This window comes from Modestobacter sp. VKM Ac-2982, from assembly GCF_026967935.1.
GTDB lineage: Bacteria > Actinomycetota > Actinomycetes > Mycobacteriales > Geodermatophilaceae > Modestobacter.
In genome coordinates, this window is record NZ_JAPVBL010000003.1 from 675,243 (window position 1) to 732,913 (window position 57,671).

Annotated in this window: 46 protein-coding genes and 2 tRNA genes (1 of these 48 only partly in view); 39 read left to right on the forward strand and 9 right to left on the reverse strand. The window is 74.4% G+C overall.

The window, feature by feature from the left end; genetic code table 11:
• Positions 1–46 precede the first annotated feature (46 nt).
• The gene (gene corA, locus O2W20_RS13870) at positions 47–1,156 is read right to left on the reverse strand and encodes a magnesium/cobalt transporter CorA (protein ID WP_269172044.1); all 1,110 of its coding nucleotides are present in this window, start codon (positions 1,154–1,156) and stop codon (positions 47–49) included.
• A 153-nt stretch (positions 1,157–1,309) separates the two neighbouring features.
• Between corA and O2W20_RS13875 the strand changes: the two genes are divergently transcribed.
• The 21 genes from O2W20_RS13875 to O2W20_RS13975 all read left to right on the forward strand — a co-directional run bounded on the left by O2W20_RS13875 (position 1,310) and on the right by O2W20_RS13975 (position 27,812).
• A complete protein-coding gene (locus tag O2W20_RS13875) occupies positions 1,310–1,954 on the forward strand; it encodes a hypothetical protein (RefSeq protein ID WP_269172043.1) in 645 nt (214 codons plus the stop codon).
• A 46-nt stretch (positions 1,955–2,000) separates the two neighbouring features.
• Complete coding sequence (metG, locus tag O2W20_RS13880) at positions 2,001–3,824, forward strand: methionine--tRNA ligase (protein ID WP_269172042.1); 1,824 nt, start codon at positions 2,001–2,003, stop codon at positions 3,822–3,824.
• Positions 3,825–3,870: 46 nt separating this feature from the next.
• On the forward strand, positions 3,871–4,740 hold the full coding sequence (locus O2W20_RS13885) for a TatD family hydrolase (RefSeq protein ID WP_269172041.1): 870 nt from the start codon (positions 3,871–3,873) through the stop codon (positions 4,738–4,740).
• Positions 4,741–4,827: 87 nt separating this feature from the next.
• Entirely contained in the window at positions 4,828–5,661 is an 834-nt protein-coding gene (locus O2W20_RS13890; RefSeq protein WP_269172040.1) for a hypothetical protein, read from the forward strand.
• Positions 5,662–6,006: 345 nt separating this feature from the next.
• A complete protein-coding gene (locus tag O2W20_RS13895; RefSeq protein WP_269172039.1) occupies positions 6,007–7,107 on the forward strand; it encodes a resuscitation-promoting factor in 1,101 nt (366 codons plus the stop codon).
• Positions 7,108–7,225: 118 nt separating this feature from the next.
• On the forward strand, positions 7,226–8,080 hold the full coding sequence (rsmA, locus tag O2W20_RS13900; protein ID WP_269172038.1) for a 16S rRNA (adenine(1518)-N(6)/adenine(1519)-N(6))-dimethyltransferase RsmA: 855 nt from the start codon (positions 7,226–7,228) through the stop codon (positions 8,078–8,080).
• 67 nt (positions 8,081–8,147) lie between these two features.
• Positions 8,148–9,116, forward strand: coding sequence for a 4-(cytidine 5'-diphospho)-2-C-methyl-D-erythritol kinase (locus tag O2W20_RS13905; protein ID WP_269172037.1), 969 nt, complete (start codon positions 8,148–8,150; stop codon positions 9,114–9,116).
• 116 nt (positions 9,117–9,232) lie between these two features.
• Positions 9,233–9,308 (forward strand) — tRNA-Gln (locus O2W20_RS13910).
• A gap of 51 nt (positions 9,309–9,359) precedes the next feature.
• Positions 9,360–10,892 (forward strand): bifunctional UDP-N-acetylglucosamine diphosphorylase/glucosamine-1-phosphate N-acetyltransferase GlmU, encoded by a 1,533-nt coding sequence (glmU, locus tag O2W20_RS13915; protein ID WP_269172036.1) that lies wholly within the window; start codon positions 9,360–9,362, stop codon positions 10,890–10,892.
• Positions 10,889–11,869, forward strand: coding sequence for a ribose-phosphate diphosphokinase (locus O2W20_RS13920; protein WP_269172035.1), 981 nt, complete (start codon positions 10,889–10,891; stop codon positions 11,867–11,869). Before glmU ends, O2W20_RS13920 begins: the two co-directional genes overlap by 4 nt.
• Before the next feature lie 434 nt (positions 11,870–12,303).
• Positions 12,304–12,999, forward strand: coding sequence for a 50S ribosomal protein L25/general stress protein Ctc (locus O2W20_RS13925; protein WP_269172034.1), 696 nt, complete (start codon positions 12,304–12,306; stop codon positions 12,997–12,999).
• A 100-nt stretch (positions 13,000–13,099) separates the two neighbouring features.
• Positions 13,100–13,687: an aminoacyl-tRNA hydrolase gene (gene pth, locus O2W20_RS13930; protein ID WP_269172033.1), complete on the forward strand. Its 588-nt coding sequence runs from the start codon at positions 13,100–13,102 to the stop codon at positions 13,685–13,687.
• A 222-nt stretch (positions 13,688–13,909) separates the two neighbouring features.
• Entirely contained in the window at positions 13,910–15,415 is a 1,506-nt protein-coding gene (locus O2W20_RS13935; RefSeq protein WP_269172032.1) for a sugar transferase, read from the forward strand.
• Between the two features lie 268 nt (positions 15,416–15,683).
• Positions 15,684–16,979 carry a glycosyltransferase gene (locus tag O2W20_RS13940; RefSeq protein ID WP_269172031.1) on the forward strand — a complete coding sequence of 432 codons (1,296 nt, stop codon included), beginning with the start codon at positions 15,684–15,686 and terminating at the stop codon, positions 16,977–16,979.
• Positions 16,976–17,740 carry a CDP-alcohol phosphatidyltransferase family protein gene (locus tag O2W20_RS13945; RefSeq protein ID WP_269172030.1) on the forward strand — a complete coding sequence of 255 codons (765 nt, stop codon included), beginning with the start codon at positions 16,976–16,978 and terminating at the stop codon, positions 17,738–17,740. The genes O2W20_RS13940 and O2W20_RS13945 overlap by 4 nt, the downstream gene beginning before the upstream one ends.
• Before the next feature lie 170 nt (positions 17,741–17,910).
• On the forward strand, positions 17,911–18,411 hold the full coding sequence (locus O2W20_RS13950; RefSeq protein ID WP_269172029.1) for a hypothetical protein: 501 nt from the start codon (positions 17,911–17,913) through the stop codon (positions 18,409–18,411).
• A 29-nt stretch (positions 18,412–18,440) separates the two neighbouring features.
• Positions 18,441–19,610 (forward strand): glycosyltransferase family 4 protein, encoded by a 1,170-nt coding sequence (locus tag O2W20_RS13955; RefSeq protein ID WP_269172028.1) that lies wholly within the window; start codon positions 18,441–18,443, stop codon positions 19,608–19,610.
• Complete coding sequence (locus O2W20_RS13960; RefSeq protein ID WP_269172027.1) at positions 19,607–20,335, forward strand: polysaccharide deacetylase family protein; 729 nt, start codon at positions 19,607–19,609, stop codon at positions 20,333–20,335. The genes O2W20_RS13955 and O2W20_RS13960 overlap by 4 nt, the downstream gene beginning before the upstream one ends.
• 292 nt (positions 20,336–20,627) lie before the next feature.
• The gene (locus tag O2W20_RS13965; protein ID WP_269172026.1) at positions 20,628–25,172 is read left to right on the forward strand and encodes a PKD domain-containing protein; all 4,545 of its coding nucleotides are present in this window, start codon (positions 20,628–20,630) and stop codon (positions 25,170–25,172) included.
• A 106-nt stretch (positions 25,173–25,278) separates the two neighbouring features.
• The gene (locus O2W20_RS13970) at positions 25,279–26,538 is read left to right on the forward strand and encodes a hypothetical protein (RefSeq protein WP_269172025.1); all 1,260 of its coding nucleotides are present in this window, start codon (positions 25,279–25,281) and stop codon (positions 26,536–26,538) included.
• A complete protein-coding gene (locus O2W20_RS13975) occupies positions 26,535–27,812 on the forward strand; it encodes an O-antigen ligase family protein (protein ID WP_269172024.1) in 1,278 nt (425 codons plus the stop codon). Before O2W20_RS13970 ends, O2W20_RS13975 begins: the two co-directional genes overlap by 4 nt.
• A 381-nt stretch (positions 27,813–28,193) precedes the next feature.
• Here the strand turns inward: O2W20_RS13975 and O2W20_RS13980 are convergent, their stop codons facing one another.
• The gene (locus O2W20_RS13980) at positions 28,194–29,381 is read right to left on the reverse strand and encodes a YveK family protein (protein WP_269172023.1); all 1,188 of its coding nucleotides are present in this window, start codon (positions 29,379–29,381) and stop codon (positions 28,194–28,196) included.
• 375 nt (positions 29,382–29,756) lie between these two features.
• On the opposite strand from O2W20_RS13980, the gene O2W20_RS13985 reads away from it, so the two are divergent.
• The 5 genes from O2W20_RS13985 to O2W20_RS14005 all read left to right on the forward strand — a co-directional run bounded on the left by O2W20_RS13985 (position 29,757) and on the right by O2W20_RS14005 (position 37,270).
• A complete protein-coding gene (locus tag O2W20_RS13985; protein WP_269172022.1) occupies positions 29,757–30,245 on the forward strand; it encodes an adenylyltransferase/cytidyltransferase family protein in 489 nt (162 codons plus the stop codon).
• A gap of 114 nt (positions 30,246–30,359) precedes the next feature.
• Positions 30,360–33,905 carry a transcription-repair coupling factor gene (gene mfd / locus O2W20_RS13990; protein ID WP_269172021.1) on the forward strand — a complete coding sequence of 1,182 codons (3,546 nt, stop codon included), beginning with the start codon at positions 30,360–30,362 and terminating at the stop codon, positions 33,903–33,905.
• A 46-nt stretch (positions 33,906–33,951) separates the two neighbouring features.
• The gene (locus O2W20_RS13995) at positions 33,952–34,944 is read left to right on the forward strand and encodes a peptidylprolyl isomerase (RefSeq protein ID WP_269172020.1); all 993 of its coding nucleotides are present in this window, start codon (positions 33,952–33,954) and stop codon (positions 34,942–34,944) included.
• Between the two features lie 4 nt (positions 34,945–34,948).
• Positions 34,949–35,869 (forward strand): MazG family protein, encoded by a 921-nt coding sequence (locus O2W20_RS14000; RefSeq protein ID WP_269172019.1) that lies wholly within the window; start codon positions 34,949–34,951, stop codon positions 35,867–35,869.
• Between the two features lie 120 nt (positions 35,870–35,989).
• Complete coding sequence (locus O2W20_RS14005) at positions 35,990–37,270, forward strand: mechanosensitive ion channel family protein (protein WP_269172018.1); 1,281 nt, start codon at positions 35,990–35,992, stop codon at positions 37,268–37,270.
• A 17-nt stretch (positions 37,271–37,287) separates the two neighbouring features.
• Here O2W20_RS14005 and O2W20_RS14010 read toward each other — a convergent pair whose 3' ends face one another.
• Complete coding sequence (locus tag O2W20_RS14010; protein WP_269172017.1) at positions 37,288–38,250, reverse strand: hypothetical protein; 963 nt, start codon at positions 38,248–38,250, stop codon at positions 37,288–37,290.
• Between the two features lie 96 nt (positions 38,251–38,346).
• On the opposite strand from O2W20_RS14010, the gene eno reads away from it, so the two are divergent.
• The 4 genes from eno to O2W20_RS14030 are packed head-to-tail and all read left to right on the forward strand — an operon-like array spanning position 38,347 to position 41,698.
• Positions 38,347–39,630 (forward strand): phosphopyruvate hydratase, encoded by a 1,284-nt coding sequence (gene eno / locus O2W20_RS14015; RefSeq protein ID WP_269172016.1) that lies wholly within the window; start codon positions 38,347–38,349, stop codon positions 39,628–39,630.
• Positions 39,631–39,643: 13 nt separating this feature from the next.
• On the forward strand, positions 39,644–40,207 hold the full coding sequence (locus O2W20_RS14020) for an FtsB family cell division protein (RefSeq protein ID WP_269172015.1): 564 nt from the start codon (positions 39,644–39,646) through the stop codon (positions 40,205–40,207).
• Positions 40,208–40,211: 4 nt separating this feature from the next.
• Positions 40,212–40,751 carry a DUF501 domain-containing protein gene (locus O2W20_RS14025; protein WP_269172014.1) on the forward strand — a complete coding sequence of 180 codons (540 nt, stop codon included), beginning with the start codon at positions 40,212–40,214 and terminating at the stop codon, positions 40,749–40,751.
• Positions 40,748–41,698: a Ppx/GppA phosphatase family protein gene (locus O2W20_RS14030; protein WP_269172013.1), complete on the forward strand. Its 951-nt coding sequence runs from the start codon at positions 40,748–40,750 to the stop codon at positions 41,696–41,698. Before O2W20_RS14025 ends, O2W20_RS14030 begins: the two co-directional genes overlap by 4 nt.
• 101 nt (positions 41,699–41,799) lie before the next feature.
• Here the strand turns inward: O2W20_RS14030 and O2W20_RS14035 are convergent, their stop codons facing one another.
• A complete protein-coding gene (locus O2W20_RS14035; RefSeq protein WP_164700481.1) occupies positions 41,800–42,105 on the reverse strand; it encodes a DUF4235 domain-containing protein in 306 nt (101 codons plus the stop codon).
• A gap of 62 nt (positions 42,106–42,167) precedes the next feature.
• Here O2W20_RS14035 and O2W20_RS14040 point away from each other — a divergent pair, with 62 nt between their 5' ends.
• The 4 genes from O2W20_RS14040 to O2W20_RS14055 all read left to right on the forward strand — a co-directional run bounded on the left by O2W20_RS14040 (position 42,168) and on the right by O2W20_RS14055 (position 45,404).
• Entirely contained in the window at positions 42,168–42,929 is a 762-nt protein-coding gene (locus O2W20_RS14040; RefSeq protein ID WP_269172012.1) for a uracil-DNA glycosylase, read from the forward strand.
• 49 nt (positions 42,930–42,978) lie between these two features.
• Complete coding sequence (locus O2W20_RS14045; RefSeq protein WP_269172011.1) at positions 42,979–44,373, forward strand: NAD(P)/FAD-dependent oxidoreductase; 1,395 nt, start codon at positions 42,979–42,981, stop codon at positions 44,371–44,373.
• Between the two features lie 25 nt (positions 44,374–44,398).
• Positions 44,399–44,472, forward strand: a tRNA-Leu gene (locus tag O2W20_RS14050).
• A gap of 119 nt (positions 44,473–44,591) precedes the next feature.
• Positions 44,592–45,404 carry a Bax inhibitor-1/YccA family protein gene (locus tag O2W20_RS14055; protein WP_269172010.1) on the forward strand — a complete coding sequence of 271 codons (813 nt, stop codon included), beginning with the start codon at positions 44,592–44,594 and terminating at the stop codon, positions 45,402–45,404.
• 109 nt (positions 45,405–45,513) lie between these two features.
• Here the strand turns inward: O2W20_RS14055 and O2W20_RS14060 are convergent, their stop codons facing one another.
• Together O2W20_RS14060 and O2W20_RS14065 are read right to left on the reverse strand one after the other, a co-directional pair.
• Entirely contained in the window at positions 45,514–46,734 is a 1,221-nt protein-coding gene (locus O2W20_RS14060; protein WP_269172009.1) for an acetyl-CoA C-acetyltransferase, read from the reverse strand.
• 103 nt (positions 46,735–46,837) lie between these two features.
• A complete protein-coding gene (locus O2W20_RS14065; RefSeq protein WP_269172008.1) occupies positions 46,838–47,857 on the reverse strand; it encodes an SGNH/GDSL hydrolase family protein in 1,020 nt (339 codons plus the stop codon).
• A gap of 88 nt (positions 47,858–47,945) precedes the next feature.
• Between O2W20_RS14065 and O2W20_RS14070 the strand changes: the two genes are divergently transcribed.
• Positions 47,946–49,307 (forward strand): DUF2252 domain-containing protein, encoded by a 1,362-nt coding sequence (locus tag O2W20_RS14070; RefSeq protein ID WP_269172007.1) that lies wholly within the window; start codon positions 47,946–47,948, stop codon positions 49,305–49,307.
• On the opposite strand, the gene O2W20_RS14075 is transcribed toward O2W20_RS14070, so the two are convergent.
• The 3 genes from O2W20_RS14075 to O2W20_RS14085 all read right to left on the reverse strand — a co-directional run bounded on the left by O2W20_RS14075 (position 49,300) and on the right by O2W20_RS14085 (position 53,291).
• Positions 49,300–49,764: a GNAT family N-acetyltransferase gene (locus O2W20_RS14075; RefSeq protein WP_269172006.1), complete on the reverse strand. Its 465-nt coding sequence runs from the start codon at positions 49,762–49,764 to the stop codon at positions 49,300–49,302. The two genes, O2W20_RS14070 and O2W20_RS14075, sit on opposite strands and share 8 nt — an antisense overlap.
• Positions 49,765–49,825: 61 nt before the next feature.
• Entirely contained in the window at positions 49,826–51,820 is a 1,995-nt protein-coding gene (locus tag O2W20_RS14080) for a VWA domain-containing protein (protein ID WP_269172005.1), read from the reverse strand.
• Position 51,821: 1 nt separating this feature from the next.
• The gene (locus O2W20_RS14085) at positions 51,822–53,291 is read right to left on the reverse strand and encodes a sigma 54-interacting transcriptional regulator (protein WP_269172004.1); all 1,470 of its coding nucleotides are present in this window, start codon (positions 53,289–53,291) and stop codon (positions 51,822–51,824) included.
• 78 nt (positions 53,292–53,369) lie between these two features.
• Here O2W20_RS14085 and ilvA point away from each other — a divergent pair, with 78 nt between their 5' ends.
• From ilvA to O2W20_RS14105, 4 genes are all read left to right on the forward strand, one after another.
• A complete protein-coding gene (gene ilvA / locus O2W20_RS14090; RefSeq protein WP_269172003.1) occupies positions 53,370–54,596 on the forward strand; it encodes a threonine ammonia-lyase in 1,227 nt (408 codons plus the stop codon).
• Positions 54,597–54,760: 164 nt separating this feature from the next.
• Positions 54,761–55,762: an ATP-binding cassette domain-containing protein gene (locus O2W20_RS14095; protein WP_269172002.1), complete on the forward strand. Its 1,002-nt coding sequence runs from the start codon at positions 54,761–54,763 to the stop codon at positions 55,760–55,762.
• Positions 55,759–56,565 carry an ABC transporter permease gene (locus O2W20_RS14100; protein ID WP_269172001.1) on the forward strand — a complete coding sequence of 269 codons (807 nt, stop codon included), beginning with the start codon at positions 55,759–55,761 and terminating at the stop codon, positions 56,563–56,565. Before O2W20_RS14095 ends, O2W20_RS14100 begins: the two co-directional genes overlap by 4 nt.
• Positions 56,566–56,628: 63 nt before the next feature.
• A protein-coding gene (locus O2W20_RS14105) for a M3 family metallopeptidase (RefSeq protein ID WP_269172000.1) crosses the window boundary here: on the forward strand, positions 56,629–57,671 show its start. 1,054 nt of this gene lie beyond the right edge of the window; only the first 1,043 of its 2,097 coding nucleotides appear in the window; the start codon lies at positions 56,629–56,631; the stop codon falls past the right edge of the window.

The window sequence follows — 57,671 nt, forward strand, 5'->3', positions numbered from 1 at the left end:
CCCCCCCCCCCCCCCCCCCCCAACAACCGCGGCACGGGCAGGGGGTTTAAAGCCAGCCGGTGCGTTTGAAGCCGCGGTGGAGGGCGATGCAGGCTGCCAGCATGAGCAGCAGCACGGCCGGGTAGCCCCAGCGCTCGTCGAGCTCGGGCATGTACTCGAAGTTCATCCCGTAGACGCCGGCGATGGCGGTGGGCAGCGCGATGATGCCGGCCCACGCCGAGATCTTGCGCATGTCCTCGTTGTCGGCCAGCGACGTGCGGGCCAGCGACGCCTGCAGGATCGAGGTCAGCAGCTCGTCCAGGCCGGTCACCTGGTCACGCACGCGCAGCGCGTGGTCCTGGACGTCCCGGAAGTAGGACCGCATCGCCTCGGGCACCAGCTCGTTGGGCCGGTCGACCAGCGTGGCCAGCGGCAGCTCCAGCGGCAGCACCGCCCGGCGCAGCTGCATCAGCTCCCGCTTGAGCTGGTAGATCCGGCCGCTGTCGTCGGTGCGGCTCGGGCTGAACACGGAGGTCTCCACCTCCTCGACGTCCTCCTCGACCGCGTTGGCGACGTCGAGGAAGTCGTCCACGACGTGGTCGGCGATCGCGTAGAGGACGGCGGAGGGCCCGTTGCAGAGCAGGTCCGGCTGCTCCTCCAGCTGGGTGCGCAACTGCCCGAGCTCACCGTGCGTGCCGTGCCGGACCGTGATCACGTGGTCGCGGCCGACGAAGACCATGATCTCGCCGGTGATCAGCACCTCGCTGGTGGCGGTCAGCTGGTCGTGCTCCAGGTAGCTGGCCGTCTTGAGCACCATGAACATCGCCTCGTCGTAGCGCTCCAGCTTGGGCCGCTGGTGGGCGTAGACGGCGTCCTCGACGGCGAGCGGGTGCAGGCCGTAGTGCTCCCCGATCGCGGTGAGCTCGGCCTCGGCGGGCTCGTAGAGCCCCAGCCAGACGAATCCGCCCTGCTCACGGGCCACCTGCAGCGCCTCCGACGGTGCCACGTCCAGGCGCTCGCCGCGGACGTAGACGGCGCAGTCCACGACGGGGTCGTCGGTGTCGCGCTCGGGCCGCTTCTCCCGGGGTGCGCCCGCCGGGCGGGGGCGCAGCGTCTGAGGGAGTTCGGCGGGCGTCCCGGGGGAACGCTTGCTGGTCCTGCTGTCGGTGTCGGTCACCGGTCCTCCCTCGGGTCTGTCGGGGTCCAGCATCCCCGCCCCCTCCGGCGCGGCTCTCACCCCGGCGGGTGAGACCCGGCCGGCGGCCCCTGCGGCCGGCCGCCGGGACGCCCGACCTGATCAGGGACACCCGTTCCCGGTCAGGAGACCCCCGTGCCCAGCGCCGTCCTCGACGCCCCCCGCACCACCCCCGCCGCTGCCCGCCCGGTGCGGCTGCCGGCGACCGTGGCCGCAGCCGGTGGGCTCTCCGTGCTGGAGGCGCTCGGCCTGCTCGCCTTCGGGCTGACCAGCCTGGAGGGCGTCTTCGGCTCCGGGGTGCGTCCCTCCGGCTGGCTCGTGGCCGGCACCCTGCTGCTGCTCGCCGGCTGGGTGGTGCTGTGCGCCGGCGGAGGGGCCGGCCTGGTGGACGGCGCCGGCCGGCTGCTGCTGGTCGCCGTCGCCAGCGGGGAGATCGCCCTGCTGGTCGTGCTCTGCGCGGTCGGGCTGGTCGGCGCGGACGGGATCTGGCTGGTGGCGATCGGTCCGCTCGGCGGTCTGCCGGTGCCCGCGCTGGCGCTGCTGGCCCTCGCCGTCCCCACCGGGAAGCTGCTGCTGGCCAGCGCGCCGTCCGCGGTGGCCTGGGTGGCCGCCGGTGGGCGCCCCCGCCCGGCCCGCCGGGTTGCCGTGGCCGAGCACCGCGTGCTGCGGGGCGTCACCGTGGCCGGCATCGGGCTGGCGCTCACCGCCGTCGCGCTGGTGGGCGTGCCCGCCGGCGACGTCCCCGCACCGAGCACGGTGGCGGTCACCGACGCCCCCTGAGGACGCACCGGTCAACCGGGTCGACGCCGGTCACTACCCTCAGGCCGTGACAGATCGGCACATCCTCACCGCCGTCGCCTGGCCCTACGCCAACGGCCCGCGGCACATCGGGCACGTCTCCGGGTTCGGCGTCCCCTCCGACGTCTTCAGCCGGTTCCACCGGATGTCCGGCGACCAGGTGTTGATGGTGAGCGGCACCGACGAGCACGGGACGCCGATCACGGTCGCCGCCGACGCCGAGGGGATCACCCCGCGGCAGATCGCCGACCGCAACAACCGGGTCATCGTCGACGACCTGGCCAGCCTCGGGCTGAGCTACGACCTCTTCACCCGGACGACGACGGCCAACCACCGCGCGGTGAGCCAGGAGATCTTCCTGGGGCTGCTGAAGAACGGCTACGTCTTCCCGCAGACCACGCTGGGCGCGATCAGCCCGTCGACCGGCCGCACGCTGCCCGACCGTTACATCGAGGGCACCTGCCCGATCTGCGGCTACGACGGCGCCCGCGGCGACCAGTGCGACAACTGCGGCAACCAGCTGGACCCGATCGACCTGGTGAACCCGGTGAGCCGGATCAACGGCGAGACGCCGAAGTTCGTCGAGGAGGAGCACTACTTCCTGGACCTGCCGGCGTTCACCCGGGCGCTCGGCGACTGGCTGGGCACCCGGGGGAACTGGCGCCCCAACGTCCTGAACTTCAGCGTCAACCTGCTCGCCGACCTCAAGCCGCGCAGCTACACCCGGGACATCGACTGGGGTGTGCCGGTGCCGCTGGACGGCTGGCGGGACCGGCCGGACAAGCGCATCTACGTCTGGTTCGACGCCGTCGTGGGCTACCTGTCGGCGTCGATCGAGTGGGCACGGCGCTCCGGTGACCCCGAGGCCTGGCGGCAGTGGTGGCAGGCCCCGGACTCCGACGCCTACTACTTCATGGGCAAGGACAACATCGTCTTCCACTCCGAGATCTGGCCGGCCCAGCTGCTCGGCTACAACGGGGCGGGCGACAAGGGCGGGACGCCGGGCTCCTACGGGCGGCTCAACCTGCCCACCGAGGTGGTGTCGAGCGAGTTCCTGACCATGGAGGGGCGGAAGTTCTCCTCCTCGCGCAACGTGGTCATCTACGTCCGCGACTTCCTGGCCCGCTACGACGCCGACGCGCTGCGCTACTTCATCGCGGTCGCCGGCCCGGAGAACCAGGACACCGACTTCACCTGGGCGGAGTTCCTGCGCCGCAACAACGACGAGCTGGTCGCCGGGTGGGGCAACCTGGTCAACCGCTCGGTCTCGATGGCCGCCAAGAACGTCGGCGCCGTCCCGACCCCGGGTGAGCTGACCGACGCCGACCGGGCGCTGCTGGCCACCACGTCCGGGGCGTTCGCGCCGATCGGTGACCTGCTGTCGCGCAACCGGCAGAAGGCGGCGGCGACCGAGGCGATGCGGGTGGTCACCGAGGCCAACCGGTACCTGTCGGACCAGGCGCCGTGGAAGCTCAAGGAGGACCCGGCCCGCCGGGACACCGTGCTGCACACCGCGCTGCAGGCGATCAAGGACTGCAACGCCCTGCTGACGCCGTTCCTGCCGCACTCCTCCCAGCAGGTGCACGAGCTGCTGGGCGGCACCGGCGTCTGGTCGGTCGCCCCGCAGGTGGTCGAGACCGAGGACCTGGACGACGGGTCGCCGTACCCGATCATCACCGGGCCCTACGACCAGGGGCAGGCCGTCTGGGCGTCCACCCCGCTGCCGCCGCCGGGCACGCCCTTGGCCCCGCCGAAGCCGGTGTTCACCAAGCTCGACCCCTCGATCGTGGAGGAGGAACTGGCCCGGCTGGAGGAGAAGGGGACGAGCGGCACGACGGACGGCGAGGCGTGAGCCCCGCAGCGACAGAAATGGCCATTTCTGTCGAACGGGGGCAGGGGTGAGCCGATCGGCGTCCTCGCGGGCGAACCGGCGGGGGGAGCCGCCTCCGTCGCCGGAACCGCTGCCGTCCCCGGCGGTCGACAGCCACACCCACTTCGACATCGCCGTCGGTGGTGAGGACCGGGAGCCCACCGACGCGGAGGTCGACGAGGCGATCGCGGCCGCCGTCGCCGTTGGCGTCCCGCGGCTGGTGCAGGTCGGCGTGGACGTGGCGTCCTCGCGCTGGTCGGCCGAGCTCGCCGCGCGGCACCCGAACGTGCTGTCGGCGGTGGCGCTGCACCCGAACGAGGCGGGCGCCGGCGCGGCGACCGAGGCGGCGCTGGCCGAGATCGACCGGCTCGCCGCGCTGCCCCGGGTGCGGGCGGTGGGGGAGACCGGCCTGGACCGCTACCGCACCGGCCCCGAGGGCTGGGCCGCCCAGGAGGCCTCCTTCCGGGCGCACATCGACATCGCCAAGCGGCACGGCATCGCGCTGGTCATCCACGACCGCGACGCCCACGACGAGGTGCTCCGGGTGCTGGACGACGAAGGTGCGCCCGAGCACACCGTCTTCCACTGCTTCTCCGGCGACGCCGGGTTCGCCCGGGCCTGCATCGAGCGCGGCCACGTGCTGTCCTTCGCCGGCACGGTGACCTTCTCCAGTGCCGGTGCACTCCGCGAGGCGGCGGCGCTGACCCCGCTGGACCAGCTGCTGGTGGAGACCGACGCCCCCTTCCTGACCCCGGTCCCGCTGCGGGGGCGCCCCAACTCCGCCCGGCTGGTGCCGCACACCGTCCGGGCGCTGGCCGAGGTCACCGGCACCGACCTCGACCAGTTGTGCGGCGTCCTCACCGCCACCGCGGAGCGCGTCTTCGGCCCCTGGGGCTGACCACCCGCCCGACGCGGGGAGCGACTCACAGGAAGTGGGGGACCGCTCGTGGTGGCGTTGTCGGCACAGAGGACGACAATCGACTGCGTGGGCCGCCTCATCGCCATCGTGCTCTTCATCGCCTTGATGGTCCCGGCCGCCATGCTGGCCCGGGGCTGGTCCCTCGCGTCCGGTCGCCGGGCCGTCGCCTCCGCCGGGGTCGAGTTCGTCCCGGCGACGCCCGAGGCGACCGCCCAGCTGGCCCGCCAGGCCAGCCACGCCCACCGGGTGCGCCTCCTCGGGCTGCTGCTCGGGGTGGCGCTGGTGGTCACCACGGTGGTGCTGTTCGCCGAGGCATCGGTCTTCCTCTGGGTGCCTGCGCTCGCCGTGGGCCTGCTGGGCGGGGTGCTGCTGGCCGAGGCGACCCGGCCGCGGCCGCGCTGGGCGACGTCCAGCCCGGCCCGCCGGCCGCGGCGGAGCGAGCAGATCTCGCTGGGGCTGCTGTGGACCATGCGCGCCGCGGTCGCCGGGGTGCTGCTCACCGCCGTGCTGCAGCTCGACGACCTCACGTCCCCGGTCGTCTCCGTCGCGACGGCGGTCCCGCTGGCCGGCTGGCTGCTGGCCGAGGTGGCGCTGCTGCGGGTGCTGCTGCGCCCGCTGCCCGCCGCGGGCGCCGACGTGCCGGTCGACGAGGCGCAGCGCACCTGGACGGCGCACCTGTCGGTCGCCGCGGCCAGCGTGCTGGCCCTGCTCCCGCTGGGGGCGCTGCTGCTCCGCGCCGCGATCGACCTCGGTGACCGGGTGAGCTCCGACGGTGCCGGGCTGCTCCCGGTGGCGCTGGTCGCGGGCGGCTTCTCCGCGATCATCGCGGGACTGGTGGTGGCCGGCTTCCTGCTGACCTGGCTACGGCCGGTGCGGCAGACCTCCCACGCCCTGGCCTGACGCCGTCCGGCCCCGGTGGCCGTGTGTCGTTGCCCACCAGAGCTGAGCGAGCCACCCGCCCCGCGTGCGGCGCGTTGTTCACGGACCGTGTCGGCGCGCCTGCGGAGGGCTGGGTCGACATGGTGATTCCCTGCTCTTGCACCGTTCTCTTCCGTCAGGCGTTCGTTATCGTGCCGTGACCGACAAGCCGGGGTGGGGAACACCCGGGCGCTCGCTCCTGCCCGGGTGACCGTTCCCGGGCCGGAGCTCGTCGGGCCGCGCGACGACGGACGCCGCCCTCCGGGTGGGGTCCGTCGGCTGTTGCCCACGTTCCCCTGCCCGGGCCCCGTGACCCGTGGATGTGTTGTGCACCGATCGCTGAAGTCGATTCTCTTCGTCCTGGTCCTGCTGGGCCTCGTGGGCGGTTCCGCCGCCTACTTCGCTGCCCAGAAGACGGTGACCCTGACCGTCGACGGCCAGTCGCGCGAGGTGCGCACCTACGCCGGCACGGCCGCTGAGGTGCTGGCCGACGAGGGGCTGCGCCCGGCGTCGCAGGACGTCGTCCTGCCCGACCCGGCGGACGCCATCGGTGACGGCGCCACCATCGTGCTCAACCGCGCCCGGCCGCTGGCCCTGACCGTCGACGGGGTGCGCACCGACGTCTACACGACGGCCCTCTCGGTCGACGACGCGCTCGACGAGCTCGGGTACCGCACCGACGAGCTGGTGCTCTCGGCCAGCCGCAGCCAGCGCCTGCCGCTGGACGGCATGGACCTCGCCATCACCACCAACAAGGACGTCACGCTGATCGCGGACGGCCAGCAGCGTGTGGTCACCACCACCGCGGCGACCGCCGGTGACCTGCTGGCCGAGCAGGGGATCGCCCTGTCGGCCACCGACCGCACCTCGATCTACCCGGCGCAGCCCCTGCTGGACGCGATGGTCCTGCGGGTCACCCGGGTCGTCGTCACCGACGTGACCGAGGTTCAGCCGCTGGACTACGCGACCGTCGAGACGCCAGACCCGAACGCCTTCCAGGGGCAGCGCACGGTCACCCAGCAGGGGGTCGAGGGCGCGCAGACGGTCACCTGGCGGGTCACCGTCACCGACGGGGTCGAGACCGGTCGCGAGCAGCTTGGCGTCGAGGTCAGCACGCCGGCGGTCGACCAGCAGGTGGCGGTCGGCACCAAGGAGAAGCCGGCTGCACCGGCCGCCGTGGTCAGCGCCGACGGCCTGAACTGGGCTGCGCTGGCCGCCTGCGAGTCCGGTGGCCGGCCGACCGCGGTGAGCGGCACCGGCAAGTACCGCGGCATGTACCAGTTCTCCACGAGCACCTGGGCCGCCGTCGGGGGCAGCGGTGACCCGGCCGCCGCGTCGGCCGAGGAGCAGACCATGCGGGCGCAGATGCTGTACGCCCGTTCCGGTGCGGGGCAGTGGCCGCACTGCGGCCCCCGCCTGTTCGGCTGATGGCGGTGGGAGGACCCCGTCGCCCCCCGGCCCCCGCCACCTCGGGTCGGGACCCTGCGACGGGGCCGGAGCCCCGCCGCGCGCAGGCTCGCGGCGGGCCCCTGCAGCGAGGCCGGGCGTGACGGCCTTGCTCGGTGCGGCCGCGATCCGCGAGCTGGCCCAGCAGCTGGACCTGCGACCGACCAAGGCGCTCGGGCAGAACTTCCTGCACGACGCGAACACGATCCGCAAGATCGTCCGGACGGCCGACCTGCACGAGGACGACGTCGTCTGCGAGGTCGGCCCGGGCCTGGGGTCGCTCACCCTGGGGCTGCTGCCCGCCTGCGCACACGTGACCGCCGTGGAGATCGACCCCCGGCTGGCCGACCAGCTGCCGGTGACCGTCGCCGAGCGGGCCCCGGACGTGGCCGGGCGGCTCACCGTGGTGACCGCGGACGCCCTCCGGGTGCAGGAGCTGCCCGGGCCCCCGCCCACGGCCCTGGTGGCCAACCTGCCGTACAACATCGCCGTCCCCGTGCTGCTGCACCTGCTGGAGCTGCTGCCCACGATCCGCACCTCGCTGGTGCTGGTGCAGGCCGAGGTCGCCGACCGGCTCGCCGCCGCACCGGGCACACCCGCCTACGGGGTGCCCAGCGTCAAGGCCGCCTGGTACGCCGACGTCCGCCGGGCCGGCAACGTCCCGCGGCCGGTCTTCTGGCCGGTCCCCAACGTCGACTCCGGGCTGGTCGCGCTGACCCGCCGCCCGGCCCCGGCCGGCGACCGGGCGGCCACCTTCGCCGTCATCGACGCCGCCTTCGCCACCCGGCGCAAGGGCCTGCGTGCCGCGCTGGCCCGCTGGGCCGGCAGCCCCGCCGCCGCCGAGGTCCGGCTGCGCCAGGCGGGCATCGAGCCGACCACCCGGGGGGAGCAGTTGTCGGTGACCGACTTCGCCCGGCTCGCGGCCACCGACCCGGTCGACCCGGAGAGGCGGTAGCGCGTGCCGCGGCCGGCAGGCAGGCTGGGCCGGTGGACGACGGTGGACCGGCGGGCAGGATGACCGGGTGAGCAACGCGACCGCGGGCGGGCCCGGCCGGCTCGCCGGCAACGGCGCCGTCACGGCTCGCGCGCCGGCGAAGGTGAACGTGCACCTCGGGGTCGGGCCGCTGCGGGCCGACGGCTTCCACGAGCTGCAGACGGTCTTCCTCGCCGTCTCGCTGTTCGACACGGTCACCGTGCGCCGCGCCGACGGACTGTCCCTCACCGTCCGCGGTGAGGGAGCTGGGGACGCCGCCGGCCCGGCGAGCGTGCCCACCGACCAGCGGAACCTGGTCTGGCAGGCCGCCGAACTGCTGGCCCGGCACGCCGGGGTGCGCCCCGACGCCCACCTGGAGATCGACAAGTCGATCCCGGCCGCGGCCGGGCTGGCCGGCGGCAGCGCGGACGCGGCGGCCACGCTGGTCGCGCTGGACGCGTTGTGGGGGACCCGGGCGACCCGTGGCGACCTGGCCACGCTCGCCGCCCAGCTGGGCAGTGACGTGCCCTTCAGCCTGCTCGGTGGGGTGGCGCTGGGCACCGGGCGCGGTGAGCGGCTCTCGCCCGTGCTGGCCCGCCGGCGCTGGGACTGGGTGCTCGGCATCGCCGGGGAGGGGCTGTCGACCCCCACGGTGTACGGCGAGCTGGACGCCCAGCGGGCGGCCGGGGCGCTCCCGGACGGCGAACGGATGGCCTCCACCGAGCCGGTGCTCGCCGCCCTGCGCAGCGGGCCGGCATCGGCGCTGGCGGCCGCGTTGAGCAACGACCTCCAGGCTCCCGCGCTGCGGCTGCGTCCGGAGCTCGACCGGGCGCTGCAGGCCGCGACCGAGGCGGGGGCCCGGGCGGCGCTGGTCAGCGGCTCCGGTCCGACCGTGGCCGCGTTGGCCGAGGACGAGGACGGCGCCGTCCGGCTGGCCGCCGAGCTCGCCGGGTCCGGGGTGTTCCGGGCGGTCCAGGTCGTGCACGGGCCGGTCCACGGCGCCCGCCTGGTGGGCTGAGGCAGTCGGGCGGACGCCCTGCCCCCCGACCCGGTCGGGGTGACCCTGGATGCCCACCTCCGGCGGCGGCCCTAGGCTGGCGTGCGGCCGTCGCGGTTCTCCCCGGCGGACCGCGATGGGGGATGGGGTAATCGGCAGCCCGCCGGCCTTTGGAGCCGTGCAGTCTCGGTTCGAGTCCGAGTCCCCCAGCCAGTCAGCGCCGACGCGCGCCGTCGTCCCGTCGCCACCGCGAGGAGCTCGTCCGTGACCCTGCAGGACACCGCCGCCCCAGAGGGCGCCGTCGGCGCCGTCGTCGTCCTCGCCGCCGGGCAGGGAACCCGGATGCGCTCGCGCACCCCCAAGGTGCTGCACCCGCTGGGGGGTCGCTCGCTGCTGGGCCACGTGCTGGCTGCGGCCGCCCCGTTGCGGGCCGCGCAGACCGTCGTCGTCGTCGGGTCCGGGCGGGAGGCGGTGGCCGAGCACCTGAGCGAGGTCGCACCGGGGGCGCTGCCGGTCGTGCAGGAGGAGCAGTTGGGCTCCGGGCACGCTGCGGCCGTCGCGCTGGATGCGCTGGCCGAGGTGACCGGCGCGGTGCTGATCCTCAACGGGGACGCACCGCTGCTGCGGGAGGAGACCCTGACCGCACTGGTCCGGGCGCACCAGCAGGCCGGCGACGTGCTCACCGTGCTCACCGCCGAGGTGGCCGACCCCAGCGGCCTGGGACGGATCGTCCGGGACGCCGACGGCGCGGTGCGGGCCATCGTCGAGGAGCGGGACGCCGACGACGCCCAGCGCGCGATCCGCGAGGTCAACGCCGGGGTGTACGTCGGGGACGCCGCCGCCGTACGGGAGGCGCTGACCAGGGTCGGGGCCGCCAACGACCAGGGCGAGCAGTACCTCACCGACGTCCTGGGCCTGCTCGTGGCCGACGGCGCACCGGTCGGCGGCCACCGGGCGGTCGACCCCGAGGACACGCTCGGCTGCAACGACCAGCGGGAGCTGGCCGCCCGGCGGCGCACGATGAACGACCGGGTGCTCGACGACCTGATGCGGGCCGGCGTGGTCGTGGTCGACCCGCTGACCACCTGGGTCGACGTGACCGTCGAGGTGGCGGCGGAGGTCGTCCTGCACCCGGGCACGCAGCTGCTCGGCGCGACCACCGTCGGGGCCGGTGCCGTGGTCGGCCCGGACAGCACGCTGGTCGACACCGCGGTGGGGGAGGGGGCGTCGGTCGTCCGGTCGCACGTCCAGCTGGCCGAGATCGGGCCGGCGGCGACCGTCGGCCCGTTCAGCTACCTCCGCCCGGGCACCCGGCTGGGCCGCGGGGCGAAGGTGGGCGCCTACGTGGAGACGAAGAACGTCGAGGTCGGCGAGGGGTCCAAGGTGCCGCACCTGTCCTACGTCGGCGACGCGACCATCGGCGAGCACAGCAACATCGGCGCGGCGACGGTGTTCGTCAACTACGACGGCGTCGCCAAGCACCGCACCACGGTGGGTGACCACGTCCGGATCGGCTCGGACACCATGCTCGTGGCGCCGGTCACCGTGGGCGACGGGGCCTACACCGCCGCCGGGTCCGTGATCACCACCGACGTCCCGCCCGGGGCGATGGCCGTCGCCCGGGCGCGGCAGCGCAATGTGGGAGGCTGGGTGGCGCGGCGCCGCCCGGGCACACCCGGCGCAGAGGCCGCAGCAGCGGCTGACGACGCAGCGGCCGCAGCCACTGATTCCCGAACCACCGAGTCCGCGGACCGGCCCCCGGCCGCGACGGACGACGACCAGCAGGGGCGACCATGAGCGCGATCAGGCAGACCACCAACAAGAGCCTGATGCTCTTCTCCGGCCGGGCCTACCCCGAGCTGGCGACGGAGATCGCCGGACACCTCGGCGTCACGCCCACCCCCACCGCGTCCTACGAGTTCGCCAACGGCGAGCTGTTCGTGCGGTTCGAGGAGTCGGTGCGCGGCTGCGACGCCTTCGTGGTGCAGAGCCACACCGCACCGATCAACACCTGGCTGATGGAACAGCTGATCATGGTCGACGCGCTCAAGCGCGCCTCGGCCAAGCGAATCACCGTCGTCGCCCCCTTCTTCCCCTACGCCCGGCAGGACAAGAAGCACCGCGGTCGCGAGCCGATCTCCGCCCGACTGGTCGCCGACATGTTCAAGACCGCCGGCGCCGACCGGCTGATGACCGTCGACCTGCACACCGCGCAGATCCAGGGCTTCTTCGACGGCCCGGTCGACCACCTGTTCGCCATGGACCTGCTCACCAGCGAGGTCAAGCGCAAGTGGGGCGACCGCGACCTGACCGTCGTCTCGCCCGACTCCGGCCGGGTCCGGGTCTCCGAGCGGTGGAGCGACAAGCTCGGCGGCACCCCGCTGGCCTTCATCCACAAGACCCGCGACGTCTCCCGGCCCAACGAGGTCGTGGCCAACCGGGTCGTCGGCGAGGTCGAGGGCCGGGTCTGCATCCTGGTCGACGACATGATCGACACCGGCGGCACCATCGCCAAGGCCGCCGAGACGCTCTTCGACGCCGGTGCCGCCGACGTGATCATCGCCGCCACCCACGGGGTGCTCTCCGGGCCCGCGGTCGACCGCCTGAAGAACAGCCGGGTCAGTGAGGTCATCATCACCAACACGCTGCCCATCGAGCCCGCACGCCGGTTCGACAAGCTCACCGTGCTCTCGATCGCCCCGCTGCTCGGCCGGGCTATCAAGGAGGTCTTCGAGGACGGGTCGGTGACGAGCCTGTTCGGTGGGGACTCGTGACATGGCGACCCTCCGGGCCGCACCGCGGCCAGGAGCCGTTCCCGGCCTGAGTTGAGCCGTTGCCCGCTGCGCCGTCAGAAGCCTCCGGCCCCGTGACGGCGCAGCGGACGGACCCGGCCGTGGTCCCGGACGGGAGCCTCCGGCCCCGCGTCCGCGACCACGGACGCCCTTCGGGCGATGGGTCCGGGGTCCGCCCGCTGGTGGCGTTGAGGTCTCCCCGCTGGTGCCGTTCGTCGGTCGTCGGCTGGTGGTGGTGGTCCGCGGGCGTCCCTGTCTCGGGCGCTTCCCGGGCGCTCAGGTACGCTCGTGGAGTTGCCCGGCGAGGGAGACGGTCTGCCGTTCTCCGTGATCGACGTGCGTGTGCCCTCCAGGGGTGTGCCGCGCTCGTGCGCTGAGCACACAGACCCGATCCACCTGTTGAGGAGCACACCACCGTGGCTGAATTCCGCCTCGCCGCCGAGCACCGCACCGAGTTCGGCAAGGGCAGCGCCCGCCGTACCCGTCGTGCGGGCCGCGTCCCCGCCGTCCTGTACGGGCACGGCCAGGACGTCGTCCACCTGTCGCTGCCGGCCCGCGAGTTCGCCGCGGCCCTGCGCAACGGCGGCACCAACGTGCTGCTGACCGTCGAGCTGGACGGCAAGGACCAGCTCGCGCTGACCAAGGCGATCCAGCGCGACCCGATCACCCGCATCCACGAGCACGTCGACCTGCTGCTGGTCCGCCGCGGCGAGAAGACCACCGTGGAGGTCCGCGTGCTCATCGTCGGCGAGCCGGCGCCGGACACGATCAGCAACCACCAGCTGAACAGCGTCCTCGTCGAGGCCGACGCCACCGACCTGCCGGAGACCATCGAGGTCGACATCACCGGCCGCACCGCGGGCAACGGCATCACCGCCGGCGACCTGCCGCTGCCGGCCGGTGCGACGCTGATCACCGACCCGGAGGCGCTGGTCATCGGCTTCCTGGGTGCCCCGACGGCCGCCGAGCTGGAGGCCGAGCTGGAAGAGGCCGAGGCCGAGGCCGGCATCGAGCGCGACGAGTCCGACACCGACGGCGACGTCGTGCCGGAGCCGCAGGACCAGGGCAGCGGCGAGTCGATGGAGTCCGCCGAGAAGTCCAGCGACGCCTGAGCACGACTCTCCTCGGAGGACGACGCTGACCGAGAGCACGACCCGCAGGGGCGCCGGCACCGCCGGCGCCCCTGCGGCGTCTCCCGCCCCCACGCCCCCCGTGTCCGAGGGGCCCTTCCTGGTCGTCGGGCTGGGCAACCCCGGGCCCGGGTACGCCGGCAACCGGCACAACGTCGGCGCGATGGTGCTGGCCGAACTGGCCGCCCGGGCCGGCGTCCGGCTGTCACCCGGCAAGGGCCCGCGGGCCCGGTCGCTGTCCGGTGAGGGCCGGCTGGCCGGGCGGCGGGTGGTGCTGGCGGTGCCGTCCAGCTACATGAACGAGTCCGGTGGCCCGGTCCGCGGGCTGCTCGACTACCACCACCTCCCGCCCACCGACCTGCTCGTCGTGCACGACGAGCTCGACCTCGACTTCGACGTGGTGCGACTCAAGCGCGGCGGCGGGGAGGGCGGGCACAACGGCCTGCGTTCCATCTCCCGGTCCACCGGGACGCGTGACTACCTGCGGGTGCGGGTCGGGATCGGCCGGCCGCCCGGTCGGCAGGACCCCGCCGACTACGTCCTCAAGGACTTCTCCGCGACCGAGCGCAAGACCCTCGAGCTGCTCGTCGGCGAGGCGGCCGACGCCACCGAGCTGTTGCTCGAGCGTGGCCTCGAGGCGGCGCAGAACGTCGTCCACCCCCGCAGCTGAGCGCCGTCCGGGCGCGCCGTCGCCCGGACGGGTGGCAGCGGGCCCGGTCCCGGCCCCATCGGGTGAAGGGGCGCCGTCCGCATTGCCCCCGTTCCTCACCGTCTGTGATGGTTGCTGAGCGTCACCAGTGCAGCGGTTCGGCCGGGTCCGACCCGGGACCGTCCAGCTCCTGTGTGTCGCCAGCGCACTGTGCGTGATCACTGCGGAGAACCTGGGGGCCCCATGCTGCTCGAACGTGCGGAACTGACCGACACCGTCGGTCACGCGCCGTCGGGGGCGGCCCCGTCGGCTCCGGCCGTCGGGCAGCTGCCGGCCACCGGTGCACGGGCCCGGGGCACGGCCCGCTGGGTCCGGCGGCACCGCGCAGGCCTGGTCGTCGGCGAGGCGCTGATCGCGGCGTCGGCAGCGGCCGTGGTGCTGCTCGCCCACGACGGGCCGGTGGTGGGCAGCGTCCTGTTCTGGGCCGGGCTGAGCCTGGTCGTCGCCTGGCCGGCGCTGCTCGCCGTCACCGGCGCCTACGAGGAACGCTGGTTCGGGGTGGGCAGCGACGAGTTCCGTCGCGTCGGCCGGGCCGGGATGCTGCTGCTGGCCGGGATGGGTTTTCTCAGCTACGCCGCCCAGCTCGACCTCAGCCGCGCGCTGGTGGTCCTCGCCGTCCCGGCGCTGACCGGCGCGACCCTGGTCGAGCGGTACGCCGCCCGGCGGGTGCTGCACCGCCAGCGGATGGCCGGGCGCTGCGTCAAGCGCGTCGTGGTCGTCGGGCGCGGGGGAGCGGTCCTGGACCTGGTCGACCGGTTGCACCGCACCCGGCACGCCGGTCTGGACGTCGTCGGCGTCTGTGTGACGCCGGGCGACCGCAGCCGGGTGGCGCGGGTGGCGGGTCTGCCGGTGGCCGGCCTGGACGACGTCGTCGAGCTCGCCGGCCGGGTCGGGGCCGACACGATCGCCGTGACCTCGGCCAGCGAGACGGCGTCGGCGTACCTGCGGGCGCTGTCCTGGCAGCTCGAGGGCACCGGCCTGGAGCTGCTCGTGGCCCCCGGGCTGGTCGAGGTGGCCGGCCCGCGCCTGCACATCCGGCCCTTCGACGGGCTGCCCCTCCTCTCGGTCGAGCAGCCCCGGTTCGAGGGCTGGCGCCGGGTGGTCAAGGGCGCTCTCGACCGGTCGGTCGCCTCCCTCGGACTGCTCCTCCTCACGCCGGTCCTGGCAGGGCTCGCCCTGGCGGTCCGGCTGTCGAGTCCCGGCCCGGTCCTCTACCGGCAGCAGCGGGTGGGGCTCGGCGGGCGGCACTTCACGATGCTCAAGTTCCGCAGCATGGTGGTCGGGGCCGACCAGCAGGTCGCCGGGCTGTCGGACGGGAACGAGGCCGACGGCCTGCTGTTCAAGATCCGCCAGGACCCGCGGGTCACGCCGGTCGGTCGCTGGATGCGCCGGCTCTCCCTCGACGAGCTGCCCCAGCTGGTCAACGTGCTCACCGGGGAGATGTCCCTGGTGGGGCCGCGCCCGCCGCTGCCCGACGAGGTCGCTCGCTACGACACCTCGGTCAGTCGCCGGCTGCTGGTGAAGCCGGGCCTCACCGGGCTGTGGCAGATCTCCGGGCGCAGCGACCTGCCGTGGGAGGAGGCCGTCCGGCTGGACCTCCGCTACGTGGAGAACTGGTCGCTCGCCCTGGACGTGCAGATCCTCTGGAAGACCGCACGCGCGGTCGTCTCCAGCTCCGGCGCGTACTGAGCCGTCGTCCGTACGGGTGCGCGACCGACCGCCACGAACGAGGTCTGGCGTCCTCCCTCCGGGTGACGGTGTCGCTGCAAGCCGCGACGCCCCGCCGCTGGCGAGGGAGGGTCGTGCGGGACAGCCGACACGGCTCGTCCAGCAGACGCAGGTCGGTCGGTCCCCACGCTCCCCTCGGAGGGGGCACCGACTCGGAGGAACGGAGCCAGAGGCCATGCCACCCAGGAGGTCAGGCGCACTTCGGATCGCCCTGGTCGGGACGCGCGGCGTGCCTGCCCGGTACGGCGGCTTTGAGACCGCTGTCGAGGAGGTCGGCCGGCGCCTGGTGGAGGCCGGTCACGACGTCGTCGTCTACTGCCGCACCACCACCGGTGGGTCTCAACCGGCCACCCATCTGGGCATGCGGCTGGTGCACCTGCCGGCCCTGCGTCGCCGGTCGCTGGAGACGCTGAGCCACACCGGACTCTCGGTCGCGCACCTGCTCACCCACCGGGTCGACGCCGCGATCGTGTTCAACGCGGCCAACGCGCCCTGGCTGCCGTTCCTGCGGGCCGCCCACGTCCCGGTGGCCACCCACGTCGACGGCCTGGAGTGGAAGCGCGCCAAGTGGGGCGGGATCGGCAAGCGGTACTACCGCGTCGTCGAGGCGCTGTCGGTCCGCTGGTCCGACGCCCTGATCGCCGACGCGCAGGGCATCGCCGACTACTACCGCGACGAGTTCGCGGCCCCGACCCAGCACATCGCCTACGGCGCACCGAAGACCGACGGCGCCGGGTCCGACCGGCTGGCGACCGTCGACCTGACCCCGGGCGGCTACCACCTCGTCGTCGCCCGGTTCGAGCCGGAGAACCACGTCGACGTGATCGTCGACGGCTACCGGCGCAGCGACGCCGAGCTGCCGCTCGTGGTCGTCGGGTCAGCCCCCTATGCCGACGACTACACCCGCCACGTGCACGCGCTCGCCGACGACCGGGTCCGTTTCCTCGGCGGCGTCTGGGACCAGCAGCTCCTCGACCAGCTGTACGCGAACTGCGCGACCTACCTGCACGGGCACTCCGTGGGCGGCACCAACCCCTCGCTGCTGCGCGCCATCGGCGCCGGCGCGGCCACCATCGCCTACGACGTCTCCTTCAACCGTGAGGTCCTGGAGTCCAGCGGCCGCTACTTCCGGACGCCGGGCGACGTCATCACCGCACTGCACGAGGCCGAGGACGAGCCCGAGAAGCGCCGTCGCCGGGGCAAGCGTGCGCGCCTGCTCGCGGCCCGTTACGACTGGGACCACGTGGCGTCCCGCTACGAGGAGCTGTGCCGGGCGTTGGCCGCACGCGCGTTCCCGCGGTCCCGGCCCAGTGGGCGACGTCTCGGAGCGGGGCATCCGGTGGGCCTCTCTGCGGAGAGGAGCCCTGCACCCGCCTCGCCGGGGCAGGAGACCCGGTCTGCGACAGCAAGCCGGGTGCGTCCGCCGCTGCGGGTGGCCGGTGCCGAACCGGCGAGCGCCGAACCGGCGGCCGCCGGGGACTCGGTCGGTCCGGAGGCCCCACCAGCTCGGGCGGCACAGTCATGAGCGCTGTCCTGCGATCGGAGGCCCCCTCGGGACGGTCGGAGACCTTCCAGGAGACGCTCGCCCGGCTGGCCGGTGCGCAGAAGGGCGCGCTGGGCGCGCCCGCCTACTCCCGCTTCGTCAACCGGAAGCTGGGCCGGTTCCTCGCCGCCGTCGCGTTCCACGTCGGCTTGAGCCCGAACCAGGTCACCGCGATCAGCGCCGCCTTCTCCGCGACCGGGATCACTCTGCTCGCGTTGGTCGCTCCGTCCTGGGCGATGGGTGTGGCGGTCTCAGCCTGCCTCGTGCTGGGTTACGCGCTCGACGCGGCCGACGGGCAGCTCGCCCGGCTGCGCGGAGGCGGCTCACCGGCCGGGGAGTGGCTGGACCACATGGTCGATGCCGTCAAGGCCTCGAGCCTGCACCTGGCCGTGCTGATCGGGCTCTACCGCTTCGTCGACCTCGACTCCCGGGGCTGGCTGCTGGTGCCGCTGGGGTACTGCGTCGTCGATGCGGTCCTGTACTTCGGCACCATGCTCAACGACGCCCTCCGCGCCCAGCACGGCGTGCCGATCCGGTCTCAGCAGCGCGGTGAGCGTCCCAGCGTCGTCCGGTCGCTGCTCGTGCTCCCCACCGACTACGGGCTGCTGTGCTGCGTTTTCGTGCTCTTCGGTGCACCGATGGTGTTCCTGTCGGTCTACACCGCGCTCTTCGTGGCGATGACCGCCTTCCTGGCCCTCGCCTCCGTCAAGTGGTTCCGTGAGATGGGCAGGTTGCCGCGATGAGCGTTCCCAGCGTTCCCTCGGCCACTCGATCGCGCCGACGGTGGGCCGCTCTCGGGGGCGCGCTCGCGGTGCTGATCGCTGCGGTGGTCGCTGTCCTGCTGGCCATCGGTGGCTCCGCGGATCAGTCAGCGAGCGTGCCCGTCGCGTCGTCTCCCGCCGCGAGCCCGACCGTGGCAGCGCCCACGTCCACGGCCCCGGCGAGCGCCTCGGTGGCCCCGGCTGCCGACACTCCCGAGCCCACCGGCCCGACCGAGGAGGCCGACGAGCCGCCGCCCAGCCTCAGTCCTGTGGCCCTCGACCAGACCGCTGCGGTCGGCAACGGGATCGGCGCCGAGGTCGTCTCCTTGGAGGGCATCGCCGGCACCGCGATCGGGCCGGGCAACGTCAGCGGGCCGGCGTTGCGGGTGACCGTCAGGCTCACCAACGGCACGGCCGAGCCGGTGTCCCTCGGCGGCGTTGCGGTCGAGCTGGCGTGGGGGCCGGAGCTGGTGCCCGCATCACCGCTGGACGACGTGTCGGCGGCCCCCTTCCAGGGCAGCGTCCCGGCCGGTGGCACCGCCGAGGGCGTGTACGTCTTCAGCATCGCCGAGGGCGACCGCGCCGAAGTGACCTTGTCGGTCGGCTACCAGGCGGGTGCCCCGTTCCTCGTCTTCACCGGCGACGCGTCGTGACCCAGCTCCCTCCGAGACCCCGGGTCCTGGTGGTCCACCCTGGCGCGGAGCTCTACGGCGCCGACCGGATGCTGTCCGAGTCGGCCGTGGCGCTGGCCACCCACTTCGACGTCACGGTCGCGCTGCCCGGCCCCGGGCCGCTGGTCGGCGAGCTGGAGTCCCGCGGACTGCGGGTCGTTCAGTGCCGGATGCCGGTGCTGCGGAACGCCGCACTGCGCCCGCGTGGGGCCCTGCGTCTGCTGGCGGACACGATGCTCGGCATACTGCCGGCGCTCCGGTTGCTGCGTTCCGCCGGCGCCGCCGGGGTCTACGTGAACACGCTGACCCTGCCGTCCTGGCCGCTGCTCGCCCGGCTGGCCGGGCGCCGCTCGGTCTGCCACGTGCACGAGGCCGAGCAGTCCGCCCCACGCCTGCTGCGGATGGGCATGGCGGTGTGTCCCGCCCTGTCCGACCGGGTGGTCGCCAACAGCCGGTTCACCCGGGACGTGCTCGTCGAGACCGCCCCTTGGCTGCGAGGGCGGACCACCGTCGTCTACAACGCGGTCCCGGCGCCGGACGACGTGCGGCCACCGCGTCCCCGGCTGGACGGTCCGGTACGGCTGTTGTTCGTCGGTCGGCTGTCCCCGCGCAAGGGGCCGCAGGTCGCCGTGGCCACCTTGGAGGAGCTGATGGCCCGGGGCGTCGACGCGCGGTTGCAGCTGCTCGGGGCGGTGTTCGAGGGCTACGAGTGGTTCGAGACGGAACTGCAGACCGCCGTGGCCGAGGCAGGGCTGCTCGACCGGGTCGAGTTCCTCGGGTTCCGGCCGTCGGTCTGGTCGGCGCTCGACGCGAGCGACGTGGTACTCGTGCCGTCGGTGATGGAGGAGTCCTTCGGCCTCACCGCCGTCGAGGCGGTCATGGCCGCCCGGCCGCTCGTGGTCAGCGACAGCAGCGGGCTGCGCGAGGCGGTCGCCGGATGTGCCAGCGCCCAGGCGGTCGTCCCCGGGGACGTCGACCGCTGGGCCGACGCCGTGCAGCACGTGGCCACCGACTGGGCCACCTGGTCGGCCGCCGCGGTCGCCGACGCCGCCGAGGCCCGCCGCCGGCACGCTCCAGCGCGCTACGCCGCGGAGCTCGTCGCCGTGCTGGAGGAGTTGTCCGGGCGGCCGGTGACCCCGCCGGCCGGTGGTCCCACCACCGCTGCGGCGGGAGCCCGATGAGCGTGCCCTCCACCGGGACGCCGATGCGGGTCCGCCCGGTGCTGATGTACCACTCGATCAGCCCGTCCTCCGTGCCCGATCCGCACCGCCTGCGGGTGCACCCGGACCGGCTCGACCGGCACCTCCGGCTGCTGCGTCGGTTCGGGTTGCGCGGCGTCGGGCTCACCGAGCTGCTCCGGGCGCAGGAGCGCGGCGCGGCCGGTCGGCTGGTCGCGCTGACCTTCGACGACGGCTACACCGACTTCCTCCACCATGCCGCGCCGCTGCTGCGGCGGCACGGCATGGGCGCCACCCTCTACGTGGTGGCCGGCCGGATGGGCGGGACCAACGACTGGGACTCGGGCCCGCAGCTCGACGTCATGACCGCCGGCCGGGTCCGTGAGGTCGCGGCTGCCGGTTACGAGGTGGGCAGCCACACGATGACCCACGCCCGGCTGGCTGGTGCCGGCACCGGCACGCTGGCCGAGGAGGTCGCCGGCAGCCGTCAGGTGCTGCAGGACGTGCTGCAGGAGGAGGTGGCCAGCTTCTGCTACCCCTACGGCGCCTTCGACGACGCCGCCGCCGACGCGGTCCGGGCCGCCGGCTATGACAACGCCTGTGTGATCGGCGACTACCACCCGGGCGACCGGTTCACCCTCCCGCGCTGCTACGTGAGCCCGCGGGACACCGCTGCTCACCTGGTCGCCCGGATGGCCCGGCACCAGCTGCTCCAGCGCGGTCGCTGAGCCGGGCCTGCTCCACCCGCCCTGCCCTGACGGGCGCGCCGGCGTTCGTCCGGACCCGCTCCTCACCTCGTGCTGGGAGCGGTCGGCGGCCGTCCCCCGGCGACACCTCCCCACCCAGGCGGCGGGTCACCCTCGGTCACCCCGACCGGGGGACGATCACGTCCTGACCTGCACATCCGTACCGGATCGGGTGACACGTTCACCCTGGTGGCGCCGTCTTCGTCACGCTTAGTGTTCATCGACTGCGCTGGCCCCGACCGGGTGCCAGGGGGGACGACGACGGGACACGAGCATGAGGGCAAGGTCGGCGACCATCGCCGCACGGATCACCGCAGGCGCGGTGGGGCTGACGCTGGCGATCGGCGCGCTCGGCGCAGCGGCCCCGACGGCGCTCGCCGACTCCGCTCCGGCGGACCCCACCAACGTCGCGACCCCGGCCACGGTCACCGCCGACGCCCTGCCCACCGTGCAGATCAACGGCGTGGCCTGGTCCCAGGTCGTGGTGGGCAACACCGTCTACGTCGCGGGCAAGTTCACCTCCGCCCGCCCGGCCGGCGCCGCCGCCGGGACGCGGGAGACCGTTCGCAACAACATGCTCGCCTACGACATCCGCACCGGTGAGCTGATCACGTCCTTCGCCCCGGACCTGAACGCCCAGGCGCTGGCCGTCTCGGCGTCCCCCGACGGCTCCCGGGTCTACGTCGCCGGTGACTTCACCGTCGCCAACGGCCAGACCCGCAAGCGGGTGGCGGCCTACGACACCGCCACCGGCCAGCTGGTCACCGACTTCAAGCCCAGCGTCTCCGGCCAGATCCGTGCCCTCGCGGCGACCGGCTCCGCCGTCTACCTGGGCGGCAGCATCACCGCCGTCGGCACCACCAGTCGCACCAGTCTGGCCGCGGTCTCCGCAGCCGACGGCGCGCTGCTGCCGTGGTCCCCGGTGCCCGGGGTCGGCCCCACCGACGGCAACACCCTGCCGAACAACCCCACGCGGAACGCCCAGACCAGCACCGAGGTCATGGCCCTGCTGGTCACCGGGGGCGGCTCCCAGGTGGTCGCCGGCGGGGCGTTCGACTCGCTGAACGGCGTCAAGGCCACCGGCGTCGGGGCGCTCGACGCGGTGAGCGGCGCGACGCGGCCTTTCGCCGTCAACCAGCTGATCACCAACCAGGGCGTCAACTCCGCCGTCTACAGCCTCTCCGCCGAGGGGGACACGGTCTACGGCACCGCCTACGACTACTACGGCCCCGGCAACATGGAGAGCGCCTTCGCGGCGCGGGCCGACGGCGGCGCACTCGTCTGGGCCAGCACGTGCCGCGGCGACAGCTACTCGAACCACCCCTCCAAGGGGGTGCTGTACCTGGCCACCCACGCACACCAGTGCGTGAACATCGGCGGCTACCCGGAGCAGAGCCCCCAGGTCTTCAAGTACGCGACGGCGCTGAGCACCGCGGCCACCGGCACCAACGGCACCGCCACGTTCGAGAACGCGAACTTCGCCCGGACGCCGGCGCCCACCCTGCTGCCCTGGTACCCGACCTTCGCGGCCGGTAGCTACACCGGTCAGTACCAGGCCGGCTGGTCGGTCACCGGCAACGGGCAGTACGTCGTCTACGCCGGTGAGTTCCCGCGGGTGAACGGCACGACCCAGCAGGGCCTGGCCCGGTTCACGGACCCCGCGAACGCGCCCAACGCGATCGGCCCGGACGCCGCGCTGCTCACCCCGACCGCCACGACCGTCGGCGCCGGCGCGGTGCGGGTCTCCTGGACCGCCACCGCCGACCGGGACAACGAGAACCTGACCTACCGCGTGTACCGCGACGGCGACGCCCGGCCGTTCGCCGAGACCACGCAGGCGTCGCAGTGGTGGCGCACCCCGTCCATGGCGGTCGGTGACACCGGGCTGTCCGCCGGCTCCCACACCTACCGGGTGACAGCCACCGACCCGATGGGCAACGTGGCGCGCTCCGCGCTGGTCACCGCGACAGTCGCCGAGTCCGGCGCACCTCGGCCCTACGCCGACGTCGTCCGGGCCGACGGCGCCTCCGACCTCTGGTCGCTGGGGGAGGCCTCCGGCACGACCGCCTACGACCTCGAGGGCAGCCTCGACATGACGCTGGGCAGCGCGGTCACCCAGGGCGCCGCCGGTGCCCTGGTCGGCGACCCCGACACCGCCTACACCTTCTCCAACAGCAGCTCCTCGTTCGCCTCGACCGGAACCGCCGTCGCCGGCCCGCAGACCTTCACGGTCGAGGCGGGGTTCCGGTCGACGTCGAAGACCGGCGGGCGGATCGTCGGCTTCGGCAACTCGATGACCGGGACCTCCACCGCCTACGACCGGATCGCGTTCCTGGACACCAGCGGTCGGGTCAACTTCGGCGTCTACGACGGCAGGACCAAGCTGGTCACCAGCACGGAGTCCTACAACGACGGGACGTGGCACCACGTCGCCGCGACGCTGAGCCCCCGGGGGCTGGTGCTGTACGTGGACGGCAAGGAGGTGGCCTCGCGGACCGACGCCGTCTCGGCGCAGCCGTTCAACGGCTACTGGCGGATCGGTGCGGACAACGTCTGGTCCGGGGCGAGGACCTTCACCGGCTCCATCGACGAGGTCGCCGTCTACCCGACCGCGCTGACCGCTGCCCAGATCGCGAACCACGTCGCCGTTGCCACGACCGGCCGCGCGCTCAACCAGGCGCCGAACGCCGCGTTCACCGCGCAGGCCAGCTACCTCGACCTGCGCGTCGACGCCACCGGCTCCAGTGACGTGGACGGCACCGTGACCGGCTACGCCTGGGACTTCGGTGACGGCAGCACCGCCGGCGAACCAACCGCGACGCACACCTACCGCGCCGCCGGCACCTACGCCGTGACGCTGACGGTGACCGACGACCGCGGTGCGACCACGGCCAGGATGGCTCAGGTCACGGTGGACGCACCCCCGCCGAACGTCGCGCCGACCGCCGCGTTCACGGCGGTCACCGGCGGGCGCACCGGGACCTTCGACGGCACTGCCTCCACCGACAGCGACGGGACCGTCGTGGCCCACGACTGGGACTTCGGTGACGGGAGCACCGGCACCGGGGCCACCGCATCGCACGACTACACCGCCGACGGCACGTACACCGTGACCCTGACGGTGACCGACGACGACGGCGCGACCACCTCGACCCAGCAGCAGGTCACCATCGTGACCGGGGTGCTGGCGGCCGACGCCTTCGGCCGGTCGGTGACCGGCGGGCTGGGCACGGCCGACACCGGTGGCGTCTGGACGGCCTCGGCCGGCGCCGTCCGGCAGTCGGTGTCGGCGGGGACGGCGACGTTCGCGATGACCAAAGGCACGAACACCGGGGCCTACCTCGGTGCGGTGAGCTCGGACAGCTCCGACGTGCACACCGCGTTCTCGCTGTCCTCGGTGCCGACCGGGGGCGGGGCGTACCTCTACGTCCGGCCCCGCCAGGTGGCGCCGACCACCTCCTACTCCGCCCAGGTGCGGGTGCTGGCCAACGGGACGGTCGGGGTGTCGCTGGTCCGCTTCCCGGGGAGCACCGACGCGGTCCTGCTCAGCAAGGAGGTCGTCGTCCCGGGTCTCACCTACCGCGCCGGGATGGTGCTGCACGTGGCTGCGCAGGCCGCCGGCACCGGGACGACCGACCTCTCGGCCACGGTGTGGGCCGACGGCACGGCCCGGCCGAGCACCCCGACGGTGACCGCCAGCGACAGCACGGCAGCGCTGCAGGGTCCCGGTGGCGTGGGTCTGTCCGGCTACCTGTCGGGCAGCGCGACCAGCCCGGTCGCGGTGGCGGTGACCGCGTTCACCGCCGTCCCGGTGGGGGCGTCGGCGCCGGTCACCCCGGTCGAGCCGACCCCGACCACCCCGACCGAGCCGACCAACACCGCGCCGGTCGCCGCCTTCACCTCGGCGGTGGACGCGCGTACGGCGTCGGTCGACGGCTCCGGTTCCACCGACGCCGACGGGACGGTGACCGCGCACGCCTGGGACTTCGGTGACGGGTCGACGGGCACCGGGGCGACGGCGACGCACACGTACGCCGCCGACGGCACGTACACCGTGGTGCTGACCGTCACCGACGACGATGGCGCGACCAGCGACGTCCGGCAGACCGTGACCGTCACCGCTCCGCAGACCCCGACGGAGCCGGAGGCCCCGACGGAGCCGGAGACCCCCACGGAGCCCGTCCTCGCGGCTGACGACTTCACCCGGTCGGTGACCGGGGGGCTCGGCACCGCCGACGCCGGGGGCACGTGGACCGCCTCGGCGGGTGCCACCCGCCAGTCGGTGGCCGACGGGACGGCGACCTTCGCGCTGACCAGGGGCACCAACACCGGCGCTTACCTCAGCGGGGTGTCTCAGACCAGCGCCGACGTACGGACCAGCTTCTCGCTCTCGTCGCTGCCGACCGGGGGTGGCGCGAGCATCTACGTCGGTGCCCGCCGGGTGGACACCAACCAGGCGTACCAGGGGCGCGTGCGGGTGCTGTCCGACGGCCGGGTCGGTGTCTCGGTGGTCCGGCTCTCCGGCAGCACCGACGAGACGCTGATCGGCCAGGAGGTGGTGCTGGCGGGCCTGACCTACGTCCCCGGCACCGAGCTCGAGGTCCGGGTGCAGGCCTCGGGCACCGAGCCGACCGCCCTGGCGGTCACCGTCTGGGTGGCCGGCACGACCGAGCCGGCCACGCCGACGGTGACGGCGACCGACAGCACCGCGGCGCTGCAGTCCTCCGGTGCGGTGGGCCTGACCGCCTACCTGTCCGGCAGCGCCACCGCCCCGGTGGACGTGCAGTTCCGCCAGCTGACCGTCACCCCGGTCGGGTGACCCTGTCGCGGGGGGCGCCGACGGCGCCCCCCGCGGCTCCACCAGATCGGGTGACGCCCGGTGCCGCTGCGGCGGCACCGGGCGTCGGCGCGGGGAGGATCGTCCGGTGACCGGAGTGCTGCACCTGCTGCGGCGACCCGCCACGGGTGCGCTGGCCGGCCAGGTGAGCGCCGCACTCGCCGGGCTCGTCCTGCAGGTCGCCGCGGCCCGGGCGCTCGGCGCCGCCGGCCTGGCCACCTTCTCCCTCGCCTACGGCGCCATCGTGCTGGCCACCGCGGTGTGCAGCGGCCTGGTCGGCGACTCGCTGACGGTCCTCGACCGCAACGAGCCGGGCATCCGGGCCGGTCTGCGAGTGAGCGCCCTGCTCGTGTCCGGCACCGCCGGCGCGGTCGGCTGCCTGTTCGGCCTGGTCACCGGCGTCCTCCCGGCCTGGGCTGGGCTGCTGCTCGGCGCGGCGACGGCCGCGTTCGTCATCGAGGACACCCTCCGCCGGCTGCTGATGGCGGCCGGCCGGTTCTGGTCGCTGCCGGCGGTGGACGCCACCAGTCTGCTGGTCGCGCTGGGCACCCTGGTGGTCGCCGCCCGCGGCGGCGACCTGACCCTCGCCTCCTTCGTGGTGGCCCTGCTCACCGGGCAGTCCGCCGCGGCCGTCGTCGCGTGGGTCCTGCTGCCCGCCGCCGAGCGCGCGCGGGGGCCGCGGCGACGGCCGGCCCTGGGGACCGTGTTCTCCTTCGGCGTCTGGCGCGCGGCGGCACAGGCCATCCGCCCCGCCCTGCTGACCGTGCTCCGGTTGCTGGTCGTCGCGGTGGCCGGCGCCGCGGCCTACGGCCCGCTGGAGGCCGCCCGGGTCTACACCGCGCCGACGCTGGTGGTCGTCGCCGGTCTGGGCAGCTTCCTGCTCCCGTACTTCGTCTCGCTGCGGCCGGCCGGACCGGCGGCCGGCCTGCGGGCCGCCGACCGGGCCGCTGCCGGGCTGGCCGTCGCGGTGGCCGCCATCGGCCTCGTCGCCATCGGCGCGCTGCCCTGGCTGGGCCCGCTGATCACCGGGGGCGACTACCCGCTCCCGGTCGCCGCGGTGGCCGGGTGGTCGGTGTACGCGGTGGCCAGCGCCGTCCTCCTGCCCTACTCCGGGCTCGCCTCGGTGCACGGCGGGCAGCGGCGGGTGCTGGCGCTGCGTGCCTTCGAGTTCGGGTCCCTGGCCGTCGTCGCCGTGCTGGTCCTCGCCGTCGACGGCGGGGTCACCTGGACGCCGTTGGCGCTGACGGTGGGCCCGATGCTCGCCGCCTTCGCCGTCCGCCGCTCGGTGCTGCTCCCGTTGGTGCGGGCCACCCCGGCGCGGCCCGCCACCGACCCGGTGGTCGCGTGACCGCCGCCGTGCCCGTCACCGCGCCCGCCGCCGTGCACCGGCGCCCGGCCGGTGACGTGTCCCGCCGCGCCGGCTCGTGGGCCGGCCAGCTGGCCGCGCTGCTGATGGTCCTCGGCGCTGTCGACTGGCGCCGGGGCGCCTACTTCTCCGGCGCGGTCGACCCCGTCGTCCTCGGCAAGGCGCTGGTCGCCGGGTTCGGCCTGCTGCTCGCCCTCGGACTGGCCTCGGCCGGGCGCCGGTACCGGCTCGGCACCCTGTCGATGTGGTTGTTGGCCATCGTGCTGGGCAGTTCGGTGTGGGGGGCACTGACCGCCGACCAGCTGCTCGGCGGCGGAGTGATGGCCGTCCGCGTCGCCGTCCTGGGCGGCACCGTCTTCTTCCTGCTCCGGGCGGCACCAGCGCTACAGGTGCTGCGCCAGGTCGCGCGGGCCTGCGGCGCCATCGCGGTGATCGCCTCGCTCACCGGTCTGCCCGGGATGACCGAGGGGCGGCTGGCCGGGGGGCTGCCGGCCATGGACCCCAACGCGCTGGCCCTGCTGGCCGGCATCCCCCTGGTGTTCCTGGCCTGGCGCACGGTGCTCGGCGAGGCCGGCTGGGGCATCGCCGCCGGCGGTGGCTGGTTCCTCGCGGTGCTGTGGCTGACCGGGTCCCGGACGGCGCTGCTGATGCTGCTGGTGGCCGTGGCTGGCATGGCGGTGCACGTCCGGCGGCCCCGGGTCGGGCTGGTGGTCGGCGGCCTCGTGTTCGCTGCGCTGGCCGTGGTCGCGGCCGTCGGCACCGGGTTCCTGGCCGGTTTCGCGGCGCGCGGCGGCGACGGCACGAGCACACTGGGCTCCCGCTTCATCGCCTGGCGGGCCGCGGCCGACTGGGCCGGCTCCACCTGGCAGACCGTCTTCGGCGGCGGGCTCAACGTCAAGGTCATCCCCGTGACGGGGCAGTACTGGAAGACCCAGCCGCTGGACAGCAGCTGGGCCTCGTTGCTGGTGCAGACCGGCCTCCTCGGCCTCCTCGTCGCCGCAGCCTGGGTGTGCTGGGTGGTCCGCGGCGCGCTGCGGGCGCCGCACCCGCACCGGGTTCTCTTCCTCGGCCTGGGGGTCTTCCTGGTCGGCCGCAGCCTGCTGGAGAGCGGGCTGTTCGACGCCAGCCCGGCCTTCCTGCTCTTCCTCGCCGTCTCACTGCTGGCCGAGGGAGCGACCCGCCAGCGGTTGCGCGACGAGGCAGCCGGGCTGCCGGACGGCGGCCCGCCGGCGCCGGCCCGCACCGCTCACGGCTGACCCCGCGGCCGACGGCGGCCATCACCCGTCGGTCAGGTCCCCGTGCGGCCGGCCACGCCGGTCGGGACGACGGGCGAGGCTCCCGGCAGACGCCGGCGTGCCGCCGGCTGGTGCCGGGCCGCCGAACGGGGACGGCGACGCCGGATCGGTCGGGTCGCAGGCGGGAGCCCCGGTCGGCGGTGGGGCGCCTGCACCGAGGACCCGGCGCACCGCGGGGACCGGCGGCCACGCTGAATCCCCGCTGGAACCGCACTGCCCGCCCCGCGATGGCCAGCTGACGTCACGCCGGCCAGGCGGCCCAGCCGACGTCCCAGTGCACAGGTGAGGGCGAGGACCGGTGTGGCGCTCGCCCTCGTCGGCGCGGCGCTGGACGCGAACCGCTCAGTCGCGGCCGGCCGGGACAGGACGCTGGGAGGCGGGCGCACTCAGCACGACGTCTTCGGGCGCCGCCACGGTGGGCTGGGGGCGACCCGCGTCACCGGCGCGGCGGTGCTGGTGGCGCGCCAGCACGACGGCGAGCACGGGGACGGTGGCGGCGTCGAGGATCGAGCGCATCTCCTGCAGGTCGTCCCGGTCGGTCCGGCCCGGTACGACGACCAGCACGGCTCCCACGCCGGCGCGGGCGAGCTCCCGCCACTGCCGCGGCGATGCCAGCGGCGAGCCGACCTGCAGCTGGACGCCGGGCCGGTCGGGTGCGACGCCGGTCGAGGAGGAGGCGACGTGCACGGGCACCTGCCAGGCCATGAGGTCGTCGGCGACCTGGTGGACGACCGACTCGACCGCCGACCGGCTGTCGGGGGCAGGCGAAACCGCGACCACCCGGACGTGCGCCTGCTCGGCCATCGGTTCCAGCTGGCGTGCCAGCAGGGTCGTCGACCGGCGGGCGGACCGAGCCCTCCGGGTGCGCCTGGCCGGTGCGGCGTGCACGACCAGCTGGTCGGAGCCGCTGCCCCAGGCGGCCCGGACGTCGTCCGCGGTGTGCAGCCGGGTGTCCATCCGGCTGCGCGCGATGGCGACGGCGGCGCCCAGGACCAGGCCCACGACCAGGCCCAGCGGCAGCACCAGGGCGGGCACCGGCGAGATCGGCGTGGTCGGCACCGTGGCCGGGGTGGTCACGGAGAGGCTGACCGGCGAGGCACCGGAACCAGGCTGCTCCAGCCGCTCCACCGCGGTGCCGAACCGCTCGGCGACGGCGTCGGCGATCTCGGCGGCCCGGCTCGCGTCGCGGTCGGTGACGGCGATCTCGATCTGCGAGGTGTCCACCGGGTTCGTGGCGACCACCCGCTCGCGGAGGTTGGAGAAGGACTCGGTCAGCCCCAGCTCCTCGATGACCGGCGCCAGGACCGTGCGACTGGCGGCCACCTCGGGGTAGCTGCTCACCCGCTGGTTCACGAACTGCGAGCTGCTGGTGCTGCCGTCGACGCCGGCGACGAACACCTGGGCGGTGGCCTGGTAGGTCGGCGGGGTCACCAACACGACGGCGAGGGCGACCAGCAGGCCGGCGAGGGCCACGCCGACCCAGGTTGTCCAGTACCGGCGAAGCGCCACCCCGTAGTCCTGCAGTTCCATGCCGCCGTCCCCCTGTCCACCCGCCGGGGCGCCCCCCGGTGCCCGGCGCACCGTCTCGACGTCCCTGCCCTCTTCGCGAGGCTACGGCGCTGACCAGGCACGACACGGCCCCGAGCGGGGCATCTCACCCGATCGGGAGAGCACGCCGGACGGGTCACCCGGCGACGCCGGGCGCAGGTCGGGGCGTCGACCTGCGAGCGGCCCGCGCATCGCCACCGATCAGGTCAACCGCGCCGCACCAACGGGTGAACCTGCCGCCTGAGACTCACGGTCCGTCACGAAGCCGCCCTAACTTCGAGGCCGAACCGCAGTCGGACCAACATCCCCGTCCGACCGTGATCACGGTACGTGTCGGTCGTCAGAGGAGAATGTGCGATGTCCGGAACCAGCACAGGCGGTGGGCAGCGTCCCGTCATCGGGTACGCGCCCGGCGCGTACGACCTGTTCCACATCGGGCACCTCAACGTCCTCAAGCACGCGGCCGAGCACTGCGACCGGCTCGTCGTCGGCGTCGTGTCGGACGAGATGCTGCTGCAGGCCAAGGGCCGGCTGCCGGTCATCCCGCTGGCCGAGCGGATGGAGATCGTGCGCAACCTGCGCTTCGTCGACGACGTGCACGCCGAGGTGGTGCCGGAGAAGATCGACACCTGGCGCGAGGTGCGGTTCGACGTCCTGTTCAAGGGCGACGACTGGCGGGGCACCGCCAAGGGCCAGAAGCTCGAGCGGGACTTCGCCGCGGTCGGCGTCGAAGTGCACTACTTCCCCTACACGGTGCACACCTCCAGCACGATCCTGCGCAAGGCGCTGGCCGCCATCGACGCCCCGGAGCCGGTGGGCCGGGTGGCCCGGGCCCTGACCTCCTGAGCGACCCCACGCCCCGCCGCCACCGGGGCTAACCTGGACGACGGCCCCCGCGCGCACCCGGCGCGCTCTGCTCTGCAGCGGACGTGGTGCGGCCCAGGAACTGGAGTGACCCCCGTGAGCTTGCGCGGCGTGCTCGACGTCGTCCTGTCCGACGCCGGCGTTGCCTCGGTGGTGGGCAAGGCCGGCACGGCCGACCTGACCGTCACCGCCCCGCCGCCGGTCCAGCCGCTGGTGGCGGCGGCGCTGGCGGCCCCGGCACCCGGTGCCGACGTGCCGGTGCTGGTGGTCACCGCGGGGGAGCGGGACGCCGACGCGCTGGCCGCGGTGCTGCGCTGCTTCCTCCCCGACCGGCGGGTGGAGGTCTTCCCCGCCTGGGAGACGTTGCCGCACGAGCGGCTCAGCCCCCGCCCCGACACCGTCGGCCGCCGGCTGGCCGTGCTGCGCGACCTGGCCCACCCCGGCGAGAACGGCACCGTCGACGTGCTGGTCGCCCCGGTGCGCAGCGTGCTGCAGCCGCTGGCCCCCGGGCTGGGCGACCTGGTGCCGGTGGAGCTGGCGCCGGGTCAGAGCGCCGACCTCGACGTGGTCTCCCAGGCGCTGTCCGACGCCGCCTACACCCGGGTGGAGCTGGTCGAGAAGCGCGGGGAGTTCGCCGTCCGCGGTGGCCTGCTCGACGTCTTCCCGCCCACCGAGCCGCACCCGGTGCGGGTGGAGTTCTGGGGTGACGAGGTCGACGAGCTGCGGTACTTCTCCGCCGCCGACCAGCGGTCGCTGGACGAGCGGCCCGACCGGCTGTGGGCCGCGCCGTGCCGGGAGCTGCTGCTCACCGCCGACGTCCGGGCCCGCGCCGTCCGGCTGGGGGTCGACCACCCGGAACTGGCCGAGGTGACCGGCAAGCTCGCCGAGGGCATCGCCGTGGAGGGCATGGAGTCGCTGATCCCAGCGCTCATCGGTGGTCACCAGATGCAGCTGCTGACCGACCTGGTGGCACCGGGCACGCACGTGCTGGTCTGCGACCCCGAGCGGGTGCGCAGCCGGTCCGCGGACCTGGTGCGCACCGCCGAGGAGTTCCTCGCCGCCTCCTGGCAGACCGCGGCCGAGGCCGGCCAGGCGCCGATCGACCTGGGCGCCTCCTCCTTCCAGGACCTCGCCGACGTCCAGGACGCCGCCCGGACCCGGGGCCTGCCCTGGTGGACGACGGGCGCCTTCACCCTCTCCCCGGACGACGACGACCAGCACGTCACCCTGGACGCCACCGGGGTCGAGCGCTTCCACGGCGACCAGGCGCGCGCCTTCGACCAGCTGCGCAGCTGGGGCCGCGACGGCTGGCGGGTCGCCCTGACCTTCGCCGGCCCCGGCCCGGCCCAGCGCGCGGCCGACCAGCTCACCGAGGCCGACCTGGGTGCCCGCCTGGTGCCCGGCATCGAGACCGCGCCGACCGCGGGGCCGACGCTGATCACCCAGGGCAACCTGGAGGCCGGCTTCACCTTCCCGGCCGTGGGCCTCGCGCTGGTCACCGAGGGCGACCTCACCGGCCAGCGCGGCACCTCGATGAAGGACGCCACCAAGATGCCGGCCCGCCGGCGCAACGCCGTGGACCTGGTGCAGCTGCAGCCGGGTGACCTGGTGGTGCACGAGCAGCACGGCGTCGGCCGCTACGTGGAGATGGTCAGCCGCACCGTGCACGGCGGGCAGCGGGACTACCTGATCGTCGAGTACGCGCCGGGCAAGCGGAACCAGCCACCGGACCGGCTGTTCGTCCCCACCGACTCCCTCGACCAGCTGACCCGCTACGTCGGTGGTGAGGCGCCGGCGCTGTCCAAGCTCGGCGGTGCGGACTGGCAGAAGACGAAGAACCAGGCCCGCAAGGCGGTCAAGCAGATCGCCGCGGAGCTCATCCGGCTGTACTCGGCACGGATGGCGTCCAAGGGCCACGCCTTCGGGCCCGACACCGTCTGGCAGCGCGAGCTGGAGGACGCCTTCCCGTTCACCGAGACCCCCGACCAGCTGGCCGCGATCGACGAGGTCAAGGCGGACATGTCCCAGCCGGTGCCGATGGACCGGATCATCTGCGGCGACGTCGGCTACGGGAAGACCGAGATCGCGGTCCGGGCGGCGTTCAAGGCGGTGCAGGACGGCAAGCAGGTCGGCGTCCTGGTGCCGACGACGCTGCTGGCCAACCAGCACTTCAAGACCTTCTCCGAGCGGTTCGCGCAGTTCCCGGTGACGGTCGCGGTGCTGTCCCGGTTCCAGTCGAAGACCGAGTCCGACGAGGTGCTGCGCAAGCTGGCCGACGGCGAGATCGACGTCCTGGTCGGCACCCATCGGCTGCTGCAGCCGACCACCCGGTTCAAGGACCTGGGGCTGGTCATCGTGGACGAGGAGCAGCGCTTCGGCGTCGAGCACAAGGAGTACCTGAAGAGCGTGCGGACGGCGGTCGACGTGCTGTCGATGTCGGCCACCCCGATCCCACGCACGCTGGAGATGAGCCTCACCGGCATCCGCGAGATGTCCACGATCCTCACCCCGCCGGAGGAACGGCACCCGGTGCTGACCTACGTCGGCGCGTGGGAGGACAAGCAGATGGCCGCGGCCATCCGCCGCGAGCTGCTCCGCGACGGCCAGGTGTTCGTGATCCACAACCGGGTGCAGTCGATCGACAAGGCCGCGGCGAAGATCCGGAACCTGGTGCCCGAGGCCCGGGTGGCGGTCGGCCACGGCCAGATGAAGGAGCACGAGCTCGAACGGATCATGGTCGGCTTCTGGGAGAAGGAGTACGACGTCCTGGTCGCCACCACGATCGTCGAGTCGGGGCTGGACATCCCCAACGCCAACACCCTGATCGTCGACCGGGCCGACATGTTCGGCCTCTCCCAGCTGCACCAGATCCGCGGCCGGGTCGGCCGGGGCCGGGAGCGGGCCTACGCCTACTTCACCTACGACCCGACCAAGCCGCTCACCGAGACCTCGGTCGACCGGCTGACCACCATCGCGCACAACACCGACCTCGGGGCCGGCATGGCGGTGGCGATGAAGGACCTGGAGATCCGCGGTTCGGGCAACCTGCTCGGCGGCGAGCAGTCCGGGCACATCGCAGGGGTCGGCTTCGACCTCTACGTCCGGCTGGTCGGCGAGGCGGTCAGCGACTACCGGGCCCAGGCGACGGGGGAGTCCCCGGCCGTCGAGCCGGCCGAGGTCCGGGTCGACCTGCCGGTCGACGCGCACCTGCCGCACGACTACGTGCCCGGCGAGCGGCTGCGGATGGAGGCCTACCGCAAGGTGGCGTCCGTCCAGGACGACGACCAGGCGCAGGCGGTGCTCGACGAGCTGACCGACCGCTACGGCGCACCCCCGGCCCCGGTGCTCAACCTGCTGGCGGTGGCCCGGTTCCGCGCGGCCATGCGCCACCTCGGGGTCACCGAGGTGTCCATGCAGGGGCGCAACGTCCGGGTCGGCCCGGTGGAGCTGCGCGAGTCCCAGGTGATGAAGCTGTCCCGGCTCGCCGAGGGCGCCACCTACAAGGACGCCGTCCGCACGGTCTCGATCAAGGTGCCGGTCGGCCCGGACCGGCGCACGCCGCTGCGCGACGTCGCCCTGCTGGAGAAGCTGCACGCGCTGCTCACGTCGGTCCTCGAACAGCCCGTCGCCGTCGCGTCCTGAGTGCAGGGTGCGGCGTGGGTCACACCGGGTGTGGCACGCTCGCGCCGTGCCGCGCCGCAGACTCCTCGCCGTCCTGCTCGTGGGTGCCGCCGGGGTGGGTGGCCTGACCGGGTGCCGCACCTCCCCGGACGTCGCCGCCTACGTCGGCGAGGAGCAGGTGACCGTCGCCGAGCTGGACGAGGCCGTCGACGCCCGGCTCGCCGACCCGGCCATCGCCGCCTACGCCGCGGGCAACGAGGTCGGCTACACCCGCCAGGTGCTGTCCCTGCAGGTGGGCGGGGAGCTGCACGAGGAGGTCGCCCGGCGCTGGGACGTCGAGGTGTCCGACGCCGACGTGCGCGAGCGGATCACCGAGCTGCTGGGTGGCGCCGACCCGGAGGTGGTCTTCGCGCAGGTGGCGCAGCAGCAGGGCGTCAACGAGGCCGACGTGGTGCAGAACGTCCGCCAGCAGATGATCCGCGAGCGCGCCGCGGTCGCCGCCGGGCTCGCCGAGCTCTCCGAGGCGGCGCTGCGCGAGCGCTACGAGGAGGTGCGGGCGGGGCTCGCGCAGGTCGAGCTCGGCCTGGTCACCGTGCCCGACCAGGCCACCGCCGACGCCGTGCTGGCCCAGCTGACCGCCGACCCGGCCGGCTACCCGGCGCTGGCCGCCCAGTACGCCGGACCCAACACGCTGCCGCAGATCGAGCCCCGCGCACCGGCCGACCTGCCGGAGGTGCTGGCCGCGCCGATCGCGGCGACGCCCGCCGGGCAGGGGTTCACCCTGGCGCTGCCGGAGGCCGGCGGGGTGGTGGTCGGCTTCGTCCGCGACGTCGCCGTCCCGACGTTCGAGGAGCTGCGCCCGCAGCTGGCCGATGCGGCCGCGGCCGAGGCGGCGGAGGCGGGCATCGCGCTGGTGACCGAGGTGCGCGAGGACCTCGACCTGGTGGTCAACCCGCGCTTCGGCGTGCTGGAGGAGGGCCAGGTCGTCGCCGCGGACGGCGGTGTGGTGCAGCTGCTGGAGGACGCCCGCGAGGACGCCGCCGGGGTTGCCGGAGACTGACGGGGTGCCTGTCGCGCTCCTCGTCACCGTCAGCCCCCGCCTGCCCGGCCTGCTCGCCCCCGCGGGTTGGCGGGCCGTCACCGCCGCCCCGGAGGTGCTCGCCCTGCCCGGCACCGGCGCCACCGCGGCGGTGCTGCGGGCCGAGGGGATCGCGGTCACCGATGTGCTCGACCCGGCGGCGGCGGCGGCTGCGTCCGGCCCCGGCGCCGTCCTGCTGGCCACCCCGGAGGAGGCCGCCGGCTGGGAGGGCGTCCCGCGGGTGGCGGGCGCGCCGGAGCCGCCCGGCGCACGGCTGCTGGACGTCGTGGGGGTGATGGACCGGCTGCGCTCGCCCGGTGGCTGCCCCTGGGACGCCGAGCAGACGCACGCCTCGCTCCGCGGCTACCTGCTGGAGGAGGCGCACGAGGCCTACGACGCGATCGTCGACGACGACCCGGTCGCGATGCGCGAGGAGCTCGGTGACGTGCTCCTCCAGGTGGCCTTCCACGCCCGGGTCGCCGCCGAGGCGGAGCCGGGCCGGCGGTTCGACGTCGACGACGTGGCCGGTGACCTGGTCGACAAGCTCGTCCGCCGGCACCCGCACGTCTTCTCCGACGCCGGCCCCCGGGACGTCGCCGCGGTCGAGCGCGGCTGGGACGAGATCAAGAAGACCGAGAAGCAGCGTCGTTCGCCGACCGAGGGGGTGTCGCGCTCGCAGCCGGCCAGCTCGTGGGGGGCGGCACTGGCCGGCCGGGCCGCGCGGGCCGGGCTGCCCACCCCGCCGGCCGCCGAGCTGACCGCCGCGGACGCCGCCGAGCTCGGGGAGCAGCTGCTCGGGCTGGTCGTCGCCGCCCGGCAGCGCGGGTGGGACGCCGAGGACGCGCTGCGCACCGCCGTCCGCCGTTACGCCGACGAGCTGGACGTGGCCGCCCACGCGCGCGGCTGACCTGCCCCGTCCGGGTCACCGGCCGGCGCGGGTGCCCGGCCCGGCCCCTAGCGTGGACGGCGACCGGCCGAGGGGGTGGCCGGTCGCCCGCCCCGCCGACGACGAAGGAGCTCCCGCCGCGTGCCGCTGACCGCGTTCCCGACCACCCCGTCCCCGCTCGCCGCCGACGGCGTCGTCTCCGGCGTGCTGCCCCGGAGCACCTGGCTGCTGCTGCTGGTGGTCGCCGGGGCCGCGCTGGTGGCCTGGCTGGTCGCCGTCGCGATCGGGGCGCTGGTGCGTCGGCTCGCCGGGTCCTCGCCGGTGGCGGCCGACCTGTCCCGGCGGGGGCGCCGGCCGCTGCGGGTGCTGCTCGTGCTGCTCGCGGTCACGCTGGTGCTGGACGCCGCGCCCGGCGTGGGCGACTGGCGCGACGTCGTCGTCCGGGTCCTCGGGTTGGCGCTCATCGCCGTGGTGGCCTGGCTGATCGCGGTCGCCGCGTTCGTCGTCGAGGACCTGGCGCTGGCCCGCTACGACGTCGACGTCGACGACAACCGGCACGCCCGGCGGGTGCGCACCCAGGTCACGCTGATCCGCCGGCTGACCGTCGCGGTGATCGCGGTGCTGGCGATCGCCGGGATGCTGCTGACCTTCCCGGCGGCCCGCGCGGCCGGCACCAGCATCCTGGCCAGCGCCGGGGTGCTGTCGGTGGTGGCCGGGCTCGCCGCCCAGACCTCGCTGGCCAACGTGTTCGCCGGGATGCAGCTGGCGTTCACCGACGCCATCCGGGTCGACGACGTCGTGGTGGTCGAGGACGAGTGGGGCCGGATCGAGGAGATCACGCTCACCTACGTCGTGGTGCACGTCTGGGACGACCGGCGACTGGTGCTGCCCTCCACCCACTTCACGACGACGCCCTTCCAGAACTGGACCCGCAAGGAGTCCGCCGTCCTCGGGTCGGTCGAGCTCGACGTCGACTGGACGGTGCCGCTGGAGGAGATGCGCGCCGAGCTCGACCGGCTCGTGGTGGGCAACGAGCTGTGGGACGAGCGGGTCGTGGTGCTCCAGGTGACCGACGCCGTCGGGGCCGTGGTGCGGGTCCGGGTGCTGGTCAGCGCCAAGGACGGCCCGACCCTGTTCGACCTGCGCTGCCACGTGCGGGAGGGCCTGGTCGTGTGGCTGCAGCGCGAGCACCCCACCGCCCTGCCGAAGGTGCGCAACGAGGGCATCGCCGGCCCGGACACCGCACCGACGCGGCCGGCCGCGGTCGACGGCGCCACCCGGCCGGCCGGTGCGCAGTCCGGCCTGTTCACCGGGAGCCAGGAGGCGCGGGAACGCTCCCGGGCCTTCACCGGCCCCAGCGAGGCCGAGCTGGCCGAGCGGGCCCGGCTCGACGAGGAGTCCCGCGAGAAGCCGCTCGCCTGACGCTCGGGGTCCTCCTCTCAGTCCTGGCGGGTGGCCTGCGGGTCCGAGCCCAGCAGCTGGGGGACCCAGAACAGCACCGCCGCCGACAGCGCGGTCGCCACGACGAACCCCGCCAGGCCGCTGCCGTCCACGTAGGCCCAGAGCAGGCCGAGCACCGGGGCGAGGAAGGGCAGCACGCCGTCCGCCCGCGCCTGCCGGGCCAGTCCCACCTCGCCGGCGTCGGGGACGACGGGCGCCTGCCGCACGCCGCCGCGCGGCTCCTGGCTGCGCAGCCGCCCCGACGGCCACACCTCGGCGCCGTCGAGCACCGGCAGCACCAGGCGGCCCCGGTCCGGGTCACCGCACACCTCGACCCGGCTGCCCGGGGGCAGCCGGTCCAGCTCCGGTGCCCAGTGCGTGGGCAGCCAACGCCGCCCGGCCGGCGACTCCAGCTCCAGCCAGCTGCGCATCAGCAGACCCTGGTTCCCGACGACGTGGGTGGCGGTCACCGTGGTGGCGGGCCGGGAGCGCAGCCGCGGGCGGCTGAGCAGCCGGGCCAGGGTCAGCGTGGACACGGCGAGCAGCACCAGGACCACGGCGGCCAGGCCGAAGACGACGTCCCCGACCGCGGCGTGGGCGGCGTCCCCGTCGGTGTACACGCGGACCGGGTCGCCCGCGGGGGCGGTCGCGGGGTGCTGCACCGTCAGCTCGGCGCCGACCGGCACGTCGAGCGGTTCGTCGAGCACCAGGGTGCCGCTGCGCTCCCGGCCGGAGTCGTCGCGGAAGGAGACGTCCAGCCCGCGGCCCTCGGGGGCGGTGCCGGCGGCGGTGACCGTCGCGGTCGCGGCGCGGTCGGCGGCGGCCAGCGGGGCCTGCACGTCGGACAGGCGCAGCGCCAGCGCGACCAGCACGACGACCCCCACCAGCAGCACCGGGACCAGTCCGAGGAGCAGCTGCCGGACGGCGCGCCGGTGCCGGCGGAGCGGGGGCGGGGGAGTCATCGCCGGCCATCGTCCCAGGCGCCCGCCGGCCGCCGGCCCGACCGCTCCGGGCGCGGGTGTGCCGCAGGACCTCGGGAGCTGGCTAGGCTGCAGCCCGTGGCCAGCATCGATGCAGTAGGCGCGCGGGAGATCCTCGACTCGCGCGGAAACCCCACCGTGGAGGTCGAGGTCGCACTCGACGACGGGACGATCACCCGGGCCGCCGTGCCCAGCGGCGCCTCGACCGGCGCCTTCGAGGCGGTGGAGCTCCGGGACGGCGGGACCCGCTACGGCGGCAAGGGCGTGACCCAGGCCGTCGACGGCGTCCTGGACGTCATCGGCCCGGAGCTCGTCGGCTACGACGCCGCCGAGCAGCGGCTGGTCGACCAGCGGCTGATCGAGCTCGACGGCACCCCGGACAAGTCCCGGCTCGGCGCGAACGCGATCCTCGGCGTCTCCCTCGCCGTCGCGAAGGCGGCCGCGGAGTCCTCGGGCCTGCCGCTGTTCCGCTACGTCGGCGGCCCCTCGGCGCACCTGCTGCCGGTGCCGATGATGAACATCCTCAACGGTGGCGCGCACGCCGACAGCAACGTCGACGTGCAGGAGTTCATGATCGCCCCGATCGGCGCGGGGAGCTTCGCCGAGGCGCTCCAGGTCGGCACCGAGACGTACCACGCGCTGAAGTCGGTGCTGAAGAAGCGCGGCCTGGCCACCGGCCTGGGTGACGAGGGCGGCTTCGCCCCGTCGCTGCCCAGCAACCGGGACGCCCTCGACCTCATCGTCGAGGCCGTGCAGGCCGCCGGGTACACCGTCGGCACCGACATCGCCTTCGCCCTGGACGTCGCCGCCACCGAGTTCCACACCGACGGCGGCTACGACTTCGAGGGGCAGACCCGGTCGGCCGAGTACCTCGTCGACTACTACAAGGGCCTGGTCGACGCCTACCCGATCGTCTCCATCGAGGACCCCCTCGACGAGGAGGACTGGGACGGCTGGGTGTCGATGACCCGGGAGCTGGGCGACCGCGTGCAGATCGTCGGCGACGACCTGTTCGTCACCAACCCGACCCGGCTCGCCGACGGCATCGCCCGCGGTGCGGCGAACGCGCTGCTGGTGAAGGTGAACCAGATCGGCACGCTCACCGAGACCCTGGACGCGGTCAACCTGGCCCACCGCAACGGCTACCGCTGCATGATGAGCCACCGCTCCGGCGAGACCGAGGACACCACGATCGCCGACCTCGCCGTCGCCACCGACTGCGGGCAGATCAAGACCGGTGCCCCGGCCCGCAGCGAGCGCGTGGCCAAGTACAACCAGCTGCTGCGGATCGAGGAGGAGCTGGACGACGCCGCGCGTTACGCCGGCGCCGCCGCGTTCCCGCGCCTGGCTTCGCGCAGCTGAGTCCGAGCACGACGTGAGCACCGCCCGCACCCGCCGCGCCCGGCCCGGTGGCACCCGCCGCCGGAGCTCGTCGCGGCCGGTGCGGGCCGGTGCCCGCGGCGCGGCCGACAACCGGCCGGGCCGTCGCACCACCCGGCGCCCGGCCCGCAGCACCGCCCCCCGGCGTGGCCCGCGGTTCACCGGCCGCGCCGTGCTGCTCGGTGCGCTCGTGCTGCTGCTGGCCCTGACCCTCGCCGGTCCGCTGCGCCAGTACGTGGCCGGGCGGCAGGAGCTGGCCGAGCTGGCCGCCGAGCAGCAGGCGCTGGACCAGCGCGCCGCCGACCTGGAGGCCCAGCTGGACCGCCAGGCCGACCCCGCCTACATCGCCCAGCAGGCCCGGGAGCGGCTGACCATGGTGCTGCCCGGCGACCGGCTGGTCGTCGTCGGTGACGCCGGCGACCCCGGGGACACCGCCCAGCCCCCGGCCGGCAGCACCGCGCGGAACGCGCCCGTGCCCTGGTACGAGGGGCTGCTCAGCTCCCTCGCCGCAGCCGACGGCGACCCCCCGGTCACCGATCCGGGCCCTCCCGCAGACTAGGGACGTGCACAGTCCCGACCCCGCGCCGGTCTCGCCGCCGGTCACCGCCGCCGAGCGCGCCGTCATCGCCCGTCAGCTGGGACGGCCGCCACGCGCGCTCGTCGGCGTCGCGCACCGTTGCCCCTGCGGCCAGCCCGACGTCGTCGAGACCGCGCCCCGGCTGGAGGACGGCACGCCGTTCCCCACGCTGTACTACCTGACCTGCCCGCGGGCGACCGCCGCCGCCAGCCGGCTGGAGTCGGCCGGGAGGATGCGGGACTGGCAGGCGGAGCTGGCCACCGACCCGGAGCTCGCGGCGGGGTACCGGGCGGCGCACGAGTTGTTCCTGGCCACCCGCGACTCCCGCGACGTGCTGCCCACCCGGGCCAGCGCCGGGGGGATGCCCGACCGGGTCAAGTGCCTGCACGCCCTGGCCGGGCACGCCCTGGCCGCCGGGCCCGGGGTGAACCCGATCGGTGACCGGGCGGTCGCGGAGATGGGGGAGTGGTGGGCGGCCGGTCCGTGCGCCCAGCCGTCTCCCCAGGACCCGGAGGACGTCCGATGACCCGGGTCGCCGCCATCGACTGCGGTACCAACTCCATCCGGCTGCTGGTCGCCGACGTGCCCGTCGAGGGCCCGCACACCGACCTGCTCCGCCGGATGGAGGTCGTGCGACTCGGCCAGGGGGTGGACGCGACCGGCCGATTGGCGCCCGAGGCGATCGAGCGCACCCGCCTGGTGCTCGCCGAGTACGCCGCCCAGGCCCGGGAGCTGGGCGCCGAGCGGGTGCGGATGGTGGCCACCAGCGCCAGCCGGGACGCCGCCAACCGCGAGGACTTCGAGGCGATGGTGACCGCCACCCTGGGCCAGCTGCCCGACGTGGTCACCGGCACGGAGGAGGCCGAGCTCTCCTTCCTCGGGGCCACCGCCTCGCTGGCCGCCGCCGCGCAGGCCCACGGCGCTGCGGCCCCGCGCCCGCCGTACCTGGTCGTCGACATCGGCGGCGGTTCGACGGAGTTCGTCCTCGGGGACGCCGGTGGGGTGCGGGCTGCCCGGTCGGTGGACGTGGGCTGCGTCCGGCTGACCGAGCGGCACCTGCGCAGCGACCCGCCGCCCCCCGACGAGGTGCAGGCCGCCGAGGGCGACGTGCGCGCGGCCCTGGAGCTGGTCGCCGCCGCCGTGCCGGTCGGTGAGGCCGCGACCCTGGTCGGGCTGGCCGGTTCGGTGACCACGGTCGCCGCCCTGGCGCTCGGCCTGCCCGCCTACGACCCGGTCGCCATCCACGGGTCACGGATCCCGGTGGGCGCCGTCCGCTCGGTCGCCGCCGGCCTGCTGACCGCCACCCGGGCCCGGCGGGCCGCCTCGCCGGTGATGCACCCGGGCCGGGTCGACGTCATCGGCGCCGGCGCACTGGTGCTGCGGGTGGTCATGGACGCGTTCGACCTCGACGAGGTCGTCGTCAGCGAGCACGACATCCTCGACGGCATCGCCCTCCGCCTCGCGCGGTCCTGACGCCGCGGGACGGGGCCGCAGGGCCCCGTCCCGTTGGCCCCCTTGCAGGGCCCCGCCGCGAGCTCGCGAGTGGCGGGGGGCAAGGGGGTCCTTCTGCTTCTTCAGGCGGCGCTGTCGGCGTTGACGCCCGGCGGCAGGCTGCCGGTGATCTTCTCGTAGACGGTGGCGGCACCGGCGGCGGCGACCAGCCGGCCGGCGGCGTAGAGCGCGCCGGAGACCGCGGCCCAGGCCAGCGCGTCGGGCCAGCTGACGCCGGGTGCAGCCGGGTTCTTCGGCGGCGGGTAGCCGCGCACCTTCTCCCACGTCGTGTCGGCGAGCTTCTTGACCACGATCCCGGCCGGGATGGCCATCGCAGGGCCGAGCAGCTTGTACAACAACGGGGTCTTCACCTTCTGCTTCTTCGCCACCCCCCGATCATGCCGTGGGGGCGGCCGGCGCGCGCTTCGCAGTCGCGTGCTGTGCTGTCCGGGTGGCACGCGACGCCGACGGCTTCCCCGTCACCCGCAGCCCGGCCGGGGTCGTCCGCGCCGCCGCCGGCAGCCGCGAGCTGGCGGTGCTGGACGAACGCATCTCCGGCTGCCGGGCCTGCCCGCGGCTGGTGACCTGGCGCGAGGAGGTGGCCCGGGTCAAACGGGCCTCCTTCCGGGCGGAGGAGTACTGGGGACGCCCCGTGCCCGGGCTGGGGCCTGCGGACGCGCGGATCGGCGTCGTCGGCCTGGCCCCGGCCGCCCACGGCGGGAACCGCACCGGGCGGGTCTTCACCGGCGACCGCAGCGGCGACTGGATCTTCGCCGCGCTGTGGCGGGCCGGCCTGGCCAACCAGCCGACCTCGGTCGCCAGGGACGACGGGCTGGAGCTCACCGACGTCCGGGTGTGCGCCGCGGTGCGGTGCGCGCCGCCGGCCAACGCGCCGACCCCGGAGGAGCGGGACACCTGCTCGCCCTGGCTGGCCCGGGAGCTGGCGCTGCTGCCCCGGCTGCGGGTGATCGTGGTGCTCGGCGGGTTCGGGTGGACCGCGCTGTGGCCGGTGCTGGCCGGTGCCGGGGTGCCGCTGCCCCGGCCGCGGCCGGCGTTCGGGCACGGCGTGGAGGTGTCGCTGGCCGGCCCGAGCGGCCCGCTCACCCTGCTCGGCAGCTACCACGTCAGCCAGCAGAACACCTTCACCGGCCGGCTCACCGAACCGATGCTGGACGCGGTGCTCGACCGGGCGAAGGAGCTGGCCGCAGACTGACGTCGCCGGGAGGGGTTTGCCGGGGCGGCTGCGGGCCTACGGTGAGGCCATGGCCCAGCGACCGGTGATCCTGATCGTGGGCGGCGGCTACGTCGGCCTCTACACCGCCCTGCGGTTGCAGAAGAAGCTCCGCCGCGGTCGGGCGGAGATCATCGTGGTCGACCCCCAGCCGCACATGACCTACCAGCCCTTCCTGCCCGAGGCGGCGGCCGGCTCCGTGGAGCCCCGGCACGTCGTCGTCCCGCTGCGGCGCACGCTGGAGCAGTGCCGGGTGATCACCGGTGCGGTGGCCGGGCTCAGCCACGCCGACCGGACCGCGACGGTGACACCGGCTGAGGGCGACTCCTTCGAGCTGCGCTACGACGTGCTGGTGATGGCCGCCGGCTCGGTCGCCCGCACCCTGCCCATCCCCGGTCTCGCCGAGCACGGCATCGGCTTCAAGAACGTCGGCGAGGCCATCTACCTGCGCAACCACGTGCTGGCCCGGCTGGACGCCGCGAGCTCCACCGACGACCCGCAGGTCCGCCGGCGGGCGCTCACCTTCACCTTCGTCGGCGGGGGCTACGCCGGGATCGAGGCGTTCGCCGAGCTGGAGGACATGGCCCGATACGCGCTCGAGCGCTACTACCCCCGGCTCTCCCCGGCGGACATGCGCTGGGTCCTGGTCGAGGCGACCGGCCGGATCCTGCCCGAGGTCGACGCGGACATGGGTGCCTGGACCGTGCAGCAGCTGCAGGCCCGCGGGATGGAGGTCAAGCTCAACACGACGCTGGACTCCGTCTCCGACGACGGCGTCGTGCGCACCGGCGACGGCGACGAGTTCGCCAGCGACACCCTGGTGTGGACGGCGGGCACCAAGCCGCACCCGATGCTCGCCCGGACCGACCTGCCGCTGGACGAGCGCGGCCGGGTGCGCTGCCGGGCCACGCTGCAGGTCGACGGCCTGGACGGCGCGGTGCTGGACGGCGCGTGGGCCGCCGGCGACCTCGCCGCGGTGCCGGACCTGACCAAGGACGAGCCCGGCGCCACCACCGCCCCGAACGCCCAGCACGCGGTGCGCCAGGCCAAGCGGCTGGCCGACAACATCGTGGCCGTGCTGGACGGTGAGCAGCCGGTGGAGTACCGGCACGCCTACGCCGGTTCGGTGGCCAGCCTCGGGCTGCACAAGGGGGTCGCCCAGGTCTACGGGGTCAAGCTCAAGGGCCGACCGGCCTGGCTGATGCACCGGGCGTACCACGTCAGCCGGGTGCCCACCCTGAACCGCAAGGTGCGGGTGATCGCCGACTGGGCGCTGGCCTCGGTGTTCCGGCGGGAGGTCATCGCACTGGGCCAGCTGCAGAACCCGCGGCGGGAGTTCGTCGCCGCGGCCACCGGCGGCCAGGCCCCGGCGATCCCGCCGCCGAGCGCGGCAGACCGGGACCAGTCGGGCCCCCGGGCCAGCTAAGGTCCCCGGCGGGCCGCGAGCCCGCGCCCCCGTAGCCCAATCGGCAGAGGCAGGCCCCTTAAAAGGGTCCCGGTGTCGGTTCGAACCCGACCGGGGGCACCCGTCCGGGTGGTCCGGGGCCAACGGGAACTACCGGCACTGACCTGGCGTTACACCAGACAGCGTGGGGCGGACGAACTGAGCCCCACGGCCCGACCAGTCACCTCGAGGAGATGACGATGCCCAGCAGCAACCCGGCCTTCCGGGGCCTCCCGGCAGCCGGCAACGGCCCGTCCGCCGGCTGGGGCTCCGCCCCGCAGCAGACGTACGGCGGGGCACCCACCCAGCACGACCCGTACGCCGCTCCGTCGCCGTACGCCGCCACCGACCGCGCCTACATGACGATGGACGACGTCGTCACCAAGACCGGCCTCAGCTTCCTGGTGACGGTGCTCTCCGCCGCCGTCACCTGGGCCGTGCTGCCGGACAGTCTCGCCCTGGGCCTGACGCTGCCGGCCGTCCTGGTCGCCCTCGTGCTCGGCCTGGTGATCGCGTTCAAGCAGATCGCCAACCCGGTCGCGACGCTGACGTACGGCGCTCTCTACGGCGTCGCACTCGGTGCGATCAGCGAGATGTTCAACGACCAGTACAGCGGCATCGTCTCGCAGGCGCTCATCGGCACCTTCGGTGTCTTCGCCGGCATGCTGGTGGTCTACAAGACCGGCGCCATCCGGGTCACCCCGAAGCTCACCCGCTGGATCGTGGGCGCGCTCTTCGGCGTCCTGGCGCTCGTGATCGTCAACCTGGTCGCCAGCTTCTTCATCCCGGGCGGCCTGGGCCTGCGCGACGGTGGCCCGCTGGCCATCATCTTCAGCATCGTCGTCATCGGCGTCGCGGCGTTCACGCTGCTGCTGGACTTCGACATGGCCGACGAGGCGATCCGCCGCGGCGTCGAGCCGAAGTTCGCCTGGTACATCGCCTTCGGCCTGCTCGTCACGGTCATCTGGCTGTACATCGAGATCCTGCGGCTGCTCAGCTACTTCCGCGAGTGAGCTGACCAGCAGACGCACCAACGACCGTGGCCCGGTCCCCGCGAGGGGGCCGGGCCACGGTCGTCTGCGCGTGCAGCCCCGGCGGCCGCTCGGCCGCCGGGGCGCGACGTCAGGAGAGGCGCTCCAGCACCATCGCCATGCCCTGGCCGCCGCCGACGCACATCGTCTCCAGGCCGAACTGGCCGTCCCGGGCGCGCAGCCCGTTGAGCAGCGTGCCGGTGATCCGGGCGCCGGTCATGCCGAAGGGGTGCCCGACGGCGATCGCGCCACCGTGCACGTTCAGCTTGTCGATGTCGATGCCCAGGTCGCGGTAGCTGGGGATGACCTGGGCCGCGAACGCCTCGTTGATCTCCACGAGGTCCATGTCCGAGATGGACATGCCCGCCCGGGCCAGTGCCTGCTGCGAGGCCGCGACCGGGCCGTAGCCCATGATCTCCGGCGACAGCCCGGTGACCCCGGTGGAGACGACCCGGGCCAGCGGGGTGATGCCGAGGTCCTGCGCCTTGCGGTCGCTCATGATCACCAGGGCGGCCGCGCCGTCGTTGAGCGGGCAGGCGTTGCCCGCGGTCACCCGGCCGTCGGGGCGGAACACCGGCTTCAGCCCGGCCAGGCCCTCCAGCGTGGTGCCGGCGCGCGGGCCGTCGTCCTTGCTGACCACGGTGCCGTCGGGCGTGGTGACCGGGGTGATCTCCCGCTCCCAGAAGCCGTTGGCGATCGCCTGCTCGGCCAGGTTCTGGCTGCGCACGGCGAACTCGTCCATCTCCTGGCGGGAGACGTCCTTGAGGAGCGCGAGGTTCTCCGCGGTCTGGCCCATGGCGATGTAGGCGTTGGGGAGCTCGCCGTCCTCGCGCGGGTCCTGCCAGCTCTCCGCGCCGCTCTCGGCGGTCTTGGCGACCCGGGCCTCGGCGTCGGCGAAGCGCGGGTTGTGGGTGTCCGGGATGGCGTCGGAGTTGCCCTTGGTGAAGCGGGACACCAGCTCGACGCCGGCGGAGATGAACACGTCGCCCTCGCCGGCCTTGATCGCGTGCAGCGCCATCCGGGTGGTCTGCAGCGAGGAGGAGCAGTACCGGGTGATCGTCGTCCCGGGCAGGTGGTCCATCCCCAGCAGGACGGCGACGACCCGACCCATGTTGAAGCCCTGCTCACCGCCGGGCAGGCCGCAGCCCAGCATCAGGTCGTCGATGTCGGTCGGGTCGAGCTGCGGCACCTGGTCCAGCGCGGCCCGGGTGATCGTCGCGGCCAGGTCGTCCGGGCGGAGGTCCTTCAGCGACCCCTTGAACGCGCGGCCGATGGGGGATCGGGCGACGGCGACGATGACAGCTTCGGGCATGGGTCCTCCACGATGAGGCGCGCCACCTCGAGGGCGGCAACGGACGTCAGATGCCTCCCGAACCTACCCCCGGGTAGCTCCGCCACCCGCGGGGGCGGGGACCTCAGTGCGGCGCTGCCTCGAGGGCGGACTCGTCCGCGCGCTCCGGCGTCGAGATGTCCGGAGGGCGGCGCCGGCGGAGCCGGGCCCACGGGCCGCGGGGACCGGACTCGTTCCCGCGGACGGCGGTCGGCTGCACCTCGGTGCCGGACCGGCCGGCGGCGCGGGCCGCGGCCTGGGCGACCGGCCGGACGGTGTCCCGGCGCAGCCGCAGGCCGCGGTCGGCCGCTGCCGGCCAGACGCCGATCGAGTCGGCGATCGAGGGGAGCAGCGAGGCGGCCGCTGCGGCGTAACCGGCCGCGGACGGGTGGAACTCGTCGTGGCTGAACAGCGTCCGGTCGCTGGCGAACGAGGGACCGAGGACCGAGCCGAGGGAGACGGTGCGCCCGCCCTCGGCCACCACGGCGATCGTCTGTGCGGCGGCCAGCTGGCGGCTCCAGCGCCGGGCCAGCACCCGCAGCGGCTGGGCGATCGGCCGGATGGTGCCCAGGTCGGGGCAGGTGCCGAGGACGACCTGGCAGTCGGCGGCGATCAGCCGGCGCACGGCCTCGGCGAGCGCCCGCACCGAGTCCGCGGGACGGGCCCGGCTGGTCACGTCGTTGGCGCCGATCATGATCAGGGCGACGTTCGGCCGTTCCAGCAACGCGTGGTCGACCTGGGCGGCGAGGTCCTTGGACACGGCCCCGGACCGGGCGAACTTGGCCAGCCGGACCGGCCGCTCGGCCAGCTCGGCCAGTGCGGCGGCGATCAGCACACCAGGGGTCTCCCCGGCCTTGTCCACCCCGAGCCCCACGGCACTGGAGTCGCCGAGCACCGCGAGCACGATCGGCTTGCCGCGGCCACGGCCGTACACGCCGTTGCCGGTGGGCGGGTCGGCCTCGGACGGGTTGGCCTTGACCCGTCGCCGGGCGGCCCTGGCCTCCTCGCGCAGCAGGGTCACCAAGGCGGCTCCGGCGAGCCCGACGCCGCCACCGCCGTACGCGGCACCGGTCGCCAGCCGCCGCGCCCTGCTCGCTCGCGTCACCTGGCCCGTCCCCTCTCCCCGGCTCCCCGGCCGCATGACGCGGTCGAGAGTGCTGATCTCCAGGCTAGCCACCCCCTACGGTTGTGCCGTGGCCGACCGCACCGAGATCACCCCTGCTGGCGAGCACCCCGACGACCGGCAGCAGCAGATCGTCGACGTCCTCGTCGACGCCTTCTCCGGCCTGATGGCCGCCGACGCCGATGCCTTCCGGACCAAGTTCCGCAAGATGGCGGCGGACCCCTTCGCCTTCTACCGCGGGTCGGCGTGCCTGTTCTACGCCGACATGGCGACGCTGGAGGACCGCTGGTGTGACGAGCGGACGTCGCGCGTGTGGATCCAGGGTGACCTGCACGCGGAGAACTTCGGCACCTACATGGACGGCCAGGGGCGGATCGTCTTCGACGTCAACGACTTCGACGAGGCCTACCTCGGTCACGTCAGCTGGGACCTGCGCCGGTTCGCCGCCAGCTTCGCCCTGCTGGCCTGGCGCAAGGCGCTCGGCGACGACGTGATCGACGCCGTGCTCCGCCGGTACCTGGAGTGCTACCTCGACCAGGTGCACGCCTTCGTCGCCGCCGACGACGACCGCTCCTTCGCCCTCCGCCGGGAGAACACCGAGGGCGCGGTGCACGAGCTCGTCCTGGAGACCACCGAGCACACCCGGATCGCCCTGCTGGAGCGGATGACGGTGATCGAGGGGCACCAGCGCCGCTTCACCGACCGCCCGCGCACCCGCCGGCTGGACGACGCCGAGCGCGACCGCGTGCTGGCCGCGGTGGAGCGCTACCGGGAGACCCTGCCGCCGGGCAAGCGCCGCCGGGAGGTCACCTACGACGTCAAGGACGTCGTCGCCACCGGGGGCTTCGGCATCGGCAGCGCGGGGTTGCCGGCCTACAACGTGCTGATCGAGGGGTACGACCAGGCGCTGGAGAACGACGTGGTCCTGTCGATGAAGCAGGGCAACGTGTCGGCCCCCAGCCGGGTGGTGACCGACCCGGAGATCCGCCGGCACTTCGAGCACGAGGGGCACCGGACGGCGATGAGCCAGCGGGCGCTGCAGTCCTACGCCTCGAGCTTCCTCGGGCACACCGAGATCGACGGCGTGGGCTTCGTGGTGGCCGAGCTCTCGCCCTACGAGCTGGACCTGGACTGGGAGGACCTGACCGAGCCCGAGGAGATCCTGCCGGTCGTCGCCCAGCTGGGGCGGGCCACGGCCAAGATGCACTGCGTCGGGGACGCCGACAGCGACCACGAGCTGGTCGACTTCCAGACCGAGGAGGCGATCACCGAGATGATCGGCGACCGGCGGGAGGAGTTCATCGCCGACCTGATCGCCTTCGCGCACTCCTACGCCGAGCGCACCCGTGCCGACCACCGGCTCTTCGTGAACGCCTTCCGCTCCGGCAAGATCCCCGGGGTCAGCTCCAGCGGAGCCCACCCGGTCACCTGATCGGCAGCTCGATCATCATGCCGCGGTGCCCACCCACCGGCCGGAGGTCGTACTCGTCGGTGATGATCGTGAAACCCAGCCGCTCGTAGAAGCCGACGGCGGACGCCCGGGCATCGCACCAGACCAGCTGGCCGCCGAGAGCCGACACCCGGGCCAGGCCCTCGGCCACCAGGGCCCGGCCGGCCCCGAGCCCCCGCACCCGCGGGTCGGTGGCCATGCCCCGCAGCTGCCAGGAGCCCTCGCCCTCCCGCCAGGGGCAGTCGCGCGGGTGGAAGCGGACCACGCCGACCACCTCGTCCCCGTCGACCCGGGCGGCGAGGTGCAGCGTGTACGGGGCGTCGTCCTCGTCGATCTCGACCGGCCGGCCCTGGCGCAGCTCCTGGGCGCGCAGCGGGTAGGTGGTCGCCGCGTCCACCTGTTCGATGGTGATCGTCCCGGTCTCCGCCTCGGTGGTCACGACAACAGTCTCCCCGATCCCGGACCAGCGCGTCGTTCGCGCACGGAGCGACCACGGTCGGTCACCGACCGCGGCGGCCGCGACGCGCGCGCAGGTAGTCGGCGACGACGTACTCGCCGAGCCGCTCGCTGTCGGGCTGGAAGACCCGCCCGCCGGCCCGTGCGGTGATGTCGTGCACGAACTCGACCAGCCCGGGCTCCGGGTCCAGCGCGAACACGTTGAGCGTCGCCCCCGAACGGGCCACCCGCTCCACCTCGGCCACCGTGCGGGCGATCGTCTCGGGCATCGGCGGCCAGCAGAAGTACGGCGTCCCGTCGTCCTCCAGGTGGGCCGTCGGTTCGCCGTCGGTGACCACCAGCACCACCGGCTCGGCGTCCCGGTGCCGGGCCAGGAAGCGGCGGGCCAGCATCAGGCCGTGCTGCAGGTTGGTGCCCTGCAGGGTGTCCACGCTCAGCTCGGCCAGCGTCTCCGGGCGCAGCACCTGGGCGGTGGAGGAGAAGCCGATGATCTCGATGGCGTCCTGCGGGAACTGGGTGGTCACCAGCGAGTGCAGGGCCATCGCCGTGGACTTCGCCGCGCCCCAGGTGCCGCGCAGCGCCATCGAGTAGGAGAGGTCGACCAGCAGGGCCACCGCGGCCCCGGTGCGCCGCTCGGTCTCCACCACCTCGAAGTCCTCGACGGCGATCTGCACCTGGCGCTGGCCCTCCTCACGGGGGCTGCCGGCGCTGCGCAGCACCGCGTTGCGCACCGTGCGGACGACGTCCAGCGGCTGCTCGTCGCCGAACCGCCATTCCCTCGAGGCGCCGGTCAGCTCCCCGGCGGCACCGGCGTCGGCGACGTCGTGCTCCCCGCGACCGGTGGCCGACAGCTTCGCGAACACCCGGCGCAGGGCCGTGGCACCCAGCCGGCGCACCGCCTTGGGGGAGAGCTGCAGCGCCCCCTCGGAGCGGTCGAGCCAGCCCTGCCGCTCCAGCTCCCGCTCCAGCCGGCGCAGCGCCGCGAGGTCGTCGACGGCCGACCGGCCCAGCGCCTGCTCCAGCAGCTCCTCGTCGACGTCGGCCAGCGAGGCGCCGGCGTAGCCCTGGGAGAGCTGCTGGGACAGCGCCTCCAGGTCCGCGAGCTCGGCGACGGCGGTCGTCGCGTCGCCCAGCCCCAGCGGCTGGTCCCCGTCCGGGACCGGGCCGCGCTGGCCCCACGGCAGGTCCGGCCGGGCCTGCCGCAGCGCGTCGGACAGGTGCGCCATCTCGCTCTGCAGCCCGAGGTCGCCCATCGCCTGGCCCATCAGGTCCTGCAGCTCGGCGCGCTGCTCGGGGGAGAGACCGGCCATCATCCGCTCCTGGGCGGCTGCCCGGCGGGCGAGGGAGTCGATCAGCTCCTCCACCGACTGCGGGTCGTCGGGGAAGAACTGCCCGTGCCGGTCCATGAAGTCGGCGAACTGCTGGTCGGTGTCCTCGCCCCGGTTGTGCGCGTCGACCAGGGCGGAGAGGTCGGCGACCATGTCCTTGACCGCCTGCATCGCGGCGCCGTCGCCGTCCTGCATCTGCTGCAGGGCCTGCTTCATCCCCTGGAACGAGCTGTCCAGCACCTCCTGCCGGAGCAGGTCCTCGATCTCGCGGTAGGCCTGGGCGGCCTCCGGGGAACGCCAGGCGTGGTCCTTGAGCGCCCGGACGGCCCCGGCGGTGTCCTCGGGCAGGGCGTCGAGCTCGGCCTCGGCCAGCCGGGCCGCGTCGTCGGGGTCGGGGAACAGCGCCGTCCGCTCGGCCTCGACGGCCTGGTCCAGCAGCTCCCGGACCTGTTCCAGCGTGCCGTCCAGCCGGCCGGCCTCGCGGGCCTGCCGGAGCCGGTCCCGGACGTTGCGGCGCAGCTGGTCCAGCCCGCGCCGGCCGTCGACGCCGCGGCGCAGCAGGTCCCGCATCGCCTCCCGGACGCCGCTGCCGGCCAGCACCTGGTCGCCGATCTCGTCGACCGCGGCCGCCACGTCGTAGGGCGGCGCCAGGGGGTCGGGCCCGCCCCGCCACTTGCCGTACCGGTACCCGCCGTGCCGTCGCTGGGGCACGTCAGGCTCCGTAGACCGTGCGGGAGCCGTCGGTGTCCTTGGCCAGCCGGCGGGTCAGCCACAGCCCCTCGAGCGCAAACTCGACGGCGGCGGCGGCCTGCTCGGCGGACTGCTCCCCCTCGGGGACCCCCAGCCGGCCCAGCAGCTGCGCCAGGTGCGGGATCGTGCCCAGCTGCCCGAGCAGGACGGCGGCCGGCACCAGGTCGCCGGACTCCACGGTGTCCCCGCCGGTGAAGTGCTCCTGCAGGCCGGTGAGGTCCAGACCGCCGCAGCGGGCGCGGAAGGTCTGGGCGGTGGCCTGCCGGAGCAGGTGCTCGAGGACCTCGAGGCTGCGGTCGTCGTCGGCGTCGTTGCCGGCGTCGGCGAACTCCACCTTGCCGCGGCTGGCCGGGACGATGCTCGGCAGGTCGACCACCCGGGCGACCGGTCGGCTCTCCCCGGCGACCGCGGCCCGGCGCACCGCGGAGGCGGCCACCGTCTCCAGCCCGGCGATGGCGAACCGGGCGCTGACCCCGGAGCGCTGGTCGACGTGGCTGGACTCGCGGACCAGCCGGGTGAACCGGGCGACGATCTCCACCAGGTGCTGGGGCACCAGCGGGGTGGCGAACTCGCCGCTGCCGCCCAGCCAGGTGGTCTGCGCCTCCTGCTCGAGCAGCCGCACCTCGTCGGCGAGCTCGATCGGGTAGTGGGTGCGCACCTCGGCGCCGAACCGGTCCTTGAGCGGGGTGATGATCCGGCCGCGGTTGGTGTAGTCCTCGGGGTTGGCGCTGGCCACCAGCAGCAGGTCCAGCGGCAGCCGCACCCGGTAGCCACGGATCTGGATGTCCCGCTCCTCCAGCACGTTGAGCAGGGCCACCTGGATCCGCTCGGCCAGGTCGGGCAGCTCGTTGACGCTGAAGATGCCGCGGTTGGTGCGCGGCACCAGCCCGTAGTGGACCGTCTCCGGGTCGCCCAGGGTGCGGCCCTCGGCGACCTTGATCGGGTCGACGTCGCCGATCAGGTCGCCGACGCTGGTGTCGGGGGTGGCCAGCTTCTCGCCGAACCGCTCGCTGCGGTGCAGCCAGCCGACGGGGGTGGCGTCGCCGTGCTCGGCGACCTGCCGGTGCCCCCAGACGCTGATCGGCTGCAGCGGGTGCTCGTTGAGCTCGCTGCCGACCAGCACGGGGGTCCACTCGTCGAGCAGGCCGACCAGGGTGCGGATCAGCCGGGTCTTGCCCTGGCCGCGTTCGCCGAGCAGCACGAGGTCGTGCCCGGCGATGAGCGCCCGTTCCACTTCGGGGACGACGGTGTCCTCGAACCCGACGATGCCGGGCAGGGTGGGCTCCCCGGCAGCCAGCCGGGCGAGCAGGTTCTGGCGGATCTCGGCCTTGACCGGCCGGGGGGCGGCTCCGCTGGCGCGGAGCTCGCCGAGAGTGGTGGGAGCGGGAGGGGTGGGGGACTGGGTGGTCCCCGTCAGTGCGGCGTCCGTCACCTCGACCACGGTACGACGGACCTGTGACACCCGGGTGTCCGTCGGCCCGCGCACCTGGGGACTGCGAAGATCGACGGCGTGTCCGTCCCCGGTGCAGTGCCCCTGGTCAGCGGGGCCGACGTCGAGTCGGCCGCGCACCTGCTCGACGGCGTCGTGCGCCGGACGCCGCTGGAGCACTCCCGGGCACTGGCCGAACGGGTCGGTGGGCCGGTGTGGCTCAAGTGCGAGAACCTGCAGCGCACCGGCTCGTTCAAGATCCGCGGGGCCTACACCAGGATCGCCCGGCTCAGCGACGCCGAGCGCGCCCGGGGCGTGGTCGCGGCCAGCGCCGGCAACCACGCGCAGGGCGTCGCGCTGGCCGCCCGCGAGCTCGGTGCGGCCGCGACCGTCTTCATGCCGGAGAGCGCGCCGCTGCCCAAGGTCGCCGCGACCCGCGGCTACGGCGCCGACGCCCGTCTCGGCGGGGAGACCCTCACCGAGGCGATCGTCTCGGCGGTGGAGTTCGCCGACCGGACCGGCTCGGTCTTCATCCACCCCTTCGACCACCCCGACGTCATCGCCGGGCAGGGCACCGTGGGCCTGGAGGTCCTCGACCAGTGCCCCGACGTGGCGACGGTGGTGGTCTGCACCGGCGGCGGCGGCCTGGTCTCCGGGATCGCCGCGGCGGTGAAGGCCCGTCGGCCCGACGTCCGGGTGGTCGCCGTCCAGGCGGGGATGGCGGCCGCCTTCCCCGCCTCACTGGCCGCCGGCCGGCCGGTGCCCCTGACCAGCATGGCGACGATGGCCGACGGCATCGCCGTCGCCGCCCCCGGCGACCTCACCCTGGCGCACGTCTCCGGCCTGGTCGACGACGTCGTGACGGTCAGCGAGGGCGACCTCTCCCGGGCGCTGCTGTTCTGCCTGGAGCGGGCCAAGCTGGTGGTCGAGCCGGCCGGGGTGGCCGCGGTCGCCGCGCTGCTGGCCGACCCCACCGCGTTCGCCCCGCCGGTCGTCGCGGTCGTCTCCGGCGGCAACATCGACCCGGTGCTGATGATGAAGGTCGTCCAGCACGGCATGGCCGCCGCCGGGCGCTACCTGTCCCTCCGGGTGCAGGTGCCCGACCGGCCGGGGTCACTGGCCGGGCTGCTGCGTGAGCTGGCCGGTCTGGCCGCCAACGTGCTGTCGGTCGAGCACGAGCGGTTGACGCCGCGCCTGGTGCTGGGCGAGGTGGAGGTCGGCGTGCACCTGGAGACCCGCGGCCCCGACCACGCCGAGCACGTGCTGGCCGCACTCTCCGCGGCCGGGTACGCCCCGCGCGTGGACTGACCGGCGTGGACCGATGACTTCTCCGGGCGGGGCGGGTCTGCACCCCTGAGCCGTCGCACCGCGACGGACCGCCTGTCGTCGCGAGGAGTGTTCATGGAACGGACCCGCCGGGTGCCCGGAAAAGGCAGTGAGAACTGTGGGCGGACGGGCCTAGCGTGCCTGGCATGACCGATGCCGTCGTCGTCGAGGGGCTCGTGAAGCGCTTCGGTGAGAACACCGCGCTCGGTGGGGTCGACCTCACCGTGTCCGAGGGCACCGTCCTCGGGCTGCTGGGGCCCAACGGCGCCGGCAAGACCACCGTCGTCCGGATCCTGAGCACCCTGCTGCAGCCCGACGAGGGCCGGGCGGAGGTGGCCGGCCTCGACGTGCGCACCCAGGCCGACCAGGTGCGGGCCATGATCGGGCTGACCGGCCAGTACGCCGCGGTCGACGAGTACCTGACGGGTGCGGAGAACCTGGAGATGGTCGGGCGGCTCTACCGCCTGGGCAAGCGGGAGGCCAGGTCGCGCGCCGGCCAGCTGCTGGAGCGCTTCGACCTGTCCGACGCGGCGAACCGCCCGGCGAAGACGTACTCCGGCGGCATGCGCCGGCGGCTGGACATCGCCGCCTCCCTCATCGCCCGGCCACGGGTTCTGTTCCTCGACGAGCCGACGACCGGGCTCGACCCCCGCAGCCGGCTCGGCATGTGGGAGTTCATCGCCGACCTGGTCAGCGACGGGACGACGATCCTGCTCACCACCCAGTACCTGGAGGAGGCCGACCGCCTGGCCGACCGGATGGTCGTCATCGACCGCGGCAAGGTGATCGCCCGCGGCACCGCCGACGAGCTGAAGGCCCAGGTCGGTGGCGAGCGGCTGGAGCTCACCGTGGGCACCGTCGAGCAGCTCGCGGTGGTGACCGACGCCCTGCGTCCGCTCTCCCACGGCGAGCTGCACGCCGACCGGCAGACCCGGCGGCTGTCGGTGCCGGTCACCGGCGGCACCGACACGCTGGCCGAGGCGCTGCGCCGGCTCGCCGGCACCAGCGCGCAGGTGCTCGACATCGGCCTGCGCCGACCCGACCTGGACGACGTCTTCCTGACCCTCACCGGCCGCTCCGCCGAGGACGCCGACACCACGACCGACGCCGAGGACTCGGCCACCGTCAGTGCAGGAGCGCAGTCATGACCACCCTGGCCGAGACGGTCTCCGACAGCGTCGTCATCACCAAGCGCAACCTGATCAAGGTCAAGCGGGTGCCCGACCTGATCGTCTTCGCGACGCTGTCGCCGATCATGTTCGTGGTGCTGTTCCGCTACATCTTCGGTGGCGCCATCAACCTGCCGCCGGGCATCAGCTACGCCGAGTTCCTGCTGCCGGGCATCTTCGCCCAGACGGTGGTCTTCGGCTCCACCGTGACCGGGGCGAGCATCGCCGAGGACCTCCAGAAGGGGCTGATCGACCGGTTCCGGTCGCTGCCGATGTCCCGGTCGGCGGTGCTGATCGGCCGCACCGTCGCCGACCTGGGGCTCAACGTCATCTCGATCACGGTGATGGCGCTGACCGGGTTGGCCGTGGGCTGGCGGATCAACTCCTCGATCGGGGAGGCGATCGGCGGGTTCCTGGTGCTGCTGGTCTTCGCCTTCGCCATCTCCTGGCTGATGGCGCTGGTCGGCCTGCTCGTCCGCACCCCGGAGGTGGTCAACAACGCGAGCTTCATCGTGATCTTCCCGTTGACCTTCGCCTCCAACGCCTTCGTCCCGCTGGAGAGCTTCCCGGCGCCGCTGCGGGCGTTCGCCGAGTGGAACCCGGTCTCCACCGTTGTCCAGGCGGCCCGGGAACTGTTCGGCAACGTCCCCGCCGGGGCCCCCGTCCCCGACGTCTGGTCGCTGCAGAACCCGGCGCTGTACACCGTGCTGTGGACCATCGCGATCCTGGTGGTCTTCGTGCCGCTCGCGGTGCGGGCCTACCTGCGCACTGCCAGCCGCTGACGGCTCGGCTCCGGTCGGCCGTCGGGTGACGGCCGACCGGGTACGGGGGCGAAGATGAGCGGGATGAGCACCACTGCACCGGCTCCGTCGCCGGACTCGACGTCCCTGTCCGCATCGACCCTGTCCGCGTCCAACCCGCTGGCCACCCCGTCGACGCTGCCCTACGAGCTGCCGCCGTTCGCCGACATCTCGCTGGAGCACTGCCGGGAGGCGTTGCTGGCCGGGATGGCCGAGCAGCGGGCCGAGGTCGCCGCCCTGCTGGCCGACCCGGCCGAGCCGACGTTCGAGAACACCGTCGTGGTCCTCGAGCGCTCCGGTCAGCTGCTCGGCCGGGCCGAGGCGGTCTTCTGGAACCTGTCGTCGTCGATGTCCAGCGACCGGCTGCGGGAGATCGAGCGGGAGGTCGCCCCGCTGTCGGCGGCGCACTCCGACGCCCTGCGACTGGACCCGGCGCTGTTCGCCCGGATCGACGCCGTGCACGCCACCCGGCACGAGGCGGGCCTGGACGCCGAGTCGCTGCGCCTGGTGGAGCGCTACCACCTGGACTTCGTCCTCGCCGGCGCCGGGCTGGACGACGCCGGGCGCGAGCAGCTCCGCGAGCTCAACCAGCGGCTGTCGGAGCTGTCCACGACCTTCGGGCAGAACCTCGTCGTGGCCACGGAGGGGGCGGCGGTGCTGGTCACCGACGAGACCGAGCTGGACGGGCTCAGCCCCGCCGAGGTGCAGGCCGCCGCCGGTGCCGCCGCCGAGCGCGGCCACGAGGGCGGGTACCTGCTCACCCTGGTGCTGCCCAGCGGCCAGCCCGCGATGGCCAAACTGCGCAACCGGGAGCTGCGCCGCCGGCTGCACGACGCGTCGCTGACCCGGGCCTCGGCCGGCGAGCACGACAACGGCCCGATCGCGGTCGAGATGGCGCACCTGCGCGCGGTCCGGGCCCGCCTCCTGGGCTTCGACACCCACGCCGACCTGATCGCCGCCGACCAGACCGCCCGCACCTCCGCCGCGGTCGACGAGCTGCTGGCCGCGCTGGTGCCGCCGGCGATGGCCAACGCCCGGGCGGAGGCCGACGTGCTCGCCGAGGTGGCCGCTGCCGACGGCGTCGAGCT

Bases quoted from the DNA above. Each gene is read 5' to 3' on its own strand.
- O2W20_RS13920 (WP_269172035.1), top strand. From the start codon at position 10,889: ATGAGCGCGATCAGGCAGACCACCAACAAGAGCCTGATGCTCTTCTCC.
- O2W20_RS13935 (WP_269172032.1), top strand. From the start codon at position 13,910: ATGCTGCTCGAACGTGCGGAACTGACCGACACCGTCGGTCACGCGCCG.
- O2W20_RS13945 (WP_269172030.1), top strand. From the start codon at position 16,976: ATGAGCGCTGTCCTGCGATCGGAGGCCCCCTCGGGACGGTCGGAGACC.
- O2W20_RS13960 (WP_269172027.1), top strand. From the start codon at position 19,607: ATGAGCGTGCCCTCCACCGGGACGCCGATGCGGGTCCGCCCGGTGCTG.
- O2W20_RS13965 (WP_269172026.1), top strand. From the start codon at position 20,628: ATGAGGGCAAGGTCGGCGACCATCGCCGCACGGATCACCGCAGGCGCG.
- O2W20_RS13980 (WP_269172023.1), bottom strand. From the start codon at position 29,381: ATGGAACTGCAGGACTACGGGGTGGCGCTTCGCCGGTACTGGACAACC.
- O2W20_RS13985 (WP_269172022.1), top strand. From the start codon at position 29,757: ATGTCCGGAACCAGCACAGGCGGTGGGCAGCGTCCCGTCATCGGGTAC.
- O2W20_RS14010 (WP_269172017.1), bottom strand. From the start codon at position 38,250: ATGACTCCCCCGCCCCCGCTCCGCCGGCACCGGCGCGCCGTCCGGCAG.
- O2W20_RS14030 (WP_269172013.1), top strand. From the start codon at position 40,748: ATGACCCGGGTCGCCGCCATCGACTGCGGTACCAACTCCATCCGGCTG.
- O2W20_RS14045 (WP_269172011.1), top strand. From the start codon at position 42,979: ATGGCCCAGCGACCGGTGATCCTGATCGTGGGCGGCGGCTACGTCGGC.
- O2W20_RS14055 (WP_269172010.1), top strand. From the start codon at position 44,592: ATGCCCAGCAGCAACCCGGCCTTCCGGGGCCTCCCGGCAGCCGGCAAC.
- O2W20_RS14060 (WP_269172009.1), bottom strand. From the start codon at position 46,734: ATGCCCGAAGCTGTCATCGTCGCCGTCGCCCGATCCCCCATCGGCCGC.
- O2W20_RS14095 (WP_269172002.1), top strand. From the start codon at position 54,761: ATGACCGATGCCGTCGTCGTCGAGGGGCTCGTGAAGCGCTTCGGTGAG.
- O2W20_RS14100 (WP_269172001.1), top strand. From the start codon at position 55,759: ATGACCACCCTGGCCGAGACGGTCTCCGACAGCGTCGTCATCACCAAG.